This window comes from Variovorax sp. YR216, from assembly GCF_900107745.1.
GTDB lineage: Bacteria > Pseudomonadota > Gammaproteobacteria > Burkholderiales > Burkholderiaceae_C > Variovorax.
In genome coordinates, this window is record NZ_FNRO01000006.1 from 113,870 (window position 1) to 169,876 (window position 56,007).

52 protein-coding genes (2 of these 52 only partly in view) are annotated in these 56,007 nt (G+C 67.2%); 25 read left to right on the forward strand and 27 right to left on the reverse strand.

Annotation, left to right across the window (positions count from 1 at the left end; genetic code table 11):
• The 3 genes from BLW05_RS18050 to BLW05_RS18060 form a co-directional block, all read left to right on the forward strand.
• Positions 1–5,413, forward strand: the 3' portion of a protein-coding gene (locus tag BLW05_RS18050; RefSeq protein WP_093164741.1) for a HAMP domain-containing protein. The gene continues 305 nt to the left of window position 1, outside the view; the window shows 5,413 of its 5,718 coding nt (coding positions 306–5,718); its start codon lies off the left edge, out of view; it ends in the stop codon at positions 5,411–5,413.
• Between the two features lie 17 nt (positions 5,414–5,430).
• A complete protein-coding gene (locus BLW05_RS18055) occupies positions 5,431–7,608 on the forward strand; it encodes a response regulator (protein WP_093164742.1) in 2,178 nt (725 codons plus the stop codon).
• A 113-nt stretch (positions 7,609–7,721) separates the two neighbouring features.
• Positions 7,722–8,591, forward strand: coding sequence for an amino acid ABC transporter substrate-binding protein (locus BLW05_RS18060; protein ID WP_093164744.1), 870 nt, complete (start codon positions 7,722–7,724; stop codon positions 8,589–8,591).
• A gap of 18 nt (positions 8,592–8,609) precedes the next feature.
• Here BLW05_RS18060 and BLW05_RS18065 read toward each other — a convergent pair whose 3' ends face one another.
• Together BLW05_RS18065 and BLW05_RS18070 are read right to left on the reverse strand one after the other, a co-directional pair.
• Positions 8,610–9,170, reverse strand: coding sequence for an anti-sigma factor (locus tag BLW05_RS18065; RefSeq protein ID WP_093164745.1), 561 nt, complete (start codon positions 9,168–9,170; stop codon positions 8,610–8,612).
• Positions 9,167–9,754, reverse strand: a complete 588-nt coding sequence (locus BLW05_RS18070) for an RNA polymerase sigma factor (RefSeq protein WP_177142703.1) — start codon at positions 9,752–9,754, stop codon at positions 9,167–9,169. Before BLW05_RS18070 ends, BLW05_RS18065 begins: the two co-directional genes overlap by 4 nt.
• 120 nt (positions 9,755–9,874) lie before the next feature.
• Here BLW05_RS18070 and BLW05_RS18075 point away from each other — a divergent pair, with 120 nt between their 5' ends.
• The gene (locus BLW05_RS18075) at positions 9,875–10,603 is read left to right on the forward strand and encodes an oxygen-binding di-iron domain-containing protein (RefSeq protein WP_093164748.1); all 729 of its coding nucleotides are present in this window, start codon (positions 9,875–9,877) and stop codon (positions 10,601–10,603) included.
• A 16-nt stretch (positions 10,604–10,619) separates the two neighbouring features.
• On the opposite strand, the gene BLW05_RS18080 is transcribed toward BLW05_RS18075, so the two are convergent.
• Positions 10,620–11,576 carry a Bug family tripartite tricarboxylate transporter substrate binding protein gene (locus BLW05_RS18080; RefSeq protein WP_093164750.1) on the reverse strand — a complete coding sequence of 319 codons (957 nt, stop codon included), beginning with the start codon at positions 11,574–11,576 and terminating at the stop codon, positions 10,620–10,622.
• Between the two features lie 126 nt (positions 11,577–11,702).
• Complete coding sequence (locus BLW05_RS18085; protein WP_093164751.1) at positions 11,703–12,611, reverse strand: LysR family transcriptional regulator; 909 nt, start codon at positions 12,609–12,611, stop codon at positions 11,703–11,705.
• Between the two features lie 159 nt (positions 12,612–12,770).
• Here BLW05_RS18085 and BLW05_RS18090 point away from each other — a divergent pair, with 159 nt between their 5' ends.
• Positions 12,771–13,922 (forward strand): acyl-CoA dehydrogenase family protein, encoded by a 1,152-nt coding sequence (locus tag BLW05_RS18090; protein ID WP_093164975.1) that lies wholly within the window; start codon positions 12,771–12,773, stop codon positions 13,920–13,922.
• Here BLW05_RS18090 and BLW05_RS18095 read toward each other — a convergent pair.
• The gene (locus BLW05_RS18095) at positions 13,919–14,311 is read right to left on the reverse strand and encodes a VOC family protein (protein WP_093164752.1); all 393 of its coding nucleotides are present in this window, start codon (positions 14,309–14,311) and stop codon (positions 13,919–13,921) included. The two genes, BLW05_RS18090 and BLW05_RS18095, sit on opposite strands and share 4 nt — an antisense overlap.
• Before the next feature lie 124 nt (positions 14,312–14,435).
• Between BLW05_RS18095 and BLW05_RS36450 the strand changes: the two genes are divergently transcribed.
• The 6 genes from BLW05_RS36450 to BLW05_RS18120 all read left to right on the forward strand — a co-directional run bounded on the left by BLW05_RS36450 (position 14,436) and on the right by BLW05_RS18120 (position 21,162).
• Entirely contained in the window at positions 14,436–14,567 is a 132-nt protein-coding gene (locus tag BLW05_RS36450; protein ID WP_256330378.1) for a hypothetical protein, read from the forward strand.
• Between the two features lie 189 nt (positions 14,568–14,756).
• Entirely contained in the window at positions 14,757–15,845 is a 1,089-nt protein-coding gene (locus BLW05_RS18100; protein WP_093164754.1) for a tartrate dehydrogenase, read from the forward strand.
• 144 nt (positions 15,846–15,989) lie between these two features.
• A complete protein-coding gene (gene dctA, locus BLW05_RS18105; protein WP_093164755.1) occupies positions 15,990–17,345 on the forward strand; it encodes a C4-dicarboxylate transporter DctA in 1,356 nt (451 codons plus the stop codon).
• Positions 17,346–17,362: 17 nt separating this feature from the next.
• Entirely contained in the window at positions 17,363–18,652 is a 1,290-nt protein-coding gene (locus BLW05_RS18110; protein ID WP_093164976.1) for a glycerate kinase type-2 family protein, read from the forward strand.
• Positions 18,649–20,064: a pyruvate kinase gene (pyk, locus tag BLW05_RS18115; protein ID WP_093164757.1), complete on the forward strand. Its 1,416-nt coding sequence runs from the start codon at positions 18,649–18,651 to the stop codon at positions 20,062–20,064. Before BLW05_RS18110 ends, pyk begins: the two co-directional genes overlap by 4 nt.
• A 117-nt stretch (positions 20,065–20,181) precedes the next feature.
• The gene (locus BLW05_RS18120) at positions 20,182–21,162 is read left to right on the forward strand and encodes a Bug family tripartite tricarboxylate transporter substrate binding protein (protein ID WP_371126947.1); all 981 of its coding nucleotides are present in this window, start codon (positions 20,182–20,184) and stop codon (positions 21,160–21,162) included.
• Here BLW05_RS18120 and BLW05_RS18125 read toward each other — a convergent pair whose 3' ends face one another.
• The 3 genes from BLW05_RS18125 to BLW05_RS18135 form a co-directional block, all read right to left on the reverse strand.
• Positions 21,163–21,759: a cell envelope protein SmpA gene (locus tag BLW05_RS18125; protein ID WP_093164758.1), complete on the reverse strand. Its 597-nt coding sequence runs from the start codon at positions 21,757–21,759 to the stop codon at positions 21,163–21,165. It abuts the gene before it with no gap.
• Between the two features lie 99 nt (positions 21,760–21,858).
• The gene (locus BLW05_RS18130) at positions 21,859–22,089 is read right to left on the reverse strand and encodes a hypothetical protein (RefSeq protein WP_093164759.1); all 231 of its coding nucleotides are present in this window, start codon (positions 22,087–22,089) and stop codon (positions 21,859–21,861) included.
• 97 nt (positions 22,090–22,186) lie between these two features.
• Positions 22,187–23,101, reverse strand: coding sequence for a LysR family transcriptional regulator (locus BLW05_RS18135; RefSeq protein ID WP_093164761.1), 915 nt, complete (start codon positions 23,099–23,101; stop codon positions 22,187–22,189).
• Between the two features lie 91 nt (positions 23,102–23,192).
• On the opposite strand from BLW05_RS18135, the gene BLW05_RS18140 reads away from it, so the two are divergent.
• The 3 genes from BLW05_RS18140 (at position 23,193) to BLW05_RS18150 (ending at position 26,210) form a co-directional block, all read left to right on the forward strand.
• The gene (locus BLW05_RS18140; protein WP_093164762.1) at positions 23,193–24,203 is read left to right on the forward strand and encodes a zinc-binding alcohol dehydrogenase family protein; all 1,011 of its coding nucleotides are present in this window, start codon (positions 23,193–23,195) and stop codon (positions 24,201–24,203) included.
• Between the two features lie 110 nt (positions 24,204–24,313).
• Entirely contained in the window at positions 24,314–24,955 is a 642-nt protein-coding gene (locus BLW05_RS18145; RefSeq protein WP_093164764.1) for a peroxiredoxin, read from the forward strand.
• A 220-nt stretch (positions 24,956–25,175) separates the two neighbouring features.
• Positions 25,176–26,210, forward strand: coding sequence for a VWA domain-containing protein (locus BLW05_RS18150; RefSeq protein ID WP_093164765.1), 1,035 nt, complete (start codon positions 25,176–25,178; stop codon positions 26,208–26,210).
• Between the two features lie 9 nt (positions 26,211–26,219).
• Here the strand turns inward: BLW05_RS18150 and BLW05_RS18155 are convergent, their stop codons facing one another.
• The gene (locus BLW05_RS18155) at positions 26,220–26,963 is read right to left on the reverse strand and encodes a FadR/GntR family transcriptional regulator (protein ID WP_093164767.1); all 744 of its coding nucleotides are present in this window, start codon (positions 26,961–26,963) and stop codon (positions 26,220–26,222) included.
• Between the two features lie 116 nt (positions 26,964–27,079).
• Between BLW05_RS18155 and BLW05_RS18160 the strand changes: the two genes are divergently transcribed.
• Genes BLW05_RS18160 through BLW05_RS18170 form a run of 3 tightly spaced genes read left to right on the forward strand, consistent with a single transcriptional unit; the run spans position 27,080 to position 30,302 of the window.
• The gene (locus BLW05_RS18160) at positions 27,080–28,276 is read left to right on the forward strand and encodes a mandelate racemase/muconate lactonizing enzyme family protein (protein WP_093164768.1); all 1,197 of its coding nucleotides are present in this window, start codon (positions 27,080–27,082) and stop codon (positions 28,274–28,276) included.
• 2 nt (positions 28,277–28,278) lie between these two features.
• The gene (locus tag BLW05_RS18165; protein WP_093164770.1) at positions 28,279–29,238 is read left to right on the forward strand and encodes a 2-hydroxyacid dehydrogenase; all 960 of its coding nucleotides are present in this window, start codon (positions 28,279–28,281) and stop codon (positions 29,236–29,238) included.
• Positions 29,239–29,282: 44 nt separating this feature from the next.
• Positions 29,283–30,302, forward strand: coding sequence for a Bug family tripartite tricarboxylate transporter substrate binding protein (locus BLW05_RS18170; protein ID WP_093164772.1), 1,020 nt, complete (start codon positions 29,283–29,285; stop codon positions 30,300–30,302).
• An 18-nt stretch (positions 30,303–30,320) separates the two neighbouring features.
• Here the strand turns inward: BLW05_RS18170 and BLW05_RS18175 are convergent, their stop codons facing one another.
• Positions 30,321–30,971 carry a LysE/ArgO family amino acid transporter gene (locus BLW05_RS18175; protein ID WP_371126948.1) on the reverse strand — a complete coding sequence of 217 codons (651 nt, stop codon included), beginning with the start codon at positions 30,969–30,971 and terminating at the stop codon, positions 30,321–30,323.
• Between the two features lie 73 nt (positions 30,972–31,044).
• Here BLW05_RS18175 and BLW05_RS18180 point away from each other — a divergent pair, with 73 nt between their 5' ends.
• Positions 31,045–31,941: a LysR family transcriptional regulator ArgP gene (locus BLW05_RS18180; RefSeq protein ID WP_093164773.1), complete on the forward strand. Its 897-nt coding sequence runs from the start codon at positions 31,045–31,047 to the stop codon at positions 31,939–31,941.
• A 5-nt stretch (positions 31,942–31,946) separates the two neighbouring features.
• Here the strand turns inward: BLW05_RS18180 and BLW05_RS18185 are convergent, their stop codons facing one another.
• Both BLW05_RS18185 and BLW05_RS18190 read right to left on the reverse strand, forming a co-directional pair.
• Positions 31,947–33,245 (reverse strand): flavin-dependent oxidoreductase, encoded by a 1,299-nt coding sequence (locus tag BLW05_RS18185; protein ID WP_093164775.1) that lies wholly within the window; start codon positions 33,243–33,245, stop codon positions 31,947–31,949.
• On the reverse strand, positions 33,242–34,657 hold the full coding sequence (locus BLW05_RS18190; RefSeq protein WP_093164776.1) for a hypothetical protein: 1,416 nt from the start codon (positions 34,655–34,657) through the stop codon (positions 33,242–33,244). Before BLW05_RS18190 ends, BLW05_RS18185 begins: the two co-directional genes overlap by 4 nt.
• 70 nt (positions 34,658–34,727) lie before the next feature.
• Here BLW05_RS18190 and BLW05_RS18195 point away from each other — a divergent pair, with 70 nt between their 5' ends.
• From BLW05_RS18195 to BLW05_RS18205, 3 genes are all read left to right on the forward strand, one after another.
• A complete protein-coding gene (locus tag BLW05_RS18195; protein ID WP_143044848.1) occupies positions 34,728–35,435 on the forward strand; it encodes a GAF domain-containing protein in 708 nt (235 codons plus the stop codon).
• A 699-nt stretch (positions 35,436–36,134) separates the two neighbouring features.
• Positions 36,135–37,184, forward strand: a complete 1,050-nt coding sequence (locus BLW05_RS18200) for a glycosyltransferase family 4 protein (protein WP_093164779.1) — start codon at positions 36,135–36,137, stop codon at positions 37,182–37,184.
• 14 nt (positions 37,185–37,198) lie between these two features.
• Positions 37,199–39,370: an amylo-alpha-1,6-glucosidase gene (locus BLW05_RS18205; RefSeq protein ID WP_256330364.1), complete on the forward strand. Its 2,172-nt coding sequence runs from the start codon at positions 37,199–37,201 to the stop codon at positions 39,368–39,370.
• A gap of 107 nt (positions 39,371–39,477) precedes the next feature.
• Here BLW05_RS18205 and BLW05_RS18210 read toward each other — a convergent pair whose 3' ends face one another.
• Both BLW05_RS18210 and BLW05_RS18215 read right to left on the reverse strand, forming a co-directional pair.
• Positions 39,478–39,750: a DUF1488 family protein gene (locus BLW05_RS18210; protein ID WP_093164782.1), complete on the reverse strand. Its 273-nt coding sequence runs from the start codon at positions 39,748–39,750 to the stop codon at positions 39,478–39,480.
• 122 nt (positions 39,751–39,872) lie between these two features.
• Positions 39,873–40,562 carry a Crp/Fnr family transcriptional regulator gene (locus tag BLW05_RS18215; RefSeq protein ID WP_093164783.1) on the reverse strand — a complete coding sequence of 230 codons (690 nt, stop codon included), beginning with the start codon at positions 40,560–40,562 and terminating at the stop codon, positions 39,873–39,875.
• Positions 40,563–40,695: 133 nt separating this feature from the next.
• Between BLW05_RS18215 and BLW05_RS18220 the strand changes: the two genes are divergently transcribed.
• The gene (locus BLW05_RS18220) at positions 40,696–41,016 is read left to right on the forward strand and encodes a hypothetical protein (RefSeq protein ID WP_093164785.1); all 321 of its coding nucleotides are present in this window, start codon (positions 40,696–40,698) and stop codon (positions 41,014–41,016) included.
• A 67-nt stretch (positions 41,017–41,083) separates the two neighbouring features.
• Here BLW05_RS18220 and BLW05_RS18225 read toward each other — a convergent pair whose 3' ends face one another.
• Positions 41,084–42,226, reverse strand: a complete 1,143-nt coding sequence (locus tag BLW05_RS18225) for a sensor histidine kinase (RefSeq protein WP_093164786.1) — start codon at positions 42,224–42,226, stop codon at positions 41,084–41,086.
• A 508-nt stretch (positions 42,227–42,734) separates the two neighbouring features.
• Here BLW05_RS18225 and BLW05_RS18230 point away from each other — a divergent pair.
• On the forward strand, positions 42,735–43,109 hold the full coding sequence (locus tag BLW05_RS18230; protein WP_143044849.1) for a hypothetical protein: 375 nt from the start codon (positions 42,735–42,737) through the stop codon (positions 43,107–43,109).
• Here BLW05_RS18230 and BLW05_RS18235 read toward each other — a convergent pair.
• Complete coding sequence (locus tag BLW05_RS18235) at positions 43,087–43,863, reverse strand: hypothetical protein (protein ID WP_093164789.1); 777 nt, start codon at positions 43,861–43,863, stop codon at positions 43,087–43,089. The two genes, BLW05_RS18230 and BLW05_RS18235, sit on opposite strands and share 23 nt — an antisense overlap.
• 166 nt (positions 43,864–44,029) lie before the next feature.
• The gene (locus BLW05_RS18240) at positions 44,030–44,746 is read right to left on the reverse strand and encodes a Crp/Fnr family transcriptional regulator (RefSeq protein WP_093164791.1); all 717 of its coding nucleotides are present in this window, start codon (positions 44,744–44,746) and stop codon (positions 44,030–44,032) included.
• A gap of 471 nt (positions 44,747–45,217) precedes the next feature.
• Here BLW05_RS18240 and BLW05_RS18245 point away from each other — a divergent pair, with 471 nt between their 5' ends.
• The gene (locus BLW05_RS18245; protein ID WP_093164981.1) at positions 45,218–45,529 is read left to right on the forward strand and encodes a hypothetical protein; all 312 of its coding nucleotides are present in this window, start codon (positions 45,218–45,220) and stop codon (positions 45,527–45,529) included.
• Positions 45,530–45,700: 171 nt separating this feature from the next.
• On the opposite strand, the gene BLW05_RS18250 is transcribed toward BLW05_RS18245, so the two are convergent.
• From BLW05_RS18250 to BLW05_RS18270, 5 genes are all read right to left on the reverse strand, one after another.
• Positions 45,701–46,285: a VOC family protein gene (locus tag BLW05_RS18250; RefSeq protein ID WP_093164792.1), complete on the reverse strand. Its 585-nt coding sequence runs from the start codon at positions 46,283–46,285 to the stop codon at positions 45,701–45,703.
• 22 nt (positions 46,286–46,307) lie between these two features.
• Positions 46,308–47,147: a fumarylacetoacetate hydrolase family protein gene (locus BLW05_RS18255; protein WP_093164793.1), complete on the reverse strand. Its 840-nt coding sequence runs from the start codon at positions 47,145–47,147 to the stop codon at positions 46,308–46,310.
• 11 nt (positions 47,148–47,158) lie between these two features.
• Positions 47,159–47,479, reverse strand: a complete 321-nt coding sequence (locus BLW05_RS18260) for a sensor domain-containing protein (RefSeq protein WP_093164795.1) — start codon at positions 47,477–47,479, stop codon at positions 47,159–47,161.
• 100 nt (positions 47,480–47,579) lie between these two features.
• Positions 47,580–48,782: an acyl-CoA dehydrogenase family protein gene (locus BLW05_RS18265; RefSeq protein ID WP_093164796.1), complete on the reverse strand. Its 1,203-nt coding sequence runs from the start codon at positions 48,780–48,782 to the stop codon at positions 47,580–47,582.
• Between the two features lie 70 nt (positions 48,783–48,852).
• Positions 48,853–49,371, reverse strand: coding sequence for a flavin reductase family protein (locus tag BLW05_RS18270; protein WP_093164982.1), 519 nt, complete (start codon positions 49,369–49,371; stop codon positions 48,853–48,855).
• A gap of 135 nt (positions 49,372–49,506) precedes the next feature.
• Between BLW05_RS18270 and BLW05_RS18275 the strand changes: the two genes are divergently transcribed.
• Positions 49,507–50,205: a TetR/AcrR family transcriptional regulator gene (locus BLW05_RS18275; RefSeq protein WP_177142705.1), complete on the forward strand. Its 699-nt coding sequence runs from the start codon at positions 49,507–49,509 to the stop codon at positions 50,203–50,205.
• Positions 50,206–50,210: 5 nt separating this feature from the next.
• Here the strand turns inward: BLW05_RS18275 and BLW05_RS18280 are convergent, their stop codons facing one another.
• The 5 genes from BLW05_RS18280 to BLW05_RS18300 form a co-directional block, all read right to left on the reverse strand.
• Positions 50,211–51,440, reverse strand: coding sequence for a porin (locus tag BLW05_RS18280; protein WP_093164799.1), 1,230 nt, complete (start codon positions 51,438–51,440; stop codon positions 50,211–50,213).
• Between the two features lie 380 nt (positions 51,441–51,820).
• Positions 51,821–52,606, reverse strand: a complete 786-nt coding sequence (locus tag BLW05_RS18285) for an alpha/beta hydrolase (protein ID WP_371126949.1) — start codon at positions 52,604–52,606, stop codon at positions 51,821–51,823.
• 1,166 nt (positions 52,607–53,772) lie between these two features.
• Positions 53,773–54,588: an alpha/beta fold hydrolase gene (locus tag BLW05_RS18290; RefSeq protein ID WP_093164802.1), complete on the reverse strand. Its 816-nt coding sequence runs from the start codon at positions 54,586–54,588 to the stop codon at positions 53,773–53,775.
• 73 nt (positions 54,589–54,661) lie between these two features.
• On the reverse strand, positions 54,662–55,639 hold the full coding sequence (locus BLW05_RS18295) for a Bug family tripartite tricarboxylate transporter substrate binding protein (RefSeq protein WP_093164804.1): 978 nt from the start codon (positions 55,637–55,639) through the stop codon (positions 54,662–54,664).
• Positions 55,636–56,007, reverse strand: the 3' end of a protein-coding gene (locus BLW05_RS18300; protein WP_093164806.1) for an amidohydrolase family protein. It continues 648 nt past the right edge of the window; only the last 372 of its 1,020 coding nucleotides appear in the window; the start codon falls outside the window, past its right edge; it ends in the stop codon at positions 55,636–55,638. Before BLW05_RS18300 ends, BLW05_RS18295 begins: the two co-directional genes overlap by 4 nt.

A 56,007-nucleotide genomic window follows, 5' to 3' on the forward strand; every position in this document is an offset into this window, starting at 1 on the left:
CGACCTGGTGCATCCGACCACCGAAGTCGCGCGCGTGATCGGCGCCGTCGCGCAGGGCGATCTGTCCAAGAGCATGGCGCTCGATGTCGACGGCCGCGAGCTCGAAGGCGAATTCCTGCGCACCGCCAAGACGATCAACAAGATGGTGGAGCAGCTCGGCGACTTCTCCGCCGAAGTGACGCGCGTGGCGCGCGAAGTGGGCACCGAAGGCAAGCTCGGCGGGCAGGCCAAGGTCAAGGGCGTGGCCGGCACCTGGAAGGACCTGACCGACTCCGTCAACTCGATGGCCGGCAACCTCACCGACCAGGTGCGCAACATCGCGGACGTGACCACGGCGGTTGCGAAAGGCGACCTCTCTAAGAAGATCGACGTGGACGTCAAGGGCGAGTTCCTGACGCTGAAGAACACGATCAACACGATGGTGGACCAGCTTCGCTCGTTCGCGTCCGAAGTGACGCGGGTCGCTCGCGAGGTGGGCACCGAAGGCTCGCTCGGCGGTCAGGCGCGGGTCGAGGGCGTCTCCGGCACATGGAAGGACCTGACCGACTCGGTTAACTCGATGGCCGGCAACCTCACCAGCCAGGTCCGCAACATCGCGGACGTGACGAAGGCGGTGGCTGCAGGCGATCTTTCCAAGAAGATCACGGTGGACGTCAAAGGCGAGATCCTCGAGCTGAAGAACACGGTCAACACCATGGTCGACCAGCTTCGATCGTTCGCGGCCGAAGTCACGCGGGTGGCGCGCGAAGTGGGCACCGAAGGCAAGCTGGGTGGCCAGGCCGACGTGCAGGGCGTGGCGGGCACCTGGAAGGATCTCACCGAGTCGGTGAACTTCATGGCCGGCAACCTGACCTCGCAGGTGCGCAACATCGCCGAAGTCACCACGGCGGTGGCGGCGGGGGACCTCTCCAAGAAGATCACGGTGGACGTGAAGGGCGAGATCTCGGAGCTCAAGAACACGATCAACAGCATGGTGGACCAGCTTCGCTCGTTCGCGGCCGAAGTCACGCGCGTCGCGCGCGAAGTGGGCACCGAAGGCAAGCTCGGCGGCCAGGCCGACGTGCAGGGCGTGGCCGGGACCTGGAAGGACCTGACGAACTCGGTCAACTCCATGGCCTCGAACCTCACGAGCCAGGTGCGCAACATCGCCGACGTGACGAAGGCGGTGGCGGCGGGCGACCTGTCCAAGAAGATCACGGTGGACGTGAAGGGCGAGATCCTCGAACTGAAGGCCACGATCAATACGATGGTCGACACGCTCAATTCCTTCGCGGCCGAAGTGACGCGGGTGGCGCGCGAGGTGGGTACCGAAGGCAAGCTCGGCGGGCAGGCCGACGTGCAGGGCGTGGCCGGCACCTGGAAGGACCTCACCGAGTCGGTGAACTTCATGGCCGGCAACCTGACCTCGCAGGTGCGCAACGTGGCCGAAGTGACCACCGCCGTGGCGGCGGGCGACCTCGGCAAGAAGATCACCGTCGATGCGAAGGGCGAGGTGCTCGAACTCAAGAACACCATCAACACGATGGTGGACCAGCTTTCTTCCTTCGCCGCCGAAGTGACGCGTGTGGCGCGCGAGGTGGGCACCGAAGGCAAGCTCGGCGGTCAGGCCGACGTGCAGGGCGTGGCCGGCACCTGGAAGGACCTGACCGAATCGGTGAACTCGATGGCGTCGAACCTCACCTCGCAGGTGCGCAACATCGCGGATGTGACGAAGGCGGTGGCCGCAGGCGATCTGTCCAAGAAGATCACGGTGGATGTGAAGGGCGAGATCCTCGAACTGAAGAACACCGTCAACACGATGGTGGACACGCTCAACTCCTTCGCGGCCGAAGTGACGCGCGTGGCGCGCGAGGTGGGCACCGAAGGCAAGCTCGGCGGCCAGGCCGACGTGCAGGGCGTGGCCGGCACCTGGAAGGACCTCACCGATTCGGTGAACCTGATGGCCTCGAACCTCACGAGCCAGGTGCGCAACATCGCGGACGTGACGAAGGCGGTGGCGGCGGGCGATCTGTCCAAGAAGATCACGGTGGACGTGAAGGGCGAGATCCTCGAACTCAAGGCCACCATCAACACGATGGTGGACCAGCTCTCGTCCTTCGCCGCCGAAGTGACGCGTGTGGCGCGCGAAGTGGGCACCGAGGGCCGCCTCGGCGGACAGGCCGAGGTGAAGGGCGTCTCGGGTACCTGGAAGGACCTGACCGACAACGTGAACTTCATGGCCGGCAACCTGACCGGCCAGGTGCGCGGGATCGCGAAGGTGGTGACCGCGGTGGCCGGAGGCGACCTCAAGCAGAAGCTGACGGTGGAGGCCAAGGGCGAGATTGCCGCGCTGGCCGAGACCATCAACAGCATGACGGACACGCTCGCGACCTTTGCCGACCAGGTGACCACGGTCGCGCGCGAAGTGGGCGTGGAAGGCAAGCTCGGCGGCCAGGCCAAGGTGCCCGGCGCGGCCGGCACGTGGAAGGGCCTGACGGAGAACGTCAACCAGCTTGCCGCCAACCTCACCACGCAGGTGCGTGCGATCGCCGAGGTGGCGACTTCGGTGACGCAGGGCAACCTCACCCGCTCGATCACGGTCGAGGCGCAGGGCGAGGTGGCCGCGCTCAAGGACACGATCAACGAGATGATCCGCAACCTGCGCGACACGATCCGGAAGAACACCGAGCAGGACTGGCTCAAGACCAACCTCGCGAAGTTCAGTCGCATGCTGCAGGGGCAGAAGGACCTGCTCACGGTCGGCCAGCTCATCCTGTCGGAGCTTGCGCCGGTGGTCGGCGCGCAGCAGGCCGAGTTCTACGTGCTCACCAACGTGGGCGGCACGCCCAGGCTCAAGCTCTTTGCGAGCTATGCATCGGCCGGGCAGAACGCGCACGGCAAAGAGATCGAGCTGGGACAGGGACTGGTCGGCCAGTGCGCGGTCGAGAAGTCGAAGATCCTGCTGACCAACATCGCCAACCCGGCCTTCCGCATCGCGACCGGTCTCAGCGAAAGCGCGGCGATGGACGTGATCGTGCTGCCGATCGTGTTCGAAGGCGAGGTGCGCGGCGTGATGGAGCTGGCGTCGCTGGAGCGCTTCAACCCGTCGCACCAGGCCTTCCTCGATCAACTCACCGAATCGATCGGCATCGTGATCAACACGATCGCGGCCAACATGCGCACCGAAGATCTGCTCACGCAATCGCAATCGCTCGCGGAAGAGCTCCAGAGCCGCCAGCTCGAACTGCAGCAGACCAACGAGGAGTTGCAGGAAAAGGCCCGCCTGCTGGTGCACCAGAACCAGGAAGTGGAGCGCAAGAACCGCGAGGTCGAGCAGGCCCGGCAGGCGCTCGAAGAAAAGGCCGAGCAGCTCGCGCTCACCTCGAAGTACAAGTCCGAGTTCCTCGCGAACATGTCGCACGAGTTGCGCACGCCGCTCAACAGCCTGCTGATCCTCTCCGACCAGCTCTGCAAGAACACCGGCGGCAACCTCACGGCCAAGCAGGTGGAGTTCGCCAAGACCATCCACCTGTCAGGCAACGACCTGCTGATGCTCATCAACGACATCCTCGACCTGTCGAAGATCGAGTCTGGCACCGTGGCGGTCGAGGTGAGCGAGCTTCGGCTCGACGACCTGCAGCGTTCGGTGGAACGCAGCTTCCGCCATGTGGCCGAATCGCGGCATGTGGGCTTCGAGATCGTCGCCCCGCAGACGTTGCCCGAGACGCTGGTCACCGATGCGAAGCGGCTCCAGCAGATCATCAAGAACCTGCTGTCCAATGCCTTCAAGTTCACGCACCAGGGCTCGGTGTCGTTGTCGATCTCGCGGGTGGATGGCGGCTGGTCGCGTGACAACGAGGAGCTCAATCGCGCGAGCAGCGTGGTGGCCTTCTCGGTGTCCGACACCGGCATCGGCATCTCGGCGGACAAGCAGCAGATCATCTTCGAGGCCTTCCAGCAGGCGGATGGATCGACCTCGCGCAAGTACGGTGGCACGGGCCTCGGCCTTGCGATCAGCCGGGAACTGGCGCGGCTGCTCGGCGGCGAGATCCGGTTGAAGAGCGTGCCCTCGCAGGGCAGCACCTTCACGCTCTACCTGCCGCAGAACTACAGCCCGTCGCGCAGCATGCGCACCAGCCGCAGCGCGCAGGTGGAGCCCGAAACGCTGCCGCGCGCCGAACCCGCGGTTGCCCATGTGGAGCCGGCAGCGGATGCGCATGACTTCGAGGTCAATGTCGCCGACGACGATCGCGGCAACATCCTCCCGGGCGACCGGGTCGCGCTGATCGTGGAGAACGACCTTGCGTTCTCGAAGATGTTGCTCCAGTCCGCGCGGCGCGTGGGTTTCAAGGGGCTGGTGAGCGCGAGCGGCGCGGATGCGCTGGCGCTCACGCGCGACTACCGGCCGGCCTTCATCACGCTCGACATCTTCCTGCCCGACATGGAAGGCTGGCGCATCCTGGAGCGGCTCAAGGCCGATCTCGCGACGCGGCACATCCCGGTGCTCGTGGTGTCCACCGACGACTCGCGCGAGCGCGCGCTCGAGTCGGGGGCGGTGGGCTTTCTCGAGAAGCCGCTGCAGTCGATCGACATGGTGGATGTGGCGCTCGCCGACCTGCGCGACTTCCTGCGCTCGGGCACGCGCAGGCTGCTGCTCGCGATGAAGCCATCGGACCTGCGCGACCGCTACGTCGGGTCGCTGGGCGGCGATGTGCAGGTCACCATCGCGGATTCGGTGGAACGCGTGCGGCAGGAACTGGCGCGCAGCGATGTGGATTGCCTCGTCGCCGACGCTTCTCCCGCGGGCTTGCATCGCGGCGACATCGCCGAATTCGTCGAGAACCGGTCGGCTGCCAGACAGCTGCCCATCGTGCTGTTCAGCCCCGACGGCGGCGCATTGCCAGGATGGGAGCCGGGCCCCCAAGGCTCGGCGCTGTGCCTGGCGCCCACGCTGGAGCGGCTGATCGACGCGACCACCTTCTTCCTCCATCGGGGCATCGCGGTGATGACGCAGGCCGAGCGCGCCGCGGTCGACGCGGTGAGCGATGCGGTGCGCACGCTCGCGGGCAAGAAGGCGCTGATCGTCGACGACGACATCCGCAACATCTTCGCGCTCGCAGCGGTGCTCGACGAGCAGGGCATGTCGATCGTCTCGGCGGAAAACGGCCGCGATGCGATCCGGCAGGTCCAGGAAGATCCGGACATCGACGTGGTGCTGATGGACATCATGATGCCGGAGATGGACGGCATGGAAACCATGCGCGAGCTGCGCAAGCTGCCGCGCGGCAAGCACCTGCCGCTGATCGCGGTGACCGCGAAGGCGATGAAGGGCGACCGGGAGAAGTGCATCGAGGCGGGCGCCTGGGACTACCTTTCAAAGCCGGTGGAGACCGCCCACCTGCTGGTCGTGCTGCGAGGCTGGCTGTGCCACTAGACCCGTCGAACGCAGGGATGGTGCAGCCGCCCGACGAGGGGGCGGAGCCGGTCGACATCCTCATCGTGGACGACCTGCCGGAGAAGCTGCTCGTCTTCCGCACGGTGCTGGAGGATCTGGGCCAGAACCTCGTGGCGGTGCGCTCGGGAGCGGAGGCGTTGCGCGAGATCCTGAAGCGCGAGTTCGCGGTCATCCTGCTCGACGTCAACATGCCGGACCTCGACGGCTTCGAGACCGCGGCACTGATCCGCAAGCACCGCCGCTCCGCCTACACGCCGATCATCTTCATCACCTCCTACTGGGACGAGGTGCAAAGCGCACGCGGCTACTCGCTCGGGGCGGTGGACTTCATCATCTCGCCGGTGGTGCCCGAGGTGCTGCGCAGCAAGGTCGGCGTGTTCGTGTCGCTCTACCAGATGAAGCGGCAGATCCAGGTGCAGGCGGACAGCCGCGCCGCCGTGATGGCCGCCGAAGCCGCGCGCCGCGTCGCCGAGGAGAACGACCGGCGCTCGGCCTTCCTCGCGCATGCGAGCCGCACGCTGGGCGGAACGCTGGAGATCGATCGCGCGATGGCGCAGCTGGCCGAGCTGCTCGTGCCGGCGTTCGGATCCAGGGCGGTGGTGCGGCTGATCGATGCCGAGTCGGAGGTCGACGGCTGGTGCGTTGCCGAAGAGACCGGCGGCGGTGTGCGCATCCGTACGAATGCGGAGCCGGGCGCGGCGCTGGAGCCGGCCGTCGAAGCGTTGCTCCGGAAGGTCATCGATTCGGGCCATGCCGTCGAAATCGATTCCGCGCGCGAAGGGCGCGGCGATCTGCCATGGGCATGGATGGCCGCGGTGCCCTTGGCGTCGGGTGACCGGCGGCTGGGTGCGCTGTGGGTCGCGCTCGACGAAGGCCGCGCCTGGCCGCACGCGACCGCCGCGGGTGTGCTCGGCGAAGTAGCCGTACGGGCGTCGGTGGCGTTCGAGAATGCGCGGCTCTACGGGCTCCTGCAGCGGGAGATCGTCGAGCGCCAGATGGTCCAGCAGGAGCTGCAGCTGGCCAGCCGCCGCAAGGACGAGTTCCTCGCGATGATGTCGCACGAGCTTCGCAATCCGCTGGCGTCCATCGCCACCGCGATCGAGGTGATCCGCCGGATTGCGCCGAACGAAGGCAAGCTCACCTGGGCGATCGATGTCGCGAGCCGCCAGTCGCGGCAGATGACCCGGCTCATCGAGGAGCTGCTCGATGTCTCGCGCATCAGCGAAGGAAAGATCGTCCTCAAGTACGAGAGCTTCGAGTTGCGCCACCTCGTCGCGCAGAGCGTCGAGACGGTGCGAGCGGCGGTCGAGCGGCACCGGCAGACGCTGAGCGTGCATGTCCCGGACGAGCCACTGTGGGTGCGCGGCGATGTGGCGCGGCTCACGCAGGTGATCTCGAACCTGTTGCACAACGCATCGAAGTACAGCGCGGAGGGCAAGGCGATCGCGCTGCATGCGCGGCGCGAGGGCGAGGAGATCGTGCTGACGGTGCACGACCAGGGCATGGGCATCGAGCCCGAACTGCTGCCGCGCATCTTCGATCTCTTCGCGCAGGGCCAGCGCGGGCTGGATCGTGCGCAAGGCGGCTTGGGCGTGGGCCTGACGCTCGCGCGGCGACTCACGCACCTGCATGGCGGCGACATCGAGGCCTTCAGCGAGGGCAAGGACAGGGGTTCGATCTTCAAGGTGCGGCTGCCGTGCGCGAACGAGGCCGGGGCCGTCGAGCCGTCCGGTGCATCCGAGCCCGCGCCGCGGGCCGCGGGCCGCAGGGTGCTGGTCGTCGACGACAACCTCGATGCCGCCGCCGGCATCGAGGCCCTGTTGCATATCGACGGCCACGAGGTCCGCGTGGCGCTGGACGGCGAGCAGGGCCTCGAGATCTTCGTCGACTTCGAGCCGGCGGTGGTCATCCTCGACATCGGCCTGCCGAAGATCGATGGCTACGAGGTCGCGCGGCGCATGCGCGCGATGCCGCAGGGGCGCGGCGTGCTGCTGATCGCGCTCACCGGCTACGGGCAGGCCGAGGATCGCCAGGCGGCGCTCGATGCGGGCTTCGACAGGCACTTCGTGAAGCCCGCCGACGCGCAACAGTTGCTGGCGTGCATCAGGGAATGGCGCAACGGCGGCAGCGCCGCTGAGGCACAGATGATCGCGCCGCAGCGCGCGACGACCTGACCCGCGCATCGCCTCCGAGCCTGCCAGTCTGTTCGGCAACGGAATCGTCGTCGTTGCCAAACTGCGGTCCTGCCCCCCACAATGCGCCGGCCACTTCAACGAAGGACGAACGGATGACTTCCCGCTTCCTGGCGTTTGTGCCGCTGCTGCTGACTTCCATGCTCCTGGGCGCTTGCGCCAATCCACCGGGTGCGGCACCCAAGGACACATTGGCGCGGATCAGCCAGACGCAGACGATCCGGCTGGGCTTCCGCGAGGATGCGAAGCCCTTCGCCTTCAATGGCCCTGACGGCGCGCCCGCGGGCTATTCGGTGGAACTGTGCAAGCGTGTCGCGAGTTCGCTGAAGTCGCAGTTGGGCCTCGCCAAGCTCGACGTGCAGTGGGTGCCCGTGACCGTCGCTTCGCGGATGCCGTCGGTGATCGACGGGACCGTCGATCTCGAATGCGGAAGCACCTCGCGCACGCTCGGCCGCGAGCGGCAGGTCGATTTCAGCAACACCATCTGGGTGGAGGGTGCTTCGTTCGTGTCGCTGTCCTCCAAGCCGGTCGGGCGTGCTGTCGAACTCAACGGCAAGCGCGTGGGCGTGATTCCCGGGTCCACCACGGAGAAGGTGCTCAAGGACCTCTCGGGCCGCGGCATCGTGCCGGTCTTCGTCACGGTCCAGACGCACACCGACGGCATCGCCGCCGTGCGCGACGGACGCGCCGATGCGTACGCGACGGACCGCCTGATCCTCGTGGGCGAAGTGCTCGGCGGCCCGGCCGGCAGCACGCTGCGGCTGAGCGACGACTACCTCTCGATGGAGACCTACTCGTTGATGATGCGCCGTGATCCGGACATGCGCCTGGCGGTGAACCGCGCGCTGGCGGAGGTCTACCGCAGCGGCGAGATCGTTAACGTGTTCCGCCAGACCTTCGCGCCGGGCATGGTGCCCTCGCCGCTTATCGAGGCGGTGTATGTGCTGAACGCGCTGCCGGAGTGAGCGCGGCGCGAGGGAGGCTCAGCCGGCCCACGGACTGTGATTCAGCTTGTACTCGCCGAGCGTCCGCTCCCCAACTCCCGCGTGCGCAACCAGGCGCACCGTCAGCACATGCGCGGGCAGGCCGCGCACGATCGCGATCTTCGGCACCATCAGGATCGCGCCGGACGCGGGATCGAAGGGGATGTCTTCCGCCCGGTACTCAGCATCGTTTGCGAACGACAGGCGCAGCACCGCATCGACGCGTTCGACGTCCGCCAGCGGGGCTTCGATGCGTGCGACCAGCACCTCGTCCTCGGGCGCGGCGCTGCAGTTGACGCTGCCGTTGTGCGCAAGGCGGTATTCGCGCACGTGCCGTCCCTCATCGATCAGGTGCTGCACGAAGGGCGCGCTCACGAAGGCGTGCACCAGCCCGGCGTCGAAGGCGCGCCGCACCGCATCGCCGAGTGCGACCAGTCCTTCCAGCGTGCGGCCGCACGGGTCGCAGCCGAGCAGGTGCAGGTCGATGGCGTCCGTCTGCGCGTCGTCCGTTTCGCCGAGCCAGTAGGCCAGCAGGGTCTCTTCGTCGAGGTGCGGGTTCATGCCGCGAGCTCCCGGCCGCTTTCCACGCAGCGGCGCAATTGGGCGATGCCCCGGTGGCGGATCACGCGCACGTTGCCGGCGGTGAGGCCCAGTTCATCCGCCACCTCCCAGGCAGGCTTCTCGTCGTAGAAGCTCATCAGCAGCACGCTGCGTTCGCGTTCGCGGAGCGCATCGAGGCAGCGGGCGACGCGCTCGTGATCGTGGCGCGGTGCGATCGTGATGTCCGACGAGGCCAGCATCTCGCCGTGGCGCTCCAGCAGGCTTTCGCGGCGCGATTCCTTGCGATGCATCGCCACCACCAGCGTGCGACAGCTTCCGAAGATGAAGGACACCACCCGCTCGGGCTCGCGCACACGGCCGGTGCGGAGCTGGTCGAGCACCAGCAGCATCACCTGCTGCATGAGGTCGTCCGCCGCCGAGGCGTCGCGCAGGTGGCGAAGGCCGTAGCGGCGCACGCGCGGGGCCAGATGGCGGTAGAGGGCCGTCTCGGCCTCCACGTCGCGCGCTGCTCCCGCACTGGCGATGCGCAGGGCCAGCGTCACCTCGGCGTCGGATTCCGCCGATTGCGCGGCTTTCGCTTGCACGGCATGTGGCATGGGGCGCAGCTTAGCGGCGTGTGCGCGGAATTTCCAGATGGCTGTAACGCCCGGCCCCGTCGCGGCACAACCTGCCGTCATTCACCCACGGACGCAAGGAGACCCCGCATGATCACCAACGCCGCCGCCGGCACCAATGTGCAGGAAATCGCCACCGGCATCTTTCGCATCAACACGCCCGTGCCGCTGCCCGACGGCCAGCTCTTCAGCTTCAACCAGTACCTGGTGGTGGACGATGCGCCGCTGCTGTTCCACACCGGGCCGCGCCAGCTCTTCCCGCTGGTGAGCGAGGCGATCGCGCGCGTGATGCCGATCGAGCGGCTGCGCTACATCGGGCTGTCGCACGTGGAAGCCGACGAGTGCGGCGCGATGAACCTGCTGCTGGCGGTGGCACCGCAGGCGGTGCCACTGTGCAGCCAGGTGGCGGCGATGGTCTCGATGACCGATCTCGCCGACCGGCCGCCGCGCGCCATGGCCGACGGCGAGGAGCTCGACCTGGGCCAGCACACCATCCGCTGGTTCGACATGCCTCATGTGCCGCACGGCTGGGAATGCGGGCTGATGATGGACACCCGCACGCGCACGCTCTTCTGCGGCGATCTGTTCACGCAGGGCGGGCCGAGCGAGAGGGCGCTGACCGACGCCGACATCCTCGGGCCGAGCGAGGCGTTCCGGCTGCAGATGGACTATTTCGCGCACGCACCGCAGACGGCACAGCGGCTGGCGGCGCTGGCCGCGCAGTCACCGCGCGTGATGGCGGTGATGCACGGAAGCGCCTGGGAGGGGGATGGCGCCGCGCTGCTGCGGCATCTGTCGGAGGCTGTCTCGCCGCATTGACAGCCGCCGAGTGGGCTCAGTGCTGCTTGGGCAGGTTCAGGCTCTGCAGCACCGGCAGCCAGCGGTCGGACTCGGCCTTGACGAACTTGGAGAGCTCTTCCGGCGTGCTGCCCTTCGGCTCCATGCCGATCGCGCGGGCGCGGGTCACGAACTCAGGATCGGCGATCACCTGGTTTACCGCCTTGTTCAGGCGGTCGATCGCCTCCCTGGGCGTTCCGGTCGGCACCGAGAACGAATACCAGAGCGTCGCCTCGAGGTCGTAGCCCTGCTCCTTGAAGGTCGGCGCATCGGGCACCTGCGGCAGGCGCTTGGAGTCCATCACGCCGAGCACGCGCAGCTTGCCGGACTTGATGTAGGGCAGCGATCCGGTGATCGAGGTGCCGTGGATGTCGATCTGGTCGCCCAGCAGCGCCTGCAGCGCCGGTGCGTCGCCGTTGAACGGAATGTGCGTGGCGGTGATGCCGGCGCTCTTCTCGAACACCATCGGCGCGAGGTTGGTCAGGATCGCCGCGCCGGGCGAGCCGCGGTTGATCTTGCCGGGGTTCTTCTTCGCGTACTCGACCATCTCTTTGATGTTCTTGTAGGGCAGGTCGGTCCGGCCCACGATGATGGCCGGCTGGTAGGCGATCTGCGTGACCGGCGCGAAATCCTTCTGCGGGTCGTAGGGGAGCTTGTCGTAGAGCACGCTGTTGTTGGCGAGCGTGCCGAGCGACGACACCAGCACCGTCTGGCCGTCCGGCTTGGAACGGGCCACGTAGTCCGCGGCGATGATGCCGCTCGCACCGGGCTTGTTGTCGATGATGACGTTCATGCCGTGCTTGTTGAGCTCCTGCGCCAGGATGCGGCAGTACTGGTCGGTGCCGCCGCCGGCGGCGAAGGGCACCACGATGCGGGTCACCTGCTGCTGGGCCAGCGCCGGGCCGAAGGCGCAGACCCCGAGGGCCAGGCCCATGACGAATTTCCGAAAGCTCACTGTGTCTCCTTGTTTCCGGTCCCGATTCGGACTCGCTCGGTCCAGTCTAGTTCTCGCCCGATGGCCGGAAACTGCAAGGAGTGAAAAGATGCTTTCCGCGTCCTGCACGTTCGGACGCGGCGTTGCTTAGGCCTTCTCGTCCCGCAGCGCCTCCGCCATGAAATCCACGAAAGCCCGCACCTTCAGCGGCAGCACGGTGCTCTGCCGGAACACCGCGAAGATGCCATTCGAATAGGCGCGCACCGCAAAGCGGTAGTCCGGCAGAAGGCGCACCAGCGAGCCGTCCTGCAGGTTGCTGCGCACCGTGGGTTCCGACAGCAGCGCAATGCCCATGCCGCCGAGCGCGGCCAGCCGCAGGAGTTCGCCGTTGTTGGCGCTCAGCACGCCCTGGATGGGCAGTTCCTGCTGCTCGCCGTTCTCGTCGACGTACTTCCAGCTCGTCGCCTCGTGCTCGCGCCGGTAGGTCAGGCAGCGCGCATGCGGCAGGTCCTTCGGGTGCTTGATGCGCGCGTAGGTCTTGACGAACGCGGGGCTGGCCACCAGCACCTCGTCGCTCGACAGCAGCCGCTTGATGACGAAGCCCGAGTCGTTCGATTCCCCGGTGCGGATGTCCACGTCGAAGTCGTGCTCGACGAGGTTGACCGGATGCTCCGACAGCTCGATCTGCACCTGGATATCAGGGTAGCGCTGCGCGAAGCGCGGCAAGAGCGGCGCCACCACGCGCAGGCCGATGTGGGTGCGCGAATGCACCCGCAGCCGGCCTTCGGGCCGCTGGCGGGCATTGCGGGCGGCCTGCTCGGCCTCGGCCATCGCTTCCAGCACGCCTTCGGCCCGCTCCAGAAAGGCCTGCCCGGCCTCGGTCATCTTGAGGTTTCGGCTGGTGCGGTCGACCAGTTGCACGCCCAGCTCGTCTTCCAGCGCGCTGATGCGGCGCGAGATCGTGGCCGGCGACAGGCTGAGGCTGCGGGCCGCGGCCGAGAGGCTGCCTTTCCTCTGCGTGGTCACGAAGATCCGCAATGAATCGAGGGCCTTCATTTCGAAAGATGCAAAGAAGCTGTGCGCACGTTGGTGATTCGCGGAGAAGCGCCGTCTTACGATCGATCGAACGCGACCCGATTCGATCTGGCGCAACGGCAATGGATGTCGGAATCCTACCGGGTGCTGGCAGGTGCGCGAAGGAAGAAGGCCGCAAGCATGATCCGCGAAAAGCAGAAATTCGATACGTTGCTCGCCGAGGTGCGCGCCTTCGTGCGCAGCGAGTGCCTGCCGCTGGAGGAAGAGATCGACCGGACCGACGAGATCCCCGAGCCGCTGGTGCAGCGCATGCGGCAGCTCGGCCTGTTCGGCCACAGCATTCCCGAAGCCTTCGGCGGCGCGGGGCTCACTACCGAGGAACTGGCGCTGGTGAACATCGAGGTGTCGCAGGCCGCGACCACCTTCCGCGCCCGCTTCGGCGGCAACACCGGCATCGCATCGGAATCACTGGTCGTCGACGGCACCCCCGAACAGAAGGATCGCTACCTGCCGCGGATGGCCAGAGGCGAGCTCACCGGCTGCTTCGCGCTCACCGAGCCCGAGGCCGGCTCCGACGCCACCGCGCTGAAGACGGTGGCGGTGCGCGATGGCGGCGACCACGTGATCACCGGCAGGAAGTGCTTCATCACCAACGCGCCGGTCGCGAACCTCTTTACCGTGTTCGCGCGCACTGATCCGCAGGGAAAGGGTGCGAACGGCATCAGCGCGTTCCTGGTGGAGCGCGGCGCGCCGGGGCTTTCGACGTCACAGCCCTATCGCAAGATGGGCCAGCACGGATCGCCGGTCGGCGAGGTGGTGCTGGACGGTGTTCGCGTTCCCGCGTCCGCCATCGTCGGTGGCGTCGAGGGGCAGGGCTTTCGCACCGCGATGAAGACGCTGAACAAGCAGCGCATCAACCTGGCTGCACTCTGCGTGGGGCCGGCGATCCGTCTGGTGGACGAAATGGTGCGCCACGCGCGCTCGCGCCGGCAGTTCGGCCAGCCGATTGGCGAATTCCAGCTCGTGCAGCAGTTCATCGCCGAGAGCAACACCGAAGTGCACGCGGCGCGCGCTCTGGTGCTGGAGACCGCGCGCATGCGCGACGAGGGTGCGGACGTGACGATGGAAGCGTCGATGTGCAAGCTCTTCGCCTCCGAGATGTGCGGCCGCGTCGCCGACCGGGCGGTGCAGGTGTTCGGCGGCAGCGGCTACATCGCCGGCAACGTGGCCGAGCGCTTCTTCCGCGATGTGCGCCTCTTCAGGCTCTACGAGGGAACGAGCCAGATCCACCTCATCAACATCGCGAAGCGGACGATCGCGCTGGCTGCCTAGCCGGTGCGTCCACCACTGCCGTAGGGGCGCGTGAGCAGCTCCAGCACGTGGCCGTCGGGGTCGTCCCAATACACCCCGCGGCCGCCGTCGTTGTGGTTGATGCGGCCCGCCTGCGCGTGGCGCGGATCGGCCCAGTAGTCCAGGCCGCGCGCACGGATGCGCCCGAAGATCACGTCGAACTCCTCCTCGCTCACGAGGAAGGCGAAGTGCTGTACCGGGAATTCAGCGTCGTCGCGGATGTAGTCCAGCGTCACGCCGTTGTCCACCGTGACCCCCTGGAAGGGACCGAAAGGCACCGGCGCGGCGCAGCCGAGGATGTCCGACAGGAAGGTGGCGGACGCGAGCGGATCGCGGGCCGAGACGATGGTGTGGTTGAGCTGGATGGCCATGGTGGTGATCGACCTCGCTGCGACGTGTCGTCGACCATTCTGAACGGCCGGCTCCGCGCACCCGGCATCGTCCTGGGAAAGACCATGACGAGACCCATCGACGAGCGGTAGCAAAGCGGCTTGAGTGATGCCCACCCGGCGCGCAGAATGGCCGCAGACCGCGCAGCAGCCCATCATCGGCTTCGCCTTGGGCAATGCCGGGTTGATGCCGAACCTGAGCCGCGACGGTACGAAGATCAGCCGGCTCGATCTCTGAGCCGTTCGCAGCTTTTCGCTGCACCCGGAACCCGGAGCGGTTCCGGCGTGCGGTACTGCATCAAGGCGCGATCACTATTGAATTCAGGTTAACGATGGATTCACTTTGCCGGCGATCCCGGTGTGGCGGGGACTTCTACAGTTCATCCCACGTTCCCCTCAACCCACGCACCCATCACCGGAGACATTCATGAAGACGTACAAGATCGCGACCATTCCTGGCGACGGCATCGGCAAGGAAGTCGTGCCTGCCGGCCAGCAGGTCCTGCAGACGCTGGCTTCGACCAGCAAGGCCTTTGCCTTCGAGTTCGAGAACTTCGACTGGGGCGGCGACTACTTCCGCGAGCACGGCGTGATGATGCCGGACGACGGCCTCGATGCCCTGCGCGACAAGGACGCGATCCTCTTCGGCTCCGCCGGCGATCCGCACATCCCCGACCACATCACGCTCTGGGGCCTGCGCCTGAAGATCTGCCAGGGCTTCGACCAGTACGCCAACGTGCGCCCGACGCGCATCCTGCCCGGCATCGATGCGCCGCTGAAGCGCTGCAAGCCCGAGGACCTGAACTGGGTCATCGTCCGCGAGAACTCCGAAGGCGAGTACTCCGGCGTGGGCGGCCGCGTGCACCAGGGCCATCCGATCGAGGCGGCGACCGACGTGTCGATGATGACCCGCGTGGGTGTCGAGCGCATCCTGCGCTTCGCCTTCAAGCTCGCGCAGTCGCGTCCCCGCAAGCTGCTCACCGTGATCACCAAGTCCAACGCACAGCGCCATGCGATGGTGATGTGGGACCAGATCGCGGGCGAGGTCGCCGCCGAGTATCCCGATGTGAAGTGGGACAAGGAACTGGTCGATGCGGCGACCGCGCGCATGGTCAACCGCCCGGCGAGCCTGGACACCATCGTGGCCACCAACCTGCACGCCGACATCCTGAGCGACCTCGCGGCGGCGCTGGCCGGCAGCCTGGGCATCGCGCCCACCGGCAACATCGATCCGGAGCGCCGCTATCCGTCGATGTTCGAGCCCATCCACGGCTCGGCCTTCGACATCATGGGCAAGGGCCTGGCCAATCCGGTCGGCACCTTCTGGTCCGTGGTGCTGCTGCTGGAGCATCTCGGCGAGCATGAAGCGGCGGCCCGCGTGATGGAGGCGGTCGAGCGCGTGACCGCCAACACCGCGCTGCACACCCGCGACCTCGGCGGCACCGCCACCACCGCGCAGGTGACCGAAGCCGTCTGCAGCCAGCTCTCGGCCGGCGTCCAGCGCAAGGCTGCCTGACCGGCAGCCAGGCCCGACCCCGGCTCGCACGCCGGGGCCATTCCCGAATCCGGGCGCCTTCATCCCCCGCTGCGCTCTCCCGCCAAAGCAGCCGAACGAGCTGCGGGAGCGCGCTCGCGCCCACTTATTCCTCAGGAGACAGTCATGCGGCGCTTTTTCGGAAAACTCTACGTCCAGGTGCTGATCGGCGTCTTCGCCGGCATCGCGCTCGGCGTCTTCGCACCCAACTTCGCGAGCGACTTCAAGCCGCTGGGCGATGTGTTCATCAAGCTCATCAAGATGGTCTTCGCGCCGATCATCTTCGCGACCGTTGTGCTCGGCATCGCGCGGATGGAGAGCATGAAGGAGCTCGGCCGCGTGGGCTTTCGCGCGCTGATCTACTTCGAGGTGCTGTCGACCTTCGCGCTCGCGCTCGGGCTGGTAGTGGTCAACGTCGTCGGCCCGGGCCGGGGCATGAACATCGACGCGAGCCATCTTGATACGAAGGCCATCGCGACCTACACCGCGACCGCCGCGAAGCCGCAGGGCTTCATCGATTTCATGATGAACCTCGTGCCGACCAGCCTCTTCGATGCGCTGGCGCGCAACGACATCCTGCAGATCCTCGTCTTCGCGACGCTGCTCGGCGTGGCGCTGTCGCACATCGGGCCGCGTGCGAAGCCGGTGGTGGATTTTCTCGATTCATTCACGCATGGCGTGTTCGCCATCGTCGGGATGATCATGCGGCTGGCACCGATGGCGGCCTTCGGCGCGATGGCCTTTACCGTGGGCAAGTACGGTCTCGGCTCGGTGGTCTCGCTCGGCAAGCTGATGGGGACGATGTACATCACCTGCTTCCTGTTCGTCACGGTGGTGCTCGGCGTGATCGCGCGGCTGTCGGGCTTCAGCCTCTGGAAGTTCCTCAAGTACATCAAGGACGAGCTCTTCACGGTGCTGGGCACCAGCTCGTCGGAATCGGTGGTGCCGCAGCTCATGCGCAAGCTGGAGCACGCCGGCGTGTCGAAGCCGGTGGTCGGCCTGGTCGTGCCTTCGGGCCTGACCTTCAACCCCGACGGCCAGTGCATCTACTACACGATGGCCGCGATCTTCATCGCGCAGGCGACCAACACGCCGCTGACTTTGACGGACCAGCTCGTGGTGCTCGGCGTGCTGCTGCTGACCTCCAAGGGGTCGGCGGGCGTGACCGGATCGGGCTTCATCACGCTGGCGGCGACGCTCGCGTCGATGGGCAAGATCCCGGTGGCCGGCATGGTGCTGCTGCTGGGCGTGGACCGCTTCATGTCCGAGGCGCGGGCGATCACCAACACCATCGGCAATGCGGTGGGCACGATCGCGATTGCGCGCTGGGTCGGCTCCGTGGACCGGCAGCGCCTCGCGCGGGTGCTGGACGGCCAGGCCGATCCCGAGGACCTGCACGAGCTGTACGAGGGCGATGACGACAGCAACGTCAAGCCGATCCGCGCCGATCTCGGCGAGCTTGGCGTGCGCGCCGCAGCCTGATGCCGGTGGAGGATGCGATGAATCACGCCGCGCCTGACAGTCTGCTTCGTGCCATGTTCGATGCGGCCGTTGCCGCTGCGCAGCCCGCCTTGTGCGTGCCCCGGCATCTTCCCGCCGCGCCCCAAGGCCGTCTGGTCGTCATCGGCGCGGGCAAGGCCTCTGCGGCGATGGCGAAGGCGGTGGAGGACCATTGGCCGGGAGACCTCTCCGGATTGGTGGTGACGCGCTACGGCTATGCGGTCCCGTGCAGCCGGATCGAGATCGTCGAAGCCGCGCATCCGGTGCCGGACGAGGCGGGCGAACGCGCGGCGAAGCGGCTCTTCGAAACGGTCGCAGGCCTCGGCGCCGACGACCTCGTGCTGTGCCTGATGTCGGGCGGCGGCTCGTCCCTGCTGCCGCTCGCGCTGCCCGGCCTCACGCTGGCCGACGAGCAGGCGCTCAACCGGGCGTTGCTGGCAAGCGGGGCGAGCATCTCCGAGATGAACTGCGTGCGCCGGCACCTGTCGGCCATCAAGGGCGGCCGGCTCGCGGCTGCGTGCAAGCCGGCGCGGGTCATCAACCTCGTGCTGTCCGATGTGCCGGGCGACGATCCGGTGGACATCGCTTCCGGACCGACGGTGCCCGACCCGACCTGTTGCAGCGATGCGCTCGAGATCCTGCGCCGCCATGCGATCGAGGTGCCGTCGCGCGCGCTGTCGCTGCTGGAAAGCGGCGAGGGCGAAAGCCTCAAGCCCGGCGACCCGCGCCTGCCCGCGATCGAGACGAGGTTCATCGCCACGCCGCAGATGGCGCTGGAGGCGGCGGCGAAGGTCGCGCGCGACGCGGGTTTCGCGGCCCACATCCTCGGCGATGCCATCGAAGGCGAAGCGCGCGAGGTCGCGAAGACGTTGGCCGGCATCGCACTCCAGGTTTCGCGCCGCGCACAGCCGGTGTCCCCACCTTGCGTGCTGCTCTCCGGCGGCGAAACCACGGTCACGGTGCGGGGCAATGGGCGAGGTGGGCGCAACGTCGAATTCCTTCTCGCGCTCGGCATCGCGCTCCACGGCGAGCAGGGCATCCATGCGCTGGCGGGCGACACCGACGGCGTCGACGGGCAGGAGGAAATCGCAGGCGCCTTGCTCGCGCCCGACACGCTCGCGCGCGCATGGCAGCGCGGGATGAATCCGCGCCGGCACCTGGACGATAACGACGGCCACGGCTTCTTCCAGTCGCTCGGCGATTCGGTTGTCACCGGCCCGACGCTCACCAACGTCAACGACTTCCGCGCGATCCTGATCAGCGCACCCCACCCCAAGGAATCCCGATGAGAAGAATCAAGCAAGCCAAGATCGTCGCGACGCTCGGACCCGCGAGCGACGAGGGCGGCACCATCCGCGCGCTGTTCGAAGCCGGCGCCGACGTCTTCCGGCTCAACTTCAGCCACGGCACGCGCGAGGACCACAAGCGCCGGCTCGACCTGATCCGCGAGGTGGAGCGCGAAAGCGGCCGGCCCATCGGCGTGCTCATCGATCTGCAGGGACCGAAGCTGCGCGTCGGCACCTTCCGCGACGGACCTGCCATGCTGGTGGAGGGCAAGGCGTTCCGGCTCGATCTCGATGCGAAGACGCCGGGCGATGCGAGCCGCGTGGCGCTGCCGCACCCTGAAATCTTTGCCGCACTGCAGACAGGCGCCGAACTGCTGCTCGACGATGGCCGCCTGCGTCTCTGCGTAGAGCGCTTCGGCCCCGACTTTGCGCAGACGCGGGTTGTGGTCGGCGGCAAGCTCTCGGACCGCAAGGGCGTCAATGTGCCCGGCGTGGTGCTGCCGCTCTCGGCGATGACCGACAAGGACCGCGCGGACCTCGACTACGGTCTTGCACTCGGCATCGACTGGGTGGCCCTGTCCTTCGTGCAGCGCGCGGAGGACATCGCGCAGGCGCGCGAGTTGATCGGTGCGCGTGCCGGCATCGTCGCCAAGCTGGAGAAGCCGGCGGCCATCGCATCGCTGGATGCGATCGTCGCGGAAGCGGATGCGGTGATGGTCGCGCGCGGCGATCTCGGCGTCGAGATGCCGGCCGAGCAGGTGCCATCGATCCAGAAGCGCATCGTCAGTGCCTGCCGTCGCGCGGGCAAGCCGGTGATCGTCGCGACGCAGATGCTCGAATCGATGGTCAACGCACCGGTGCCGACGCGCGCGGAAGCCTCGGACGTCGCGACCGCGATCTACGAAGGCGCGGATGCGGTGATGCTCTCGGCCGAATCCGCAAGCGGGCGGCATCCGGTCGAGGCGGTGAAGATGATGAGCAAGATCATCACGCACACCGAAGGCGACCCCTACTACCGCAGCGCCATCGATGCCTCGCGCTCGCAGCCGCGCGCACTGGCCGCCGATGCGATCGGCTCGGCGATGCGCGACATCACCGGCCTGCTGAACGCAGCCGCGGCGGTGGCCTACACCAGCTCGGGCTACTCGGCCCTGCGCATGGCGCGCGAGCGTCCGCAGGCGCCCATCATCGGCATGACGCCACGCCTGGCGACCGCGCGCCGCCTTGCGCTCTGCTGGGGCGTTCATGCGGTGCTCTGCCACGAGGTGGCCGACGTGCCGGAGATGAGCGACCTCGCGAGCCGCACTGCATTGAAGGAAGGTTTCGGCACGGCGGGCCAGACCGTCGTGATCTCCGCCGGCATGCCATTCGGTGCGTCGGGCACCACCAATCTGCTGCGCATCGCGCAGATCTGAAGACGCGATGAGCGCTTCGGCATTGTTGAACGCCAGTTAAGACTGGATTGACTTCGGGGCCGATTCCGAGAGCCCTTGCCTATCTACAGTGCCCTCATAAATCAAAGGAGACAGTTCGTGAAGACATGGATCATTTCCCGCCGCCTGGCGGTCGCGACCGGGGTCGCGCTGGCCTTCGGCGTCACGGCCGCATCGGCGCAGACATGGCCTACGAAGCCCATCAGCCTCGTCGTGCCTTTTCCTCCGGGCGGCAGTTCCGATGTGCTCGCACGCACGCTGACCGACAAGCTTTCGCAGAGCCTCGGGCAGACGGTCATCGTCGAGAGCAAGCCCGGCGCCGGTGCGACGCTCGGCGCCGACTACGTGGCCAAGGCGAAGCCCGACGGCTACACGCTGCTGATGGGCGCGGTGCACCACACGGTCGCGACCAGCGTCTACAAGAAGCTGCCGTACGACTTCGAAAAGAGCTTCGCGCCCGTCACCGTGCTGGCGATGGTGCCCAACGTGCTGGTGGTGAATGCGAAGAATCCGGCCACCGATGTAAAGAGCCTCGTCTCGCAGGCCAAGGCGTCGTCGAGCAAGCTCTCGTATGGCTCGAACGGAAACGGCACCGTGCAGCACCTGATCGGCACGCAGTTCGCGAGCCTGGCCGGCATCGAACTGCTGCATGTGCCCTACAAGGGCAGCGCGCCACTGACCACGGACCTGCTCGGCGGGCAGGTCGACATGTCCTTCGACACGATCACGCCGGTCATCCAGCACATCAAGGCCGGCAAGCTGCGCGCGCTGGCCGTGACCACGGCGAAGCGGTCGAGCTCGCTTCCGGATGTTCCGACGCTGGCCGAATCAGGGTTGAAGAACTTCGATCAGGGCACCTGGTTCGGCATCCTGGCGCCGAAGGACACGCCGCTGGAGATCGTGCAGAAGCTCAACGCCGAGATCGTGAAGATCACGCAGTCGCCGGAGTTCAGGAAGCGCATGGAGGAGATCGGCGCGGAGCCGGTCGGCAGCACGCCCGCCCAGATGGCCGATCAGATCCGCAGCGACACCGCGAAGTACGCTCAGCTCGTGAAGGACGCGAAGGTCACCATCGACTGATCAACGCGGCACGTACAGCACCTGCTCCAGCACCGCGGGCGCGCCGGTCACGGTCTTCACCTTGCCGGCGTCGTCGAAGGACACCTGGTACTCCGACCACGAGTCCGTCCAGTAGCGCCACACCTTGGCATCCAGGCGCGGGTTCTCGCTGGTGATCGGCCAGCCGACGGCCATGGTCACCTGTTCGCGCGTCATGCCCTCGGCGATCCTCGCGTCGCGGATGGCTTCGCGGATCGCGGGCTCGAAGGTCGCGATGCGGGCCTTGGGGTCTTCCTTGACGATGTAGCGCTCGGCGAACGGCGTCATCGCGATGTCGCGGCTGTAGTCGTTCTTCAGGCGCTGCACCTTGCCGCCGATCTGCGCGTAGACGAAGCGCATCTCATAGCCGGTGACCTGCGCCGGCGTGCCGACCGGCACGAGGCTGGTGCCGGCTTCACGGTAGTTGCCGTCGCCCATCTGCGTGCCGTAGGTGTACATGTTGCAGCACAGGTAGCCCGCGAACAGAGGGCCCTGCGGCGCTTGGGGGCGCTGTGCGTGTGCGACGGAAAGAGGAAGCGCAAGCGCGCAAGCGGCGGCCAGGGCCAGACGACGGGGCATCGGGAAGATTCTCCTTGGGTTGATCGAGCCCGCCGATGCGGGCGCGGCAGTCTAGGAGATTCCGTAACAGCCGCGCAACCTGGGTAACGCGAGGTGTCCCTAGATCAACCCACGCAATCGGCGCTGTGCCCGTTCGAGTCCGACGACCAGGCGGTTCTCGATGCTTTCGGCTTCGGTGATCCGCTCGTCGAACCATTCGGCTTCCGGACTCGCGACCTGCGACATCCGCTGCAGCATGGCACCGATGAGCGCGTTGTGGTCCTTGATGAGTCCGTCCCAGAGATCGATGTCCGCCTGGGCGCCCTGGATTTCCACGTAGCTGGCCGTCATCTTTGTCTCCTGTGCCCGTGTGGGCCGCAGCGTAGCACCGGCGGCCGGCAAGCCAAAGAGAAGAACGCAGGGGAGCGGCAAGGCGGTAAGCCTGCGCTTACCGGGCGCCGGGAGCCGCGATTTGCGCGAACTTCATCGCGAGAAAGTCCACCAGCGCCCGCACGCGCGCCGGCACGAAGCGCCCGCTCGGCAGGAGCGCGTGCAGCGGGTAGGGCTCGGTGTCCCATTCGGGCAGCAGCCGGACGAGCGCGCCGGACGCTTCGTCGTTCCGCACGTCGAGCGCGGACTTGAGCGTGATGCCGCGTCCCGCCAGCGCCCATTCGCGCGCCAGCGACGCATCGTCGGCGACGCGGTCCCCGTCCACCCGCACGTCTGTCCACTGACCGCCGCGCGCGAAACGCCACACGCGCTGGCGGCGGCCGCTGCGGTGGAAGGTCAGGCAGTTGTGGTGCGCGAGGTCCTGCGGCGTCTGCGGCGCGGGATGCCGGCGCAGGTAGTCCGGCGACGCGCACAACACCGGGCGGGACTCGGCCAGGCGGCGCGCGACCAGGCGTGAATCCGACAGCACGCCGTAGCGCAGCGCGACATCGACTTCGTCGCGGGTCACGTCCAGCGGGCGGTCGCCGACCGACAGCGCCAGCTGCAGGCCCGGGTGCAGGTCCAGGAACTCGTCGAACCACGCCAGCAGCGTGACGCGGGTCAGGTCGGACGGCGCGGCCACGCGAACCGTGCCGACCAGCGCGCCGCGATCGGCCGACACCTGCGACTCGGCTTCCTCCAGCAGTTCGAAGGCGCGCGCGGCGTAGTCGAGCAGGGTCTGCCCCTGCGGGGTGAGGCGCATCGCCCGGGTGGAGCGCTCGAAGAGCCGCGCACCCAGTTGCGCCTCCAGCCGCTTGAGCGCCGCACTTGCGGCCGCCGGGGTGATGCCAAGCGCACCCGCGGCGGCGGTGAGTGTTCCGTTGCGCGCGGTGTGCACGAGCACGCGCAGGTCGGCCAGATTTTCAATTTTCATTTGAAACTGAAGCTATTTACATCCGGTTATCAAACTCGGATTGTGTCTCTACATTCGTGGCATTGTTCATCTGCCGCATTGAAAGGACCCCATGAAAGCCGTCGGCTACCGCCAATCCCTTCCCATCGACGACCCCGCATCGCTCGAGGATCTCGAACTGCCCGAGCCGACGCCGGCCGCGCGCGACCTGCTGGTCCGCGTGAAGGCGATCTCGGTGAACCCGGTCGACACGAAAGTGCGAAAGAACGCAGCGCCCGAGGCCGGGCAGGTCAAGGTCCTGGGCTGGGATGCAGTCGGCATCGTCGAAGCGGTCGGGCCGCAGGTCGGCGGCTTCAGGCCGGGCGACCGCGTGTACTACGCCGGGTCGGTCATCCGTCCCGGCGCGAACAGCGAACTGCACGCGGTCGACGAGCGCATTGCCGCCCTCGCGCCGCGCACCCTCGACGATGCGCAGGCGGCCGCGCTGCCGCTGACCACGATCACCGCCTATGAGTTGCTCTTCGACCGGCTCGGTGTCGCCAAGGGCGGCGGTGCCGGGCAGACGCTGCTGGTCACGGGGGGCGCGGGCGGCGTGGGGTCCATCCTGATCCAGCTCGCCCGGCAACTGACTCAGTTGCGCGTGATCGCCACCGCCTCGCGGCCGGAGACGCGCGACTGGTGCCTGTCATTGGGCGCGCACGCAGTCATCGACCATTCGCGACCGCTCGCGGCCGAGCTCAAGGCCGCGGGCATCGGCCAGGTCGATAGGGTGGCCAGCCTGACGCAGACCCAGCAGCACTACGCGCAGATCATCGAAGCGCTCAAGCCGCAGGGACAGCTCGCGGTGATCGACGACATGCCGGTGCTGGACGCCATGCCGCTGAAGACCAAGTCGATCTCGCTGCACTGGGAGATGATGTTCGCGCGGTCGCGCTTCGAAACGCCGGACATGCCACGCCAGGGCGAGCTGCTGGCCGAAGTCGCGGCGCTCGTCGATGCCGGGCGCATCCGCACCACGGCCAATGCCAGCTTCGGTGCGATCAACGCGGCGAACCTGCGCCGTGCCCATGCGTTGATCGAAAGTGGCAGGGCGCAGGGCAAGGTGGTGCTTGAGGGGTTCTGAGTTCGCGGAGATATGCGAAATCGCCATACCGAAAGAACAACTCATTCGTTTCCTTGCGGCAGGTGCTCCAGACAATCGAAGCGCTTCCACACCCGAATCCGGACATCCACATGACAACGCTTCGTCTCGGCGACACCGCCCCCGATTTCACCCAGGACTCCAGCGAGGGTCCGATCGCGTTCTATAACTGGGCAGGCGACTCTTGGGTCGTGCTGTTCTCGCACCCGGCCGACTTCACGCCGGTCTGCACCACCGAGCTGGGCAAGACGGCTGCGCTGTCGGGCGAGTTCGCCAAACGTGGCGTCAAGCCGATCGCGGTCAGCGTCGATCCGGCCGACAAGCACAAGGAATGGATTGGCGACATCAACGACACGCAGAACACGACGGTCGATTTCCCGATCCTCGCGGATGCGGACCGCAAGGTGGCCGATCTGTACGACCTGATCCACCCGAATGCCTCCACCACCGCGACGGTGCGCAGCGTGTTCATCATCGATCCGAAGAAGGTGATCCGCACCACCATCACCTATCCGGCGAGCACCGGCCGCAACTTCGACGAGATCCTCCGGGTCATCGATTCGCTGCAGCTCACCGACAGCCACAAGGTGGCGACGCCGGTGAACTGGAAGGACGGCGACGACGTGGTCATCCTTCCCAGCCTGCAGGACCCGGCGGAACTCGCCGAGCGTTTCCCGAAGGGCTACAAGGCAGTGCGTCCGTACTTGCGCGTCACCCCGCAGCCGAACAAGTGAGCCTCGGCGCGACGCGGCCCGGTTGGGCACACGCACCGTTGGCCAGGCGAGTGAGTCAGCCTCCAGCAAGGTTTGCGAGAGCGCAATGAATCGTTGATCGACCCCTCGTCCGGCGGTTGCGAATCGCGGGGTTCGGGGGCACGATATCGCGGCACTGCCGAGACGGGTCGACACCCCCGTCGTCGTCTGCGGCACGGTGCTAAACCGCACGACGACGCCGATGTTCTTCCTCTGGCCTGACGTCCTCTGGGTGCTGATCCTGCTGCCACTGCTGCCGGCGGCCTACGTCTGGTTGCTGCGGCGCCGCAGCAGGGCGGCGTTGCGCTTCAGCAGCCTGAGCGTGGTGCGCGGCGCGGTGGGGCGCACATGGCGGCGGCATCTGCCGCCGGCGCTGTTCCTGCTGGCGCTCATCGGGCTGGTCCTTGCGGCGGCGCGACCGGTGGCACGCGTGCCGCTGCCCTGGATGCGGTCATCGGTCATGCTGGCCATCGACGTGTCGCTCAGCATGCGCGTCAGCGACGTCAAGCCGACACGGATCGCGGCGGCGCAGGAGGCCGCGAAGTCATTCCTGCGCGAGTTGCCGAAGAACATCGAAGTCGGCCTGGTGACCTTCGCAGGCAGCGGCCAGGTCGCCCAGCGCATGACGCTCGACCGCGAGGCGCTCGTCACCACCATCGATGGCATCCAGATGCAGATGGGCACCGCGATCGGGAACGGGATCGTGCTGTGCCTGGCGGAGCTCTTCCCGGAGCAGGGCATCGAACTCGACGACCTCGACACGCCGAGCACGCGCTACGGGCGCAGCCTGGACAAGAAGGAGAAGTCGCCGGTCAAGGAATTCACGCCGGTGGCGCCGGGGTCGTACGACTCCGCTGCCATCATCCTGCTCAGCGACGGCCGCCGCACCACCGGTGTCGACACGCTGGAAGCCGCGAAGATGGCCGCCGATCGCGGCGTCCGCATCTACGTGATCGGGCTCGGCACGGTCGACGGCGACGTTCCCACGGCCGATGGGCTGGCGATCTACATGCAGCTCGACGAGCCGACGCTGCGCGAAGTGGCGCGCATGACCGCCGGCGAATACCACCACGCAGGCACCGCGGAAATGCTGCACAGCGTCTACCGGAACCTCGGCACGCGCGTGCAGGTGCTGACGCGCGAGACCGAGCTGTCCGGCATGGTGACGCTGATCTCGGCCGTGTTCGCGATCGCTGCGGGGGTGCTTTCGTTCGTGTGGTTCGGGCGCACCGGTTGATGAAGGCCGTCAGGTGCGCTCTTCGTGCCCGAACAGCCGCGCGATGCCCCCGCGCAGGTGCGCCTCCATCGCGTGCCGCGCGGCATCGGCATCCTGCCGCTCGATGGCCTGCTCCACGGCCGCGTGTTCCTGGCACACCCCGGCCCGGCGCTCGCCTTGCGGGCGCCCTGCGAGGCTGCGCGAGAGCCCGATGCTGAAGCGCGTCTGCGGCGCCAGTGCCGTCATCGTCATGCTGAAGAAGCGGTTGCCGCAGGCCTGCGCCACCGCGTCGTGGAAGGCGACGTCTTCTTCGATGGCATCGCTGCCGGCCGCCAAGGCCTGATCGAAGCGCTCGCGGCAGCGGCGGATGTGGTGCATTTCGTCGGCGGTGCGCATCCGCGCCGCCCGGGCGGCGGCCTCGCCTTCCATGAAGCACCGGAATTCCAGAAAGGCGCGGATGTCCGCGATGTTCTTCAAGGTGCTCATTGAAACGGGCCTGGCTTGCGGCAACGCGTCGGTGACGAAGTTGCCCGAGCCTTTGCGCACGTAGATGCGGCCTTCTTCACGCAGGCGCGCAAGCGCCTGTCGCAGCACCGGGCGCGATACGCCCAGGCGCTGCGACAGGGCGGTCTCGCCGGGCAAGCGTGCACGCGGCTCGAAGCCCGGGGTGCCCAGCAACTGGAGCAGGTCTTCATAGACCTTGTCGCCGAGCAGGCGGTCCGCCTTGTGCGTTGGCGGGGTCGCGTCCGCGGCGTCTGAAACGCTTGTATTCATATAACAGCTATTTACAGGGAAATCGTGAGAAGCAGGCGCTCTCCGTGTGAGGACAATTTGCGTCAGGCGCAAACCGGTCTGCGAATCGACCTCAAAGATATAAAAAGCTGTAAATCATGTCAACCATCCGCTGCCTCCGAACCTACCGGGTGCCGGACAGGCCCAGCCTGATCTGGCTCGAACTCGAGACGAGCGACGGCCTCGTCGGCCTTGGCGAAACCTTCCGCGGCGCGGTGTCGGTCGAGACCTGCCTGCACGACGAGCTCGCGCCCTGGCTGCTGGGGCGCGACGCGCGGCATATCGAAGGCATTTCGCGCCACCTGCTCACGCCGTACGTGGGCTACAACGGCTCGGGCGTGGAAGTGCGCTCGGCCAGCGCGATCGACATTGCCCTGTGGGACCTCGCCGGCCAGCGGCAGGGCGTGCCGATCCACGAGGCGCTCGGGGGCGCGGCGCGCGAGAGCGTGCCGGTCTACAACACCTGCGCGGGCTATGCCTACAACACGAACGGCAGGCGTCGCGACATCGGTGACGAGGACAGGCCCCAGGGCCCCTACGACGACCAGGTCGCCTTCATGCACGACGCCGGCGAACTCGCGCGCAGCCTGCTCGACGAGGGTTACAAGGCCATGAAGATCTGGCCGTTCGACATCTACGCGCCCAAGAGCGGCGGCCACCTCATCAGCCTGCCCGATCTCGAAAAGGGCCTGGCGCCGTTCCGCAAGATCCGCGAGGCGGTCGGCAACCGGATCGAGGTGATGTGCGAGCTGCACAGCCTCTTCGGCGGCCACTCGGCCCTGCGCATCTGCCAGGCGCTGGAGGACTACGACGTGTTCTGGGTCGAGGACCCGCTGTGCAAGATGGACGATTACGTCGCGCTCGCCGACCTGCGGCGCCGCACGCGCGTGCCGGTGTGCGGCAGCGAGACGCTGGGCGGCCTGCGCCCTTTCCGCGACCTGCTGGCCAACGATGCCCTCGACGTGGTGATGCTGGACCTCGCGTGGTGCGGCGGCTTCAGCGAAGGGCGCAAGATCGCGGCGCTGGCGCAGGCCTACAACCGGCCGCTGGCGCCGCACGACTGCACCGGCCCGGTCACGCTGATGGCCGGCCTGCAGATGGCGCTGCATGCGCCGACGGCGATCTACCAGGAGGTGGTCCGCGCCACGCTGGCCACCTGGTATCGCGACATCGTCACCGACCTGCCGGTGATCCGCGACGGCATGGCGCAGCCCACCGTGGCCGCCGGGCTGGGCACGCGTCTCGCGGACAGCTTCAAGCGGCGGCCCGATCTCATCGTTCGCGAAAGCCGCTAGCCATGCATATCCAGATCGTCGGGCTCCATGCGCCCAACGCGCCGCGCTTGCGCGAACTCCTCGGCCCAGGGCACGAGGTCGAAGCGTTGCAGGCCTTTCCCGAAGCAGGCGCGATCCAGTCGGACGTCGTCATCAGCAACAGCATCAGCGCCGAGGAAGCGGCCCGCCTGCGCTGCCGGCTGGTCCATGTGCCCGGCGCCGGATCGGAGCAGATCGCCTGCCGATCGCTGCCTGCCGGCACGACGGTGTGCAACGTGCACGGCCACGAAGTGCCGATCGCGGAGTTCACGCTCCACGCCATCCTGGAGCACGGCCTGCAACTCTGGCAGTACCCGTCGCGCCTGGACGCCGACGCCTGGGCGACGGCCTACGCCAACCGGCCGCAGCATGAAGAGGCGCACGGCAAGACGCTTGCGATCGTGGGCTTCGGCCACATCGGACAGGAGATCGCGCGCCGCGCGCGGGCCCTGGGCATGCACTTGATCGCCGTGACGCGCAGCGGCCGGCCGGGCCCGGCGGAACTGGCCGACGAGTTCGTCGCCGTGTCGGCGCTGGACGATGTGCTGCCCCGCACCCGGTTCCTCGTGATCTGCTGTCCGCTCGACGACAGCACCCGGGGCCTGGTCGGCGCACGCCAGCTCGCGCTGCTGCCCGCGGAGGCCCTGCTGGTGAATGTGGCGCGCGCCGAGGTGGTCGACGAGCAGGCGCTGTACGAAGCCCTGCGCGACCAGCGCCTCGCACGGGCGGTGCTCGACGTCTGGTACCAGTACCCGAAGAAGGGCCAGCCGCCCGTGAACCCTTCGCGCTGGCCGCTGCACGCGCTGCCCAATGTCCGCGCCACGCCCCACATCTCGGCCCTGACGCCGGCGCTGCTCGACCGGCGCTACCGGTTCATGGCCGACAACATCCTCCGGCTGCAACAGGGGCAGCCGCTGCGGAACGTCATCTACCAGGCGACCTGATCGCGCACGGCTTCCTTCGCGTCCACACATCCACGGAGACATCCATGAAAGCAGAGATTTCCACCACCCCGCCCGTCCCCGCCATGGCCCGGCGCGCGCTGCTCGGCATGGCCGCCGTGGCGATGCTGGCGGGTGCGTCCCTGCCGGTCCATGCGCAGGACGCGGCGGCGAACTACCCCAACAAGATGATCCGGATCATCGTGCCCAACCCGCCGGGCGGCACCTCCGACGTGCTGGGGCGCCTGCTCGGCAAGGAGCTGGGCGACGCGTTCAAGCAGACGGTCATCGTGGAGAACAAGGCCGGCGGCAACGGCCACATCGGCGCGGCGTTCGTGGCCAAGTCCGCGCCCGACGGCTACACCCTGCTGCTGCTCGACATGAGCGTGCTGACCATCGGCCCGAGCGTGGTGCCGCAGCTCACCTACAACCCGGAGAAGGACCTCGCGCCGATCGCGATCCCGGCCTATTCGCCGCACCTGCTGGTGGTGCGCAAGGACCTGCCGGTGAAGAACATCGACGAGCTGGCCGCCTACGCGAAGAAGAGCGGCAAGCCCGTCAGCTTCGGCACGCCGCTGGCGTCCATCAGCCAGCTGGCCGGCATCCTGCTCGCGCAGAACCGGGGCTTCGAGTTCAACGTGATCGGCTACAAGGGCGGCTCGCAGGCCCTGGCCGATCTCGCCGGCGGCCAGATCGACAGCGCCATGGCGAGCGTGGTCGCCACCAACCCGCTGGTGCAGGGCGGCAAGGTCAAGGCGATCGCGGTCACCAGCGCCAAGCCGTTCGCGGCGACGCCGGGTGTGCCGACCGTGGCATCGCAGATCCCCGATTTCGTCACCGGCTCGTGGCAGGGACTGCTGGCGCCCGCCAACACGCCGCCGGCCGTGCTCGACAAGCTGCAGACGGCCGTTGCGCGTATCGTGGCGCAGCCCGAGTTCGCCAGGCATCTGCAGGAGCTCGGCTCCGAGCCGTCGCCGATGACCCGACAGCAGATCGCCGAATGGATGCGCGCCGAATCCCAGCGCTGGGGCAAGGTGGTCAAGGACAACAACATCAAGGCGGAGTAGGGAAGAGCGCGTGCGCCGTCACAGGCCGGCGAAGGCGCGACGCACGAGCAGCACCGCGAGAGCGGTCATGGTCAGGCCCACGAGCGCGTCCAGCGCCTGCCAGGCCCTCGGCCGCGCGAACCAGGGCGCGAGCCAGCGCGCGCCGTAGCCGAGCAGCCCGAACCAGCACAGGCTCGCCGCGCTCGCGCCCGCCACGAACCAGCCCCGCAGCGCCGCGGGCTGCTGAGCGCCGATGCTGCCGACGAGCAGCACGGTGTCGAGGTACACATGCGGGTTGAGCAGCGTGAAGCCCGCCGCCTGCGCCAGTACGGCGGCACGGCCCGGATTCGCCGTTCCCTCCGCCGCGTGCAGGCTGTTCGCGCGGCGCGCGCGCCGCAGCGCCTGGACGCCGTAGGCCGCGAGGAAGGCTGCGCCGGCCAGCGCGAGCACCCGTGCCAGGCCGGGGCGATCCCCGAGCGCATGCGCCACGCCCAGCACGCCTGCCGCGATCAGGACGCCATCCGCCACCGCGCAGAACAGCACCACGCCGCCCACGTGCTCGCGGCGCAGACCCTGACGCAGCACGAAGGCGTTCTGCGCACCGATCGCGACGATGAGCCCGAACGAGAGGGCCAGTCCCTGGATGAAGACGGGAAAGGCGAGGGAAGCGTTGGCCAGGAGCATGGGCATGTGCCGAGCTTGCCTGCGCGATGGGCTGAAGACAAACTATCTCTGCTAATCCAGATTTAGAGAAACTGATCCGATGCTCGACTATTCGGCACTCTCCGCGCTGGCCGCCGTGATCCGTGAAGGCAGCTTCGATCGCGCGGCGCGCGCGCTGCACGTCACGCCCTCGGCCATCTCGCAACGCATCCGCCTGCTCGAGGAGCGCGTGGGCTGCGCGCTGGTCGTGCGTGGGCAACCTTGCACGGCCACCGAGACCGGCCGGCGCTTGTGCCAGCACGTGGACCGGGTCCGCCTGCTCGAGCAGACACTGGAGGGCGCGCTGCCGGCGCTTGCGCCCGCGGGCGTCGCGCGGGTCCCGCTGCCTGTCGCAGTGAACGCCGACAGCCTCGCGACCTGGTTCGCGCCGGCGGTGGCCGCGTTCGCGGCGGAGGCGCCGGTGCTCATGGAAATCGCCGTGGACGACCAGGACCACACCGCCGAGTGGCTCCGCAGCGGCGCGGTGCTCGCCGCGGTGACCGGCACCGCGCGGCCGGCCGCAGGCTGCGACAGCCGGCCGCTTGGCGTGATGCGCTACGTCGCGGCGGCCAGTCCGGCTTTCGTGGCGCGGCATTTCCCGCGGGGCGTCGGGGCGCGCAGTCTGGCGGCCGCGCCCAGCCTGGTGTTCAACCGCAAGGACGCACTGCAGGCGCGCTGGGCGCGGCGCCTGTGCCATCGGCATGTCGAGCTGCCGCGGCACGCGCTGCCGTCCTCGCACGCCTTCGTCGCGGCGTCCCTGGCCGGCATGGGCTGGGGGCTGCATCCGCTGGTGCTGGTCGCAGCGCATCTTCGCGACGGGTCGCTGGTCGAACTGGTGCCCGACACGCCGCTGGACGTGCCCCTGCATTGGCAGCAGGCGCGCGCGGCCTCGGGCCTGCTCGACGGCCTGACCCGCCAGCTCGTCGCCGCCGCGCGGAAGGCGCTGCTGCCGGCCTGAGCGGTCTACGCGCCGTGTACCCGCGCACCTGGCGCGATGGTCGGCGGCGCCGAGTTCAGCGTCTCGATCGCAAAGCCGGCCGCGGCCTTGTAGCGTGCCATGAAGGCATCGCGCTCGGCCGCCGGGATGACCTTCTCGATGTCGTCGAACACGCCGCCGCAGCGTTCGTCCACCAGCCCGAGGATGCCGAACGGGCCGGCGCCGCGATTGCGCAGCACCAGCGCCGAGATGTCCTCACAGAGCTTCGCGTCGTACGCATCGAGCGCCGCGGGCGTGACGCCGTGAGCCAGCATCGACGCACCGAGCACGCGCGCGTCGACGATGGCCTGGCTCGCACCGTTGGAGCCCACGGGATACATCACATGCGCCGCGTCGCCGAGCAGCGCAACGCGGCCGTCCACCCAGGTGGGCACCGGGTCGCGGTCGATCATCGGGTATTCGAAGACCTCCTTGGCGCCGCGCAGCATCGCGGGCACGTCGAGCCAGTCGTAGTTCCAGCCTTCGAAGTGGCCGATGAAGTCGTCCACCGAGACGCGGCGGTTCCAGTCGCCCTGCGTCCAGCCTTCGGAGTTGTCGACCGTGATCTCGGCGATCCAGTTGATGGTCGCCAGGCCTGTCGCCGGATCGGGCGGCGAGATCGGATAGAGCACCACGCGATGCCGCAGCGAGCCGACGCCGACGAACGAAGCGCCGCTGCGGATCGGCACCCCCGGCGTCGTGCCGCGCCACAGGATCGCGCCGCCCCACTGGATCGGGGGCTGCGCGGGGTGCATCTGCGCGCGCACTGCCGAATGCAGGCCGTCGGCCGCCACCAGCAGCCGGCCTTCGGCTTCGATGCGCCGGCCGTCGCGTGTTTCGACGAATGCGGTCACGCCGTTCCCGTCGTTGCGATAGCCGGTGACCCGATGGCCGACCCGGACCGCATCGGGGCCGAGACGTTCGAGCGCGGTGCGGTAAAGCAGCATCTGCAACTGCCCGCGGTGCACCGAGTACTGCGGCCAGCAATAGCCCGCAAGCAGGCCGCGCGGCTCCGAATAGATGTCGTTGCCGTTGCGCCCGACCAGCGCCCATTCGCGCGCCTGGATGCCGATGCGGTCGAGCGCGCGGTCGTCGATGCCGAGGTCGTACAGCTCGCGCACCGCGTTGGGCTGCAGGTTGATGCCTACGCCCAGCGGCTGCAGTTCGGGAACGGCCTCGAAGACGACGCAGGGCACGCCGATCTGATGCAGGGTGAGCGCGAGGGCGATGCCCCCGATGCCGCCGCCGGCGATCAGCACCGGACGGGAATCGATCGAATGAGTCATGGCGCGGATTGTCGGGGAAGCACCATTCCGGCCTGCGCGACGGTGGCGAGGAGATCGCCCGTGTACAGCATCGCCTCCCGCGCGCGGCGCGCCGTGTCGTACTGGTTCAGCGTCGCGCGCAGCCGCGACTCGTGCGGCAGCGCGTTCCAGACGGCCGTCAGGCTGGCGTGCAGCGGCGCGGCGCCATCGGCGAGCGCGCGGGCAAATTCCAGGCTGGCGGGTTCCGAGAGCAACACGGCCTTGGCCGCCGCGCCGAGCAGCGTGGGGCGCGATTCCGTCGGTGCCGGGCAGAGGTAGATCACCGGTTCCGGCAGCGACGGACCGATCGGCGCCAGCGCGCGCAGGGAACGACCGCGCAGCCGCACGGCGCCATCGAGCGAGGCGAAGGCAAAGGACGCATCGCCGTCCGCCTGTGCAAGCCGCGCGAGCCCGCGCAGCAGGCGCGGCATGTCGGAGGTGACGGCGGCCGGCGCAGCCTTCACTTCGGCCAGCAGGACGATGTCGCAGAGGCCGCCGCCGATGCTTCTCACGAGGGCCGCGTCCCACTCTTCCTTGGACCGGTCGCCGCCGCCGGACAGCACGCGCGGCGTGAGCAGGCTGCGCAGGACGCGGTACGTGCCGCGCTCATCGCCTTCCAGGTCGTTCAGGAACGTGGCCACCTGCCGGAGCGCCTCGGCCGCCGCGTGCTCGGCCTGCGCGCCCTCGCGCGCCGCGGCGCGGCCCTGGCCCCGCGCGACGTCGCTCCCCGCCGGTGGCACGCGCCGGGCGCGCAGCGCGCGATAGCGCCGGACCGGTTCCAGCGCCGTCATCGCTTCCGCGTGGATGCGTCGCTGCAGCGCGGGATGCGTGGCGAGATCGTGCAGAAGGGCGTGCAGCGCCGCGTCGTTTCCGATCAACGGGGCGCCGAGGGATCCGGCCTCCGAGGCGAGCGTGCGCCATTCGCCGGCCGCGGCCAGCGCATGCAGGTGCGACAGGTTGTCACGCCGCGCGCCTTCCGGCATGTCGCGCAGCTTGCCTGGGTGCGCGAAGGCATCGACCGCCGCACGCACCGACCGGGCGTCGGCGGCTGCGGAGCTCTCGATCTGCACCCAGTCGCGAACCTGCGCGTCGCGCGAGTACAGCACCTGCGCCTGGAAGACCGGGTCGCCGCCGTCGGGCGTCATCGCGCGGTGGATCAGTGCGGCCAGCGCGGCGGTGAAGGCATCGCCCAGCGCGGCAGGCGTCGGCGTGCCGCGTTCCGCGGCGGCACGCGCCGACTCGATGGCGAACGCGAGCGTGGCCTCGGTGCCCGCGGCGACGGCCGCATCGAGGCCCGGCGGCAGCGGCGGCGACCGGTATCGCCGCGGCACCGTGCGCAGCAGATCGCGCAGCGCAGCCTGGGGCCGGTCGTCCGATGCCGGGAACGTTTGCACAAGAGTCTCCTTCCCCGCGGCGCATGGGCTGCGGGAGCGTTGCATTTTCGCTGCGTGGGCAGCGCGGCGCATGCAAGAAAAACGTATTCAAACGAAGGTTGGCCGTCGGATATTGACCACGGCTTGGGACGAAATCGGAGGTCTTTTCCCTGTTGCGCGGCTGTCGCCAGCGGGGCACGCGTACCATCCCCCGACCAGGAGCAATTCGATAGTGAAAAGAGGGAGCGAGATGCCGGCGTTCGATCATGTGGAATGGTCGGAACGTATCGCGGCAGTCACCGCCGAGGCCTACGGGGTCGACGGTATTTCAGCCATCGAACGTTCGATCGGCGGCCTGTTGCGCATCGTGCGCGAGCAGATTGACCTCGAAGTGGTCTTCGTCGGCGAGTTCGCCTTTGGCCGGCGGATCTTCCGTCACGTCGCTGCCAGGGACGACGACGCGATCATCGAAGTCGGCCAGTCGCACGAGATCGACAAGACCATCTGCCAGCGCATCGTCGACGGCCGCATGCCCAACGTCATGGAAAGCGTCGCGCGGGTGCGTATGCAATACGGCCTGCCGCCGGAGTACGGCGTGCTCGGAGCGCACATCGGCGTGCCGGTGCGCTTCGCCGATGGCGGCCTCTATGGCGTGCTGTGCGGATTCAGCCTCGAAGCGCGCGACCATCTCGGCGATCGCGACGTCAAGCGCATGGAAATGGCAGCCAATGCGGCGGCCCGGCTGATCGCGCAGGCGCGCGGCCTCGATGTCGACCAGGCGGCGGAAGCGCTGAACTGACGCTGGCCGCTCAGGCGGGCTCGCCCGCTGGTGGTGGCAGGGGCACTCGGGTCTCGAACTTCGAGCAGTTCAGCAACGCTCGGATAGGGATGCCTCCGTCTGTTTCGTCACTATGTGCGACAGCGCACAGAGGACAGCTGCGCCTTTGCTCTATCGTGGACTTTACGAACAGCGTTCCGAGAAGTCCGCGTGGAATTGAAGTGATGCGTCGCGCCAGCCCGGGTGCGCCAAGCAGGAAATGAGTTCGCAGCGCTTGGCGAGGCACGAAAGTCGCGCGCTTTCATTGACGATTGGGACATGAATCGCGGCGAGGGCAGCTCACCGTTCATCGACCCATAGCGCAGGGCGTGGCATCGCTGCAGTGAAAGCAGCTTGGAACGAGCGATAGCGCCGCCGGGCCACTCGCCGGCGAAGGATTCGTCCAGGCCTCACAAGACCGCCTGCTACGTGCGGTGCCACGTCGAGCATCGGCATCGGCCTGTCTGGCCTCTCGGCATTTGGAATCCGCTTCGACACAAGCCTCTGCAAGCGGGTGACGAAGAGGCCCCAGGCGCTGAGATGGTCTCCGAGGTGTTTCGGTGAAGGTTTGGATCCTGTGATGCCGAGCGTCGGCTGCGACGGCGTCTGCGCCTCTTGCTATTCGCGCAAAGAGCGTTCCTATTTTGAACGATGACTTCTTATTGATCACCGGAGAAGAAAATGAAGATCGCCCAGGTTTCGCCACTGTGGGAGGCCGTGCCACCGACGTTCTACGGGGGCACTGAGCGCGTAGTCGCCAATCTCAGCAATGCCTTGGTCGACCAGGGCCATGAAGTCACCCTCTTCGCGGCAGGAGGGTCGCACACACGCGCGACTCTGGTGCCCGTCCGACGGCAGGCGCTGCGGCTCGATCCGGCACCGCTCAAGTCGGAGCTGGCCGCCCATCTGCTCCTCATGAGCGAAGTGAGGCGACGCGCCGACGAGTTCGATGTACTGCACTTTCACATGGACCTGTTGCATTTCCCTTTTTTCGAGGACATAGCCGATCGCACGCTCACCACGATCCATGGCCGGCTGGACCTGACGGACTTGGCCGAGGCGTACGGGAGGTGGAGTGACTTCCCCCTTGTCTCGCTCTCCCATCACCAGCGCAAGCCGATGCCCTTGGCAAACTGGATCGGCACGGTGCACAACGGAATCGACGAAACGCATTTCCGGCCGGCGACGAAGCCGACGGGCGCATATCTCGCCTTTCTCGGTCGCATTGCGCCCGAAAAGCGTCCGGACCGCGCGATCGACATCGCGATTCGCGCGGGCCTGCCCCTCAGGATTGCAGCCAAGGTGGATGCCGTCGACCGCGCCTACTTCGAGAACTGCATACGCCCGCTGCTGCAGCATCCGCTGATCGAATACATGGGTGAAGTGAGCGATGCCGAGAAGCCCGGGTTCCTCGGGAACGCACGGGCGCTGCTGTTTCCGATCGACTGGCCCGAGCCCTTCGGGCTCGTGATGATCGAGGCGATGGCCTGCGGCACACCGGTGATTGCATGGCGCTGCGGATCCGTGCCGGAGGTGCTGGAGCACGGCCTGAGCGGGTTCATCGTCGACAACGAGGAAGAGGCCACGGCCGCTGTGAAGAATGTGGGGCAACTCGATCGGGCGCGCATCCGGGCGGCGTTCGAGCGCCGGTTCTCCGCCAAGGTGATGGCAACGGCCTATGTCGAGCTCTACCACCGGCTGCTGGCCATGAGCTTGCCTGCTGCCGCTTGAGGAAAGGTGCTGCAATGAGCCAAGGTCAGGGAATGGCGCAGGAGCCAGCGCTTCAGGGACTCGAAACGCAGGAACTCATCGAACGCAGCCCGCAGCGCCTGTTCGTGCTGAAGGAGGCAGACACCTTCCTGGTCGCCGACATCTACGGCGATGTGACGGGCGCGGCTGACGGCTTGTTCGTGAACGACACGCGGCTGCTGTCGACTTTCCGTCTTCGCTACGGCGGCCGCAGGCCTTCGCTGCTGTCGGGCGGCGTGAGCCAGGACAACGTCTTCTTTGCCGCCCATATGACCAACCAGCCGTTGCCGCCGCTGGGCGATGCCGCGACACCCGAGGGTGTGATGCATGTGGAGCGGGAGCGACTTCTGTGGTGCGGCCGGATCTTCGAGCGGATCAGCCTGTTCAACTATGGGCGCGCACCGGTGAAAGCGCCGTTGACCATCCACTTTGGCGCCGACTTCCGCGACATGTTCGAGGTGCGTGGCCAGCAGCGCTCGCAGCGCGGCATCGCCCAGCCGGCCGTGGTGGAGGAGCGCACCGCGCGGCTCAGCTACGAAGGACTGGACAAGGTCCTGCGAACCGTGAGCATCGCGTTCTCGGAGATGCCCGTGAGGCTGGACGAATCCCAGGCAGAGTTTTTCGTCGAGGTTCTCCAACGTACGCCCTGGGTGCTCTATATCGAGGTCGGCCCTTCGCCCGCGATGGCGCCGGGCCGCGCCCGTCACCGACAGGCCGCCGCCTCTGCACGGCGCAGCATGCGCTTGCGGCAGCGCCGGGGTGCGCGGATCTATTCGTCGGCCCGGCTATTCCAGCACTGGATGGACAAGTCGCGGGCTGACCTCGCGCTGCTGACCACCGAACTACCGACGGGGCCGTACCCCTACGCGGGCATTCCGTGGTTCTCGACGCCCTTCGGACGCGATGCGATCATCACCGCGCTGCAGACCTTGTGGCTCGATACCTCCCTCGCGCACGGCGTGCTCTCGTTCCTTGCGCACAACCAGGCGAAGCAGACCTCCACCTTCCGCGATTCGGAACCGGGAAAGATCATGCACGAGACCCGCAAGGGCGAGATGGCAGCGGTGGACGAACTCCCGTTTGCCAAGTACTACGGCGGGGTCGACACCACGCCACTGTTCGTCATGCTCGCCGGCGCCTATGCAGTTCGCATGGGCGGCGCGAGCGAGATCGATGCCTATTGGCCCGCTCTGAATAGTGCGGCCCAGTGGATCGAACGCAGCAGCGGCGGCAATCCAGAGGGCTTCCTGACCTACGCGCGCGGCGAGTCCAGCGGACTGGCCAACCAGGGATGGAAGGACAGCGACGATTCGGTCTTCCACGAAGACGGCAGTTCGCCCGAAGGGCCGATCGCGCTCATCGAAGTGCAGGGCTACGCCTGGCGCGCCTATCTCACGATGGCCGAACTCGCAGGCATGCGGGGTGAAGCCGACGCGGCCGCGCACTGGAAGAGCCGCGCTGACGCACTCAGGCGTGCTGTCGAGCAGCACTTCTGGCTCGATGACCTGGAGTTCTATGCGCTCGCACTCGACGGCACGGGGCGGCCCTGCAGGGTGCGGTCTTCCAACGTGGGTCATCTCCTTTATTGCGGGCTGCCTTCCCCGAAGCGTGCGCAGGCGGTCATCCGGCAGTTGCTCACCGGCGCGTTTGACTCGGGCTGGGGCATCCGCACGCTGCCGCCGGAGGCTGCACGCTACAACCCCATGTCCTATCACAACGGTTCGGTCTGGCCCCATGACGTTGTGCTGTGCGCATCGGGCATGGCGCGCTACGGGGAACGCGACGGCATCGTCCACCTGATGAGCGGCATGTTCGAAGCAGCCACCTTCTTCGGCATGCGCCTGCCCGAATTGTTCTGTGGCTTCAAGCGCGAGGCCGGGGAGGCGCCCGTTGCCTATCCCGTGGCCTGTCTGCCGCAAGCATGGTCGGCCGGGTCAGTCTTCATGTTGCTGCAGGCAACGCTCGGCTTGCACATCGATACCGCACGTATGACCGTGCATGTGAGACAGCCACGCCTGCCGCATGACATCGACCGCCTCCAGGTACGCCACATGAAGGTCGGCGACCAACTGGTGGATCTCAGCTTCCAGCGGGTGGCGCAGCGCGTGGTCGCCTTCATCGAGAACCAGCGCGGATCCCGGAAGGTACATCTTTCTGTGGACTACTGACCTTCGCTGCAGGCGGTCATCAGTCGTGCTGCTCCGCCGGCGATCGGCGGCCTGAAGGGAAGTCATTGGATGCTCCTCTTGGGGCACTTGCCGCACGAGTCGCGCCCCTATTCGATGCCCTTGCCCACCGCAGGGTGCAGGTCGTAGTCACGCAGCATCACGGGTTCGACGGAGCCGCCCGCGACTCGCCTGCGCACGGCCTCATCGATATCCTTGGCGTGAACCTGGTAGGTGTCCAGCGGCTCGTCGTCGATGGCAGTCGACCGATAGCAGTAGTGCAGCGTTTCCTTGCCAATGCTCGCACCGACGAGCTGGCCATCGATGGACACCCAGAAATGGACGGCGCCTGAGGCCTCATGAAAGAAGGGAGGGTTTGACATGGGATGTCCTTGGATGGGTTCGCGGCCGGAGCCGAATATTTCACTTCTACACCGGGCAGCCGCGGTTGTCGGTCCGGTAGCGCACAGACGAAAGGCGTCGGCCGCAGGGGCGGAACATGAGGTCAAAGCACTCCCGCGTAGCTCTTCCTGTCCGCGGCATAACAGGCGCAAGCTGTCGCCTCGAGTCCCGGACGATCGAGCACGCTGATGGTGCCGCGGTGGTAGTGGATCAACCCGCTGCGCTGCAGCGAACCGGCGGCCTCGGTGATGCCGACACGGCGCACGCCCAGCATGTAGGCGAGAAACTCGTGCGTGACGCTGAAGCTGTCGGCATGGGCGCGGTCCTGGCTCATGAGGAGCCAACGCGCGAGGCGCGGGCCGATCTGGTGAAAGCGCAGGCAGGCGGCCGACGCCGCAAGTTGAGACATCGAGACGTGGATGTAGCGGTCCAGCACTCGCTGCAGCGGCGCGTTACGTGCCAGTTCGCGTCGGAAGTCGACCGCGGTGACGCGCCAGGCCGAGCCCGCGCCTTGCACCAGTGCGCGCAAGGGCGCGATGTCCACGCCGAGAACGAGGTTCGAGCCCAGCATCCCTTCGCGCCCCACCATGCCGACTTCGATTCCGGGATGCTCGTCGATCCGAGCCACCAATGAAATGAAGCCGTCGACAGGAAAGTAGACATGCCGGGTTGCTGCGCCAGGCTCGTGGATCACCTCGGCCAGGATCAGCAGGATCGGCTCGCAGACGTCCAGCAGGCGCCGGCGGTCGTTGCGCGGAAGCAATTCGATGAGGTGGTTCTCGATCGTGGCCAAGGATCGCTCCGTGTGAGTGGTGCGAGCCACTCTGCGCGCAATTGCCCGGTGCGACTGTCTGCCAGCGCACAGACGCGATGGCGACGGCGTCCTATAAATGCCGATTGAACGGCACCCGCCGAGAAAGGCCACCATGCAAGACCTCACCCAACCCTTCGTCAAGCTTTCTACCGCGAATGCGGAACTCATCACCCGCTTTGCGCAGTCGCAGGAAATGGTCGACCTGGTCAACACCAGCGCACAGAAGTACCTCGAACTGGCGCAGAAGACCTTTGGAGGAACGCCCGCATCCGAAGCCCAGGCGGACCTGATCCGCAGTCTGACCGACAACTATTCGACCTTTGCGCGAGAACATGCCGAGAGCCTCATGGGAATGGCAGCCGAAGCCCAGACCCAGATCACTCAGCAGGTGGCGCAGGCCTCGAAGATGATGAAGCCCGAAGGTTCGAGTTGAGGCTTGTACCAGCGTCGCAGGCTCCACCGATCGACACCGGGAAGCAGTGAGGCAGGCTGAGCACCTGTCAAGGGCTGTCTCGCGAGTCAAGCGTCTTTCGTGGAAGCTTGATGGTGAAGACACATCCCGTGCCCGGGAGGTCCCGAACGGTCAATACGCCTCCGTCAGACTCCACGCTTCGTCGCGCGATGGAAAGGCCGAGTCCCAAGCCGCTCTTGTTCTCACCGACCTGGACAAAGGGCTGGAAGATACGCGCCGTGGCTCCTGGAGGAAGTCCACCGCAGTGGTCCCTGACGTCGACCAGGACATAGTCCCCTTCGGCATGGGCGCTCAGGGTGACTTCGGTATGGGCATGGGTGAACTTTATGGCGTTCTGCAGCAAGTTCACCAGGGCCGCCAGGAGCCGCTCGCGGTTTCCCGAGATGCCCAGCGTGGCATCGACGTCGAGGGCGCAGAGCGTGCAGCCCTTTGTGCTCGCATCGAGCGAGACGACATTCCTGGCCTCCGCAACGAACGACGCGACCGAAAAGGCTGCCTCCTGAGGACCTTCGGCCGTGACCCTGACCTGAGACAGTGACAGACTCAGCAGGGCCGCCAACGACGTCAGGCTCCTTTTCAGCACGGCGCCGGTTGCGCCGCCAAGTGGAACCCTCCCCGATTCCAGCGCGGTGAACGCAAGCGTTGCGGTGTGCAAGTAGTTCCGCAACTCATGCACCAGCACGCCCAGGCGCTCGTTCTCCTCGGCGGTCTGCTGAAGTGCGACGCTGGCGTCCCGCCAGGTGCTGAATTCGGTGACCGCGTCAGCGATGGCGTTGTCGAGGCAACGGTTCAAGGTGCGGAACTCGTCGACGGAGAACGGCGCATCGAGCTCGACGGCGAGGTCTGTGATGGCCTGGCAAAGGTCGCCGTAGTCGTGTACCACCTGGTCGACGGAAAAGCCGAGCTCCATCAACTGCTTGCCGTGCGCTGCTGCGCTCAGGCCCATTTCAGACAAGGCAGCGGCGTCACCGCCAGCGGCACCTGAAATCCTGAAGCTCTCGTCGACCTCGCCGTTCTCCTGCGCTTCCAGCGTTCTCATCAACTGGTCCAGAAAAATCGGAACGCCGTTGGCGAGCTGCGCAGCTGTGGCTTCTCGCCGGGGCCGCTGAGCAACCTTGGCTTTGCATCGATCAACGAGCTCTTCGCGATGGTTGTAGAGGAATCGATGCATAGGGTCCTCGTTCAGCAGCCCCGGTTTCGAAAAAGTCGAAGCGCTCAGCCGGTAAGTTTGGCGACCACTGTGCGTCGGCGACGTCCAGCCCCAAGTCCACATCATGCGCGCTCGGTGCACTGTCGAACATAGAGCCGTCGAGGAGCCCGTCTGTCAGGGCGGGCATTGCCATGCCCCAATAGTGGTTTCTGCTTGCCGCTTCGTAACAGCGGGTGGAACGCGATTGGAAATCACGGCCTCGAGCGTCCGTGCATCAGCCACAGGCCGCATGTCGCCGGTCTGCAGCTTCGGCGGCATCTACGTGCTCCAACGCACCGACGCGAGACGAGTCGACCCGTATAAAGGCGGCAGAGGTTGGGCGCGACAGCTGGCGGCCTCTGTGAGCGAATCGGAATGCAAGGGCAGCACGCCCTGTCTTCCGGTTCGGTGCGCCGCTACCGAAGCTGCTGGTGGGGCACCTTCCCCCTGAGTAGCTTCGATGGCCGGCGGCAGCCGGTAAAAGGCAACCATGAACGATATGACCCAGCCCTTCACCCATCTGGCCGAGGCCAACGCGGCGCTCCTGACGAACTTCGCGCAGTCGCCCGCGATGTTCGAAATGGCAAACGCCAATGTCCAGAAGTACTTCGAGCTCGCGCAGCAATCCTTCGAGCGCGTCGTCGTCTCCGACGTCTACGCGGACTTGATCCGCAAGCTCACGGAAAACTACTCGACGTTCGCGCGCGAGTACTCGGCAAGCCTCCTGGACTGGTCCACACAGGGGCAGAGTCTGATGGCGCAACAGGCTCAGACAGCGTCGGATCTCCTCGCGGATTCGGGCAAGGCGACGCCGACCGCGCTGGGGAGGGCATCGGACACAGTCAAGCACTTGCGAGCCAGGTAGAGTGAAGCTGTGAAGCCAAGCGGAGTCGGCACCATTCCGTTACACACGTATCGAAGAGCGCGATGTTCTCCGCGACTTCCGCTCGGAGCCATTGCCTGGCGCCTTCTTGCGCCTTGGCGTCGGCAGCAAACCATGCCTCCCGCGCGTCTTCGGGCCCAGGTGGCGCCGACGCACCCCAGATCTGAGCAAAGATCGACAGGGTTTCGCCTGCAGGAAGATCGGCCCAGATGATTCCCAGGCTCGAGAGTGCATCTCGACGCTCGCCCAGTTCGACGCTGCTGCGGAAGTGACCGTTGTCTTCCGCGATATTGGCGCTCAGCCCGCCGGCCAGGAGGACATGCAGCAACTCGCGGGCATCGGCGTGGCGAATCCATTGCTCCGCTCGCCGAACCAGCTGTGCCGCAGCGATGTCCATGTTGGTATGGAGGCCTCGATCCGGCCCGACCTCGGGGTTGGCATCGCCCGGACCCGGGAACGCCCTCGAATTCGCGGAGCATTCAGTCCACTGCGATGCCCGGATCGGTTGGTCATGAGTCGAATGCGAGGCGGCCGCATGGAACGCCGGGAGCTTGCCACCACAGCCAGCGCAGAACCTGGCCTCGTCACGATTGACGGTACGACAGAGTCTGCAAACCGCCACAGGCTGGTCGCTCTGAATCCACATCCTCAACATGCTGGCGAAACCCGCGAAAGCATCGATGGATAGAGGGTTGCCGCGCGCATGGGAGGGGGACTTCACCGGGGTGAACGTCATGGCGAATCTCGTGCCGCGCTGCTCAGATCAGCCCTGCTGGGCTCGAGGCGGCGAAGGTCGGGGTCTGCATGAAATTCTCATGCCCTTTTGTAAGGCGGACGCCGAGGCGCCGTCTGTGCGGCAGCGCACATCGCGCCCGACGCGCGACCCATGCCGTTCGGTTCTTCTAGATGGCGACCGTGTCCGGAAGGAGTCTGTCATATTCCTTCTTGACCACCGCATAGCACTCGCAAGAGCGCCGCTCCAGCCCTTGCCGGTCCAGCACCGAGATGCGACCGCGCGCATAACTGATGAGGCCGGCCCTTTGCAGCTTGAGTGCGCTTTCCGTGACGCCTTCGCGGCGCACACCGAGCATGTTGGCGATCAGTTCCTGCGTCATCACGAGTTCATTGCCCTGCAGCCGGTCCAAGCTCAGCAGGAGCCAGCGGCACAGTTGCTGATCCAGGGAGTGGTGGCGGTTGCAGACCGCCGTTTGCGCCATCTGCGTGATCAGCGCCTGGGTGTAGCGCAGCAGCAGGTGAAGGACTGGGGCCCGGTTGAACTCGTCCTTGATCACCTGTGCCTTGAGCCTGAAGCCTTGGCCTGCGCTTTGCACTACGGCTCGACTGGGAGTGGACTCACCCCCCATGAACAGCGAGATGCCCACGACACCCTCGTTGCCGACCACGGCGATCTCCGCCGAGGCGCCGTTTTCCATGACGTACAACAAGGAGACGATGGCGGTGCTCGGAAAGTAGACATGGCTCAACGTGGTGCCCGATTCATACAGCACCTGGCCCAATGGCATCTCGACCGCTTCGAGCTGAGGCAACCAGCGCTGCCATTCGCCATCGGGCAACGCAGCGAGCAGGCGGTTCTTTCTCGGTTCGGGTTGAAGGGCCATCGCTTCCTCCGGATGCTGGTTTCGAGGATGAGCAACATTGTCTGCTACGTCCGCTACCGCACAGGCAAGCCCGCAGGCTTGCTACCCGATCATGTCCCACCTCGAGATCGTCAGACCCCAACAGGCCAGCTCCCATCGCTTTGCTCAGCCTCCTGTACAACGGACTGAAAAGGATGGCCAAGGCGATCGCCCACATCACTGCGCCAAAGAACGGTTGAAGGATCCAGAGAAATCCGACAGTGACTCCCGCAAGCAGGATGAAGAAGACGGCGCGCTGCACACTGGCGGTGTTCATCGAAAGAATCCAGTTGGGAAGGGGGCCGCCCCTCACCAGTGTCGGCTTCCCGGAACTGCTGAGGGGGACGCGCAGCCGGAGATGTACAGTCGAGCATCGAGCCCACGGCCACGGTAGGCAGATTGGCGCTGGCAGCCGCCGAAGCCATACTGGGCTCTCCACGAATGGAGGTCGAGATGGCCCAGCATGCAATTACCGCTGTTCACTTAAGGGGCGGAAGGATTGATTTCGTCGCCATTCACCCGGTTGTGGACAAGGAGTTCGGTTCGACAGAATTTGCCCTTGGCACAGCACAGCGGATCAGCATCGGCGAATGCACCAAGCTCATTGCTTCCGGCGAGGAGGTGTGCCTTGCACGGCGCACTGAAACCCATGTCTGGGAAGTCATTTGCGACGTCGAACTCTTGCCGGGCGGAACTGACATCACTGGCGTCGACATTGTCGATCGTCCCAATGATGCCTTGCAAAACCTTCCCGTGTGGGACTAGAAAGTCCCGGAATGGCGCGAGGCTTCAATTGACATGTTTCACTGAAGTCTAGGATGTGTGACTGAACTTGCGCCCCTCTTTCGAGGCGTGCTGGCAGTCATCGGGCTTGCCACGGGGGGCCGTGCGGTGGTCGCGACCTCGCCCCACTGAGCGACGCCGCGCCGCGCGTGATCAGCCCAGCAGCGAGCCGCGGATCTCCGACACCGGCAGGTGCTCGCGGCGCGGCAGCAGGTCGGCTTCAGGCTCGCCGGCGCGAAGGCGCGCGAGCATCGACTCGGGATCGAACTCCACGCCGATCGGGTTGGTCTCGAAGTTCGGCCCGTACATGAACGCGTTGGCGTCGTCGTTGCTCGTGAAGCAGTCCGCCTGGAACTCCATCTGGTTGCCGTCCGGGTCGGCGTAGTAGAGCGAGACCGTGATGCCGTGATGGATGCACCAGTAGGGCAGGATGTCCTTGGCCTTCAGCTCCGTGTACTTGTCGAGCAACTCGCCCAGGCTGCGATAGCCGTAGGCGACGTGGTCCATGCCGGGCTGGCCGCGAGGCGTGCGCGCATCCGACTCGCCCTTGATGACCGACAGGTTGAGCAGCGCGACCCGATGGTGCTCGTCGTCGTAGGTCACGAAGGCGATCACCGGGTTGTGGTATTGGATCTTGCCGTTGAAGACCGTCACGTACCAGTCCAGCATCTGCTGGAACCGGTAGGTGCGATAGACGACGTGCGCGAAGGTCTTGGGGCGGATGGATTGCGAGGACATGAGGACTGTCTCCTGGGAAGGGTCATACGACTTGCTGCCGCTGCGTGCCCAGCGGACCCGCGCTGAGCGTCATCACGTCGCCGCGTCGCAGGAAGACGGGCGTGGGCTTGATGCCCAGGCCCACACCCTGCGGCGTGCCCGTGATCACGACGTCCCCGGGAAGCAGCGTCATGAACTGGCTCAGGTACGACACGAGCTGTGCGACCGGGAAGATCATGTCGGCAGTGTTGCTGCGTTGACGCACCTCGTCGTTGACCCTGAGTTCCAGCGGGATGGCCTGCGGATCGGCAATCTCGTCGCTCGTGACGAGCCAGGGGCCGACGGGGCCGAAGCCGTCGAAGCTCTTGCCTTTGCCCCACTGGCCGCCGCGCTTGATCTGCCAGTCGCGCTCCGACACGTCGTTGGCCAGGCAGTAGCCCGCCACATGCGACAGGGCGCTTTGCACCGGCACGTTGCGCGCGATGGTTCCGATCACGAAGCCAAGTTCGATCTCCCAGTCGCCGGCCTCGGAGCCCGGCGGCAGGCGTACGTCGTCGTCGGGGCCTGCGAGCGAGGTCAATGCCTTGGTGAAGACGACCGGCTCCTTCGGGATTTCCAGGCCGGCTTCTTCTGCATGTTTGCGGTAGTTCAGTCCGATCGCCACGAACTGGCGAACACCAGCCACCGGCACACCGAGCCGCGTGCCCTTGGGCACCAGTGGCATGCGCCGCAGGTCGATCGCCGCGAGCGCCTGAAGCTTCTCGGGCGCAAGCCAGTCGGGGGTGAAGTCGGGCACCAGCAGCGAGAGGTCGCGCGCCTGTCCGTCGGCGTCGAGGGCGCCCGGTTTCTCCTGGCCCACGGGGCCGTGACGTAGCAGTTTCATGGTTCAGTCTTTCAGGAAAGGCTTTCGAATTCGATGTGGCTCAGGTGGCCGTCGAAGAGGGCGACCGCTTCAAGCACTCGCGGGCGCAGCGCTTTGCGCTCTTCGCTCGCGAGCATGCGCTCGGCGTCGCTGCGATCGGCGAACTCCACCAGCACCTGCAGCGCGATGGCCGGAGGTGAATCTTCGAACTTGCGCGGCCACAGGCCATGCACCGCGCGCACGCCGGGCATGCGGCGCATCGCGGGCAGTACAACGCTCTCGATCAGATCGTGGAAATGCTGGGCGGCGCCCATCCTGGGCGCGCCGACCCAATAGGCGGAACGGACGAACATGCGGAGTCTCCTTTGTCAGGGGCGGATACTGCATCCCGGCCTGCGATAGGCAAAGATGCGAAGAACATTCGAGCGATGCGGATCGCGTATCGCTGTGCGCTCAAACGAGCGGCGTGACCAGCGTGTCGAGGCCGAGCAGCGCCTTGCCGTACACCTCCAGCGAGACCTGCGGCAGCGCCACCGCATGCCGGGCGCCGGTATTTGCGTCGCGCCACCAACGCTGCATGGGGCTCGACTCGGCAAAAGAGCCCGCGCCGTGCGCGGTGATCAGCAGATCGAGCGCCTCGGTGATGTGGCGGATCGCCCAAGAGGTATCGCAGCGCATGCGGGCCCGCGCCAGCACGCCGGGGTGCAGGTCGCGCTCGGCCCAGGCGTGGATCTCGTCCGCGCAACGGTACGCGTGCAGGTGCGCGGTTTCCACCTTCATCGCGGCTTCGGCCAACTGCATCTGGAAGGCCACGGAGTCGGACTGCTTCGCGTAGACCGTGTAGGTGATGGCGCGTTTGTCGGCGTGCGAGCGCACGTGCTCCAGCGCGGCGCGGCCCATGCCGAGTTGCGGGCCGGCCAGGATCAGCGCTGCCATCGGCACGAAGGCCGAGCGGTACAGCGGCTCGGCCGCCTTGTGCTCGCTCGCGTACTCGCCCGCGAGCAGGCGCGGCACCGAGTGCATGCGGTGATTGGGCACGAACACGTTCTCGGCCACCAGGCAGTTGCTGCCGCTGCCGCGCATGCCCACCGTGTGCCAGGTGTCCTCGATGCGCAGGTCCGACATCGGGATGTAGGCCAGGAACTGCTCGATCACGTTGCCCTGGGCATCGTGCTCCGCGAGGCCCACCAGGCCCCAGTCGGCATGCAGGCAGCCCGAGGCGTAGTACCACTTGCCGGAGACGACCATGCCGCCTTCGACGTCCGTGCGCTCTGTCTGCATGCTAGGCGTGAAGACGCCGGCCACCCGCGCCGCGGGGTTGCGCCCGAAGATCTCATCCTGCGTGCGGCCCGGCAGCAGGGCCGCGAACCAGCCGCAGATGCCGATGAGGTTGACCACCCAGGCGGTCGACGGGCAGGCCTCGGCGATTGCCGCGGTCACGTCCAGGTGCGCGGCCACCGGCAGTTCGAAGCCGCCATAGCGCTTGGGCAGCAGAGCGCGGAAGAGGCCGGCGGCCTCCACCGCGCGGATGTTCTCATCGGGCACGCGGCGGTCCTTCTCGGTCTGCGCGGCGTTGCGGCGCAGCAGCGGGTGCAGTTCGTGCACGCACTTGACCAGTTCTGCGCGCAGGGCGGCGGTTTCGTTCGTCACGGGCATGAGAGTCTCCTTTCGCTCGCGGGAGCGTTGCTTCGTTCGGGTGGATGGGAAGAGGAAGGAAAGTGCTGCGCTACCAGCCGTCGCCCGGCTGCCAGTGCACATGGGTAGGCGCGGGGTGCATGCGCCGGTAGGCGCCGCCCTGGAAGAGCAGCGGCGGTGCATCGCACCCGCAACGCAGGTGCTCGACTTCGGCGATGTAGAGCAGGTGGTCGCCGGCCGGATGCACGTCGGTCACGCGTGCCGTGAGTTGCGCGAGGCTGTCGGCAATCAGCGGGATGTCGTCGACATGGTCGAACTCGACGTCCAGCGTGTCGTCGCGCCGGCCGCCGAAGTGCGCGCTCAGCGCCTGCTGCGCGTCGCCGAGGATGCTCACGCCGTAGCGGTGCCCGACGTTCACATGCCCGGCGAAGCGCGAACCCTTGCGCACCGACACCAGCACCAGGGCCGGGTCCAGCGAGACCGACAGGAAGGAGTTCGCCGTCATGCCGGCGGCCTCGCCGCCGCAGCGGAAGGTGACGACGGTCACGCCGGACGCCAGCCGGCGCATGGTGGCGCGAAGGGCGGCGGGATAGATGCGGCTGCGGGTCATCGGGGGCTCCTTGTCGGGAATGGCTGCAGTGTCTTCGGCGGCCCGCCATGGCGCCATGCAGACCTTCCATACGTCAGAATGACCAAACGTCACCGTGACGATGCGTCGCGGCTGGCGAGAGCAGGAGACATGCGAATGCCGACAGATCCGAGCGGACCCGTCGCCGCGGGCGCGGCGCAGGATCACCGCGTGTTGACCGCCCAGAAGAAGCGCGAGGAGATGCGCGCGCGGATCCTCGACGCGACCATCCAGGTCTTCGCGCACATCCGCGACGACGCCCCGGTGATCGAGGACGTGGTGCGCGAGGCCGGCATCTCGCGCGGCACCTTCTACAAGCACTTCGACTCGCTCGACCAGGCGCTGGTCGCGGCCGGCGGCGAGGCGCACGAGCGGATGATGCGCGACATCCTCCCGCTCTACGATTTCCTGAAGGAGCCATGGCAGCGCGTGGCGGTGGGCTTCCGCGTGTTCATGGTGCGTGCCTGGCAAGACCCCAAGTGGGCCTTCTTCGTCACGCGGCTGGACACCTGGCAATACGACTCGCGGCTCGGCCAGGCGATTTCGAGCGACCTCCGGCTCGGCCGCGAGCAGGGCTGCTTCACGGTCGATGACGTGACGGTGGCCACCGAGTTCCTGATGGGGGCCTCCGCCAGTGCGATCCACGCCTTCCAGCGTGGCGTGGCCGATCCGCAGGGCTACATGGAAGCGTCGATGCGCATGCTGTTCCGCTCCCTCGCGGCCGACAGCGAATTGGCCGAGCGCGCGATCACGTTCGCGCGCGGGCACATGGCCGAATGGGAGCGCGGCGAACGACGCGCATGGCAGAACCTGTAGACGAGCTAGAAACTGTGCGCGATGCCGAGGTCGTAGCCCATCGCCGAGCGCGGCGCATAGCCGGTCAACGCGGCGAAAGCACCTGTCGGTTGAGGCGGCACGCCGAGCACGGTCGGATTGTTCCGGCCATCGGTGATCCGGGTGTAAGCGCCGGTCACGTACAGGAGCGTGCGCTTCGACAAGTTGTACGTCGCACCCAGCGCGAACTTCGAGGTCGATGCGTCGGGATTGACGAGCCCCGACACATGGGGGTCGTACTTCACATAGCTGTAGCTGCTCTTCAATTGAAGCGCGCCGATCGGAATCGTCGCGGCGACCATCGCGCCGTCGTAGTCGGCGGATGTCGAAGCAGCGGGCCCGGGAAGCGCGTACTTCGAATCGTTGGTGGCACGCGAGAGTTCGCCTGCCAGCTTCAGGAAGCCGAAGTCATACGTGGCCATCAGGTTCACCGTCGTGATCTTGGTGTCCGTCAGCGGCGTGGTGTACGGCATCAATGCGTCGATCGCGGTGCTCACGGCATAGCTGGCAGCGACGTCGAACTTTTGATTTGTGTAGCCGACCCGCCCTCCATAGAACTGGCCACGTTTGGAAGGGCTGTCCGGCTGGGTCGTGGTCTTCGCGTTCTCATGGAAGTTTGCGGTGAGCTGGCCGTAGAAGCCACCCAGGGAGTTCGGTGTGAAGTAGTTGACCGCGTTGTTGATGAAGATGTAATTCGCCGGGCCGCCATTCGGTCCTGCCAGCAGACCGCCGCCGGGCAGGGCGGTGAAGACCGCCAGGCGGGCATTCACCATGCCGATGAGGTTGGCGCCGACGCCGCTGTTCAGGAACGGGTCGACGATCGTGTCGGACCAGAATGTCGGGGAGACATCCCGACCGAGTCGCAGCTCCCCGTACACACCCGCCAGGCTGACCGTCGAACGACGCGAATAGAGCGGCTGGCTGCCGTCGTCGACATTGAGCGATTGCTCGATCCAGAAGTTGGCGGATGTGCCGCCGCCCAGATCTTCCGTGCCGCGGAAGCCCCATCGGCTCGGGACCCAGTTGCCGCTGGTCATCGCGGTCTGGCTCAAGGTGACGGATGGCGGACGCGATGGCGTGAGCGCGCCGACGTTATCGCTCTTCAGCCTGTAGTAGCTCACGGCGGTGTCGATGACGCCGAACAGCGTCATCGACGATTGAGCCGATGCGGCACCTGCGAGGGCCAGGAGTGCGAGCGATACGGAAGTCTTCTTCATCTTTGTTTGTCTCTTGAATCGTTGTTGAAGGAAAACGCGTCCGGGTCCATGCGGTGCCGAAAGAAGCGGCGCGCGCAGACCCGCCTCGCGTTGCTGCGCTGGCAACGCGGGGTGTTGTCTCTGTCGATGGGAATCAGGAGCGCGGGCTCCGTGCGTGCGGCCCTGGGGCCGAGCTTCCTCGCGGTCACTCAGTCCAGGCAGCAGCGCTTCAGATAGGGGGCGCCCGGCTCTGTTTGCTTGCGGTCAAGGTATGGCTCCGACGTCTGGTCTGATGGCTGGCCGCAATGTATGACGCGGCCAGTGCGCAAGCGAGATGGCGAAATGCTGCGGTTGATCTACTTCCGGCATCGCCGCGAAGCGACTCGTCGCAGGCCGGAGCTTCAGCGCGGCAATTCGGCCGCGCACTGCAGCGCAAAGGCCAGCTGCTGCAGCTGCAATGCACGACCTACGCGGTGGAAGTCCACGCAGTGGCCCGTGTTGCGCATCATGGCGGCGTCCACGCGCGGTGCATTGGCGAGCGCCTTGGCAAAGCTGTCGACTTCCTGTTGCCCGCAGATCCAGAGGTGATCGATCTCGGCCTGGCGGTAGTGCACCGGCACCGCGATCCTGCCGAGCACCGAAGGCGCGCTGGAACTCCATGTGCTGACGATGTCCACCAGTTCGTCCTTCGGCGCGCCGGCACCTGCGACACGCGCGGAAATATCGGGCATATCGACATCGAAGCTGCCGGGCGGGCCGAACATGAACTGCGCCTTGGCCTCGGGTGGGATCTCGACGAGGGGAACGTCCGGCAGTTGCTCCCACATGGGCTTGTGCTCGGGCGGCGTGTTCATGCAGACGCCCGAGACCGCCAGGCCGATGATCGGCAGCCCGTCAGGTTCGCTCGCGATGGTCGCGGCGATCGCGCCGCCGATCGAATGCCCGATGAGCACGATGCCGCGCGTGCCCGCGCCGTATCGCTGCCAGGCGTCATGCAGCGCCGCGGTGAGCGCCCTGGCCTGGCCGCGGATGGTGCCTTCTCGCGGCGGCAGGATGGGGCTGCCGCCGTAGCCGGGGCGGTCCGGCGCGACGATCGGGATGTGGCAGGCCGCCGCCTGCGCCATCAGCGACGCGCCCGGCACGTCGAAGTAGGCCGATGTGTAGGTGCCGCCATGAAGCGCGACCACCAACGGCGTGTCGGCCGGCGCGGCCGCGAAGCTGCAGGTCGAAGAAGCGCCGGTACACCGCGCGGTCGGCCACCGAGATGCGCTGCGGAAACTGCGTGCCGAGTTCGCTCCACATCTGGCGCACCGGTGCCGGCATGAAGCGCAGGTTGGGGTCGTTGCGGTAGGCCGGGTCGTCCGCGACCTGCATGGTGCGCAGGCGGATCAGCGTCGGCACCTGCCAGGCGCCGTCGCGGATCAACTCGCCCGCGAGCTCCCTGCACTTCGTCTCGTCGTAGCTGTCGATCACGCGCTGCAGGCTGCGGAACTGCTCGGGCCGGGGCAGCATGGCCGGGTTGGCGATGGCGCGGGCGATCATGGCCTGGGCGGCCGGCGAGGCCGGGCCGACCTGCGGCGGCTCGATGTGCACATGCGAGAACGCCTCGCGGATCGGCGCCTCCTCGCGCGAGCAGCCCAGCAGCATGACTTCCAGCGGGCCCAGGTGCTCGATCGCGTGCATCACCTTGGCTGCCTCGCGCACGTTCACGTCCATGTTCATGTGGCCGGCGTAGGGCAGGCCCTGGGCCTTGGCCTCTTCGCCCGCGGCGTAGAAGTTCCTGTTCGACAGGCCGACCGTCTTGATGAAGTCCGCGCCGTCGGCCTTCTGCCGGCGCACCTCGGCACGCGCGGCATCCGGCGTGGGCGCGAGCGTGTCGGTGAGGATGGTGCCGGGCAGCAAGAGCAGCGCCGGCGAATCCGCGAAGTCCAGGCGGCCTTCGCGCCGCGCGCGCAGCAGCTCGGGCGAGCCCGACATCTGCCGGTAGCCGGTGATGCCGTTGGAGAGCATCAGCTTGAGCGTGGCGCGCGGGTCGGGAGCGTTGAGCGGGTGCGCGTGCATGTCGAGGTAGCCGGGCACCACGAACTTGCCCGAGGCATCGACGCGCTGCGCTGCGCCGGCGGAGGCGATCTGCGGCGCGATGCGCGCGATCTTTCCCTCATGGATGAGCACGCTCATGCGGGGCGACAGGCGGCCGTCCTTCACGTCGACCACCGTCACGCCGTCAAGGATCAGGTCGGCTTGCGCGGCCTTGAGCGATGGCGAGCTGCACAAGGCGAGGGCCATGCAGGCGGCGGGAAAGAGGCGATACGCGGTTCGATTCTTCATGCGATGGACAGGTAGGGGGATGGGTTCAGGCCGCGCCGCGCTTCACACCGCTCTCGCGCATGAAGGTATCGAGCTCGCGGTTGAATTCGTCGGACACCAGTTGGGGAAAGTGATGCGGCGCGGCGATGTCGAGCCTGCGCCCGCCGCCGATCGCGGCCACCGTGTCGCACACGATGTCGAAGGCAGGGCTCCAGCCCGCCGAGATCACCAGCAGCGGCACCCCAGCCTCGCGGACCGCGCGCAGTTGCCGCTCCAGCATGCCCTTGGAAGGCAGCCGCAGCCGCTTGATCGCCTCGCCCATGCGGCGCAGTTCCCCGTCGCTGGAGCCGCCGCGCACTTCGGGCGGGATATTGACCAGCCCGATGAAGCGCCGGATGCGCGCGACCGGGCCGCGGCTGAGAAGCAGCGTGCCGACCATGCGCAGCACGAAGCGCAGCACCGGCGCGCGATTGACCGCCAGTGCGGCCATCGCCGGTTCGATGAGCGTGAGCGAGCGGACCTTGGAAGGATCGCGCGCCGCCGCCGCCAGCGCGACGCAGCCGCCGAACGAATGGCCGACCAGATGCGCGCCATCGCCCATCAGCGACGCCACGAGCGCGCCGTCGAGTTCCGCGTCGTCGGGCCGCCCGGGGTCCGGGCTTCGGCCGTGGCCGGGCCGGTCGGGCACGATGAGCTGCCAGCCGCGTTCCGCGAGGCGCTGCTGCGTCGAGAAGTGGCTGTCGCCGCCGAGTGCGCTGCCCTGCGCGCTGCCGTGCACCAGGATCACCCGGGGGCCGTGCCCGCCCCAGCGGGTCAGGTGCATCGCCGATGGCGAGACCTGCGGGTCGTCGTCGCGCTTCATGCGGCCGGTCCCGCGCGGTGGTCGAGTTCGTGGTGCATTGCCGTCTCCGTCTTCTTCGTGTCCGTTGTCTCGTTCAGTCCGCGGTGATGCCCGCGGCGCTCACCACTTTCTTCCAGCGCGCCATGTCGGACTGGATGAGGCTGCCCAGCTGCGCCGGCGTGCCCGTGCTCACCTGAAGGCCCTGCTGCGCGAGCTCGGCCTTGACCTCGGCGGTGTTCATCACCGCGACGAAGTCGGCGTTCAGCCGTGCCACGAGCTCGGGCGGCGTGCGTGCCGGCGCGAGTACCGCGTACCAGGCATTGACCGCGTCCATGTCCGCGAAGCCCTGCTCGCGGAAGGTCGGTACATCAGGGACCTGGCTGCTGCGCCGCTCGCCCGTGACCGCCAGCAGCCGCACCTTGCCGGCCTGCGCATGCGTGCGCACCGACGGCACGGAAGCGAACATCAAGTCCACGTGGCTGCCCATCAGATCGGTCAGCGCGCCCGAGATGCCCTTGTACGGCACGTGCGTGAACGAGACGCCGTAAGAGGTCTTGAGCAGTTCCATCGCCAGGTGGTGCGGCGTGCCGTTGCCCGGCGTGGCGTAGTTCAGCCGGCCGGGGTTGGCCTTGCCGTAGGCGATGAGTGACTTCATGTCCTTCACCGGCAGGTTCGGGTTGACCGCGAGCGTCAGGTCGGCATCGGCCAGCTTCGCGATGGGCGCGAAATCGCGCAGCGCGTCGTAGGGCAGGCTCCTGTAGATCGCCGGCGTGATGGTGTGCGTGTTGATCGCCATCAGCAGCGTGTAGCCGTCGCCCGGCGCCTTGGCCACGAAGGCGGTGCCGAGGTTGCCGCTGGCGCCGGGCCGGTTGTCCACCACCACGGGCTGGCCCCAGCGTGCCGCGAGGCGGGGGCCGATGATGCGCGCGATGATGTCGCTGCCGCTGCTGGGCGTGAAGGGCACCACCAGCGTGACGGGCCGCGACGGGAAGGTCGAACCCTCGGCGAAGGCAGGCGCCGACGCGCCCATCGCGCAGGCGAGGGCGAGCGGGAGGAGAACGCCCCTCTTCATGCTGCGCTCCTGGCCGGCGCGGGCGACAGCTTCAGCAACCGCTCGGCGTTCCTGTGCGCCACCTTCTCGCGGTCGCTCTCTGCAATGGGAAGGTGCGAGAACCAACGCACCGCCTCCACGTTCGATTCGAACGGATAGTCGACCGAGAACAGGATGTTGTCCCACCCGACCACGCTCGCGGTGCACATCAGCTCGGGCGTGGAGAAGACCCCCGAGGTCGTCACGCTGAAATGGTCGATGAAGGTGTTGCGCACCGACTTCTTCAGGTGCGGCGACTTGGGCGTGAGCCGCCCGTCCGCACGCCACAGCGCGAAGGGCAGCAGCTCGCCCATGTGGCCGATGACCATGCGCAGGCCCGGGAAGCGGTC

Bases quoted from the DNA above. Each gene is read 5' to 3' on its own strand.
- BLW05_RS18210 (WP_093164782.1), bottom strand. From the start codon at position 39,750: ATGTCAAACCCTCCCTTCTTTCATGAGGCCTCAGGCGCCGTCCATTTC.
- BLW05_RS18180 (WP_093164773.1), top strand. From the start codon at position 31,045: ATGCTCGACTATTCGGCACTCTCCGCGCTGGCCGCCGTGATCCGTGAA.
- BLW05_RS18275 (WP_177142705.1), top strand. From the start codon at position 49,507: ATGCCGACAGATCCGAGCGGACCCGTCGCCGCGGGCGCGGCGCAGGAT.
- BLW05_RS18140 (WP_093164762.1), top strand. From the start codon at position 23,193: ATGAAAGCCGTCGGCTACCGCCAATCCCTTCCCATCGACGACCCCGCA.
- BLW05_RS18250 (WP_093164792.1), bottom strand. From the start codon at position 46,285: ATGTCCTCGCAATCCATCCGCCCCAAGACCTTCGCGCACGTCGTCTAT.
- BLW05_RS18240 (WP_093164791.1), bottom strand. From the start codon at position 44,746: ATGGCCCTTCAACCCGAACCGAGAAAGAACCGCCTGCTCGCTGCGTTG.
- BLW05_RS18170 (WP_093164772.1), top strand. From the start codon at position 29,283: ATGAAAGCAGAGATTTCCACCACCCCGCCCGTCCCCGCCATGGCCCGG.
- BLW05_RS18290 (WP_093164802.1), bottom strand. From the start codon at position 54,588: ATGAAGCGCGACGACGACCCGCAGGTCTCGCCATCGGCGATGCACCTG.
- BLW05_RS18110 (WP_093164976.1), top strand. From the start codon at position 17,363: ATGAATCACGCCGCGCCTGACAGTCTGCTTCGTGCCATGTTCGATGCG.
- BLW05_RS18085 (WP_093164751.1), bottom strand. From the start codon at position 12,611: ATGAAGGCCCTCGATTCATTGCGGATCTTCGTGACCACGCAGAGGAAA.
- BLW05_RS18175 (WP_371126948.1), bottom strand. From the start codon at position 30,971: ATGCCCATGCTCCTGGCCAACGCTTCCCTCGCCTTTCCCGTCTTCATC.
- BLW05_RS18075 (WP_093164748.1), top strand. From the start codon at position 9,875: ATGATCACCAACGCCGCCGCCGGCACCAATGTGCAGGAAATCGCCACC.
- BLW05_RS18165 (WP_093164770.1), top strand. From the start codon at position 28,279: ATGCATATCCAGATCGTCGGGCTCCATGCGCCCAACGCGCCGCGCTTG.
- BLW05_RS18060 (WP_093164744.1), top strand. From the start codon at position 7,722: ATGACTTCCCGCTTCCTGGCGTTTGTGCCGCTGCTGCTGACTTCCATG.
- BLW05_RS18100 (WP_093164754.1), top strand. From the start codon at position 14,757: ATGAAGACGTACAAGATCGCGACCATTCCTGGCGACGGCATCGGCAAG.
- BLW05_RS18095 (WP_093164752.1), bottom strand. From the start codon at position 14,311: ATGGCCATCCAGCTCAACCACACCATCGTCTCGGCCCGCGATCCGCTC.
- BLW05_RS18160 (WP_093164768.1), top strand. From the start codon at position 27,080: ATGTCAACCATCCGCTGCCTCCGAACCTACCGGGTGCCGGACAGGCCC.
- BLW05_RS18125 (WP_093164758.1), bottom strand. From the start codon at position 21,759: ATGCCCCGTCGTCTGGCCCTGGCCGCCGCTTGCGCGCTTGCGCTTCCT.
- BLW05_RS18090 (WP_093164975.1), top strand. From the start codon at position 12,771: ATGATCCGCGAAAAGCAGAAATTCGATACGTTGCTCGCCGAGGTGCGC.
- BLW05_RS18280 (WP_093164799.1), bottom strand. From the start codon at position 51,440: ATGAAGAAGACTTCCGTATCGCTCGCACTCCTGGCCCTCGCAGGTGCC.
- BLW05_RS18130 (WP_093164759.1), bottom strand. From the start codon at position 22,089: ATGACGGCCAGCTACGTGGAAATCCAGGGCGCCCAGGCGGACATCGAT.
- BLW05_RS18135 (WP_093164761.1), bottom strand. From the start codon at position 23,101: ATGAAAATTGAAAATCTGGCCGACCTGCGCGTGCTCGTGCACACCGCG.
- BLW05_RS18155 (WP_093164767.1), bottom strand. From the start codon at position 26,963: ATGAATACAAGCGTTTCAGACGCCGCGGACGCGACCCCGCCAACGCAC.
- BLW05_RS18150 (WP_093164765.1), top strand. From the start codon at position 25,176: ATGTTCTTCCTCTGGCCTGACGTCCTCTGGGTGCTGATCCTGCTGCCA.
- BLW05_RS18230 (WP_143044849.1), top strand. From the start codon at position 42,735: ATGAACGATATGACCCAGCCCTTCACCCATCTGGCCGAGGCCAACGCG.
- BLW05_RS18055 (WP_093164742.1), top strand. From the start codon at position 5,431: ATGGTGCAGCCGCCCGACGAGGGGGCGGAGCCGGTCGACATCCTCATC.
- BLW05_RS18270 (WP_093164982.1), bottom strand. From the start codon at position 49,371: ATGACCCGCAGCCGCATCTATCCCGCCGCCCTTCGCGCCACCATGCGC.
- BLW05_RS18200 (WP_093164779.1), top strand. From the start codon at position 36,135: ATGAAGATCGCCCAGGTTTCGCCACTGTGGGAGGCCGTGCCACCGACG.
- BLW05_RS18185 (WP_093164775.1), bottom strand. From the start codon at position 33,245: ATGACTCATTCGATCGATTCCCGTCCGGTGCTGATCGCCGGCGGCGGC.
- BLW05_RS18245 (WP_093164981.1), top strand. From the start codon at position 45,218: ATGGCCCAGCATGCAATTACCGCTGTTCACTTAAGGGGCGGAAGGATT.
- BLW05_RS18265 (WP_093164796.1), bottom strand. From the start codon at position 48,782: ATGCCCGTGACGAACGAAACCGCCGCCCTGCGCGCAGAACTGGTCAAG.
- BLW05_RS18255 (WP_093164793.1), bottom strand. From the start codon at position 47,147: ATGAAACTGCTACGTCACGGCCCCGTGGGCCAGGAGAAACCGGGCGCC.
- BLW05_RS18145 (WP_093164764.1), top strand. From the start codon at position 24,314: ATGACAACGCTTCGTCTCGGCGACACCGCCCCCGATTTCACCCAGGAC.
- BLW05_RS18295 (WP_093164804.1), bottom strand. From the start codon at position 55,639: ATGAAGAGGGGCGTTCTCCTCCCGCTCGCCCTCGCCTGCGCGATGGGC.
- BLW05_RS18205 (WP_256330364.1), top strand. From the start codon at position 37,199: ATGAGCCAAGGTCAGGGAATGGCGCAGGAGCCAGCGCTTCAGGGACTC.
- BLW05_RS18195 (WP_143044848.1), top strand. From the start codon at position 34,728: ATGCAAGAAAAACGTATTCAAACGAAGGTTGGCCGTCGGATATTGACC.
- dctA (WP_093164755.1), top strand. From the start codon at position 15,990: ATGCGGCGCTTTTTCGGAAAACTCTACGTCCAGGTGCTGATCGGCGTC.
- BLW05_RS18225 (WP_093164786.1), bottom strand. From the start codon at position 42,226: ATGCATCGATTCCTCTACAACCATCGCGAAGAGCTCGTTGATCGATGC.
- BLW05_RS18260 (WP_093164795.1), bottom strand. From the start codon at position 47,479: ATGTTCGTCCGTTCCGCCTATTGGGTCGGCGCGCCCAGGATGGGCGCC.
- BLW05_RS18235 (WP_093164789.1), bottom strand. From the start codon at position 43,863: ATGACGTTCACCCCGGTGAAGTCCCCCTCCCATGCGCGCGGCAACCCT.
- BLW05_RS18220 (WP_093164785.1), top strand. From the start codon at position 40,696: ATGCAAGACCTCACCCAACCCTTCGTCAAGCTTTCTACCGCGAATGCG.
- pyk (WP_093164757.1), top strand. From the start codon at position 18,649: ATGAGAAGAATCAAGCAAGCCAAGATCGTCGCGACGCTCGGACCCGCG.
- BLW05_RS18065 (WP_093164745.1), bottom strand. From the start codon at position 9,170: ATGAACCCGCACCTCGACGAAGAGACCCTGCTGGCCTACTGGCTCGGC.